Annotated in this window: 61 protein-coding genes and 1 riboswitch (1 of these 62 only partly in view); of the genes, 29 read left to right on the top strand and 32 right to left on the bottom strand. The window is 63.1% G+C overall.

Annotated features, from left to right (window positions below; all coding sequences use genetic code 11):
* Positions 1-152: transposase (locus tag AX756_RS17800; protein WP_156461552.1), on the bottom strand; the 152-nt coding region annotated here is incomplete at its 3' end.
* A gap of 185 nt (positions 153-337) precedes the next feature.
* Between AX756_RS17800 and AX756_RS17805 the strand changes: the two genes are divergently transcribed.
* Complete coding sequence (locus AX756_RS17805) at positions 338-682, top strand: hypothetical protein (protein ID WP_068314791.1); 345 nt, start codon at positions 338-340, stop codon at positions 680-682.
* Between the two features lie 77 nt (positions 683-759).
* Positions 760-1,176 carry a hypothetical protein gene (locus AX756_RS17810; RefSeq protein WP_068314794.1) on the top strand — a complete coding sequence of 139 codons (417 nt, stop codon included), beginning with the start codon at positions 760-762 and terminating at the stop codon, positions 1,174-1,176.
* Between the two features lie 404 nt (positions 1,177-1,580).
* Here AX756_RS17810 and AX756_RS17815 read toward each other — a convergent pair whose 3' ends face one another.
* Positions 1,581-3,845 (bottom strand): adenosylcobalamin-dependent ribonucleoside-diphosphate reductase, encoded by a 2,265-nt coding sequence (locus AX756_RS17815; RefSeq protein ID WP_068314797.1) that lies wholly within the window; start codon positions 3,843-3,845, stop codon positions 1,581-1,583.
* Positions 3,846-3,967: 122 nt separating this feature from the next.
* On the opposite strand from AX756_RS17815, the gene AX756_RS17820 reads away from it, so the two are divergent.
* Positions 3,968-4,399, top strand: a complete 432-nt coding sequence (locus tag AX756_RS17820; protein WP_068315152.1) for a DUF1489 family protein — start codon at positions 3,968-3,970, stop codon at positions 4,397-4,399.
* Between the two features lie 46 nt (positions 4,400-4,445).
* Here the strand turns inward: AX756_RS17820 and AX756_RS17825 are convergent, their stop codons facing one another.
* From AX756_RS17825 to hisS, 4 genes are all read right to left on the bottom strand, one after another.
* The gene (locus tag AX756_RS17825; RefSeq protein WP_068314801.1) at positions 4,446-5,945 is read right to left on the bottom strand and encodes an ArnT family glycosyltransferase; all 1,500 of its coding nucleotides are present in this window, start codon (positions 5,943-5,945) and stop codon (positions 4,446-4,448) included.
* A 137-nt stretch (positions 5,946-6,082) separates the two neighbouring features.
* Positions 6,083-6,787 (bottom strand): ATP phosphoribosyltransferase, encoded by a 705-nt coding sequence (gene hisG, locus AX756_RS17830; RefSeq protein ID WP_068314803.1) that lies wholly within the window; start codon positions 6,785-6,787, stop codon positions 6,083-6,085.
* Positions 6,784-7,896 carry an ATP phosphoribosyltransferase regulatory subunit gene (locus AX756_RS17835; RefSeq protein ID WP_068314804.1) on the bottom strand — a complete coding sequence of 371 codons (1,113 nt, stop codon included), beginning with the start codon at positions 7,894-7,896 and terminating at the stop codon, positions 6,784-6,786. Before AX756_RS17835 ends, hisG begins: the two co-directional genes overlap by 4 nt.
* A 5-nt stretch (positions 7,897-7,901) precedes the next feature.
* Positions 7,902-9,377 carry a histidine--tRNA ligase gene (hisS, locus tag AX756_RS17840; RefSeq protein ID WP_068314805.1) on the bottom strand — a complete coding sequence of 492 codons (1,476 nt, stop codon included), beginning with the start codon at positions 9,375-9,377 and terminating at the stop codon, positions 7,902-7,904.
* Between the two features lie 108 nt (positions 9,378-9,485).
* On the opposite strand from hisS, the gene AX756_RS17845 reads away from it, so the two are divergent.
* On the top strand, positions 9,486-9,686 hold the full coding sequence (locus AX756_RS17845) for a SlyX family protein (protein ID WP_068314807.1): 201 nt from the start codon (positions 9,486-9,488) through the stop codon (positions 9,684-9,686).
* Between the two features lie 17 nt (positions 9,687-9,703).
* On the opposite strand, the gene AX756_RS17850 is transcribed toward AX756_RS17845, so the two are convergent.
* The 3 genes from AX756_RS17850 to AX756_RS17860 all read right to left on the bottom strand — a co-directional run bounded on the left by AX756_RS17850 (position 9,704) and on the right by AX756_RS17860 (position 12,277).
* Positions 9,704-10,114 (bottom strand): DUF4864 domain-containing protein, encoded by a 411-nt coding sequence (locus AX756_RS17850; RefSeq protein ID WP_068314810.1) that lies wholly within the window; start codon positions 10,112-10,114, stop codon positions 9,704-9,706.
* 155 nt (positions 10,115-10,269) lie between these two features.
* Positions 10,270-10,656: a GFA family protein gene (locus AX756_RS17855; RefSeq protein WP_068314813.1), complete on the bottom strand. Its 387-nt coding sequence runs from the start codon at positions 10,654-10,656 to the stop codon at positions 10,270-10,272.
* 37 nt (positions 10,657-10,693) lie between these two features.
* Positions 10,694-12,277, bottom strand: coding sequence for a lysine--tRNA ligase (locus tag AX756_RS17860; protein ID WP_068314816.1), 1,584 nt, complete (start codon positions 12,275-12,277; stop codon positions 10,694-10,696).
* Between the two features lie 143 nt (positions 12,278-12,420).
* Here AX756_RS17860 and AX756_RS17865 point away from each other — a divergent pair, with 143 nt between their 5' ends.
* Positions 12,421-12,843, top strand: a complete 423-nt coding sequence (locus AX756_RS17865) for a tellurite resistance TerB family protein (protein ID WP_068314819.1) — start codon at positions 12,421-12,423, stop codon at positions 12,841-12,843.
* 145 nt (positions 12,844-12,988) lie between these two features.
* Here the strand turns inward: AX756_RS17865 and dacB are convergent, their stop codons facing one another.
* Both dacB and AX756_RS17875 read right to left on the bottom strand, forming a co-directional pair.
* Positions 12,989-14,422, bottom strand: coding sequence for a D-alanyl-D-alanine carboxypeptidase/D-alanyl-D-alanine endopeptidase (gene dacB, locus AX756_RS17870; protein ID WP_231701096.1), 1,434 nt, complete (start codon positions 14,420-14,422; stop codon positions 12,989-12,991).
* Positions 14,423-14,595: 173 nt separating this feature from the next.
* Entirely contained in the window at positions 14,596-14,970 is a 375-nt protein-coding gene (locus AX756_RS17875; protein WP_068314828.1) for a hypothetical protein, read from the bottom strand.
* Positions 14,971-15,048: 78 nt separating this feature from the next.
* Between AX756_RS17875 and AX756_RS17880 the strand changes: the two genes are divergently transcribed.
* On the top strand, positions 15,049-15,816 hold the full coding sequence (locus AX756_RS17880) for an alpha/beta fold hydrolase (protein ID WP_068314831.1): 768 nt from the start codon (positions 15,049-15,051) through the stop codon (positions 15,814-15,816).
* A 73-nt stretch (positions 15,817-15,889) separates the two neighbouring features.
* Positions 15,890-16,165: a hypothetical protein gene (locus AX756_RS17885; protein WP_068314834.1), complete on the top strand. Its 276-nt coding sequence runs from the start codon at positions 15,890-15,892 to the stop codon at positions 16,163-16,165.
* A 44-nt stretch (positions 16,166-16,209) separates the two neighbouring features.
* Here AX756_RS17885 and AX756_RS17890 read toward each other — a convergent pair whose 3' ends face one another.
* Positions 16,210-16,392 (bottom strand): hypothetical protein, encoded by a 183-nt coding sequence (locus AX756_RS17890; RefSeq protein WP_068314837.1) that lies wholly within the window; start codon positions 16,390-16,392, stop codon positions 16,210-16,212.
* Between the two features lie 228 nt (positions 16,393-16,620).
* On the opposite strand from AX756_RS17890, the gene AX756_RS17895 reads away from it, so the two are divergent.
* Positions 16,621-17,064, top strand: coding sequence for a hypothetical protein (locus AX756_RS17895; RefSeq protein ID WP_068314840.1), 444 nt, complete (start codon positions 16,621-16,623; stop codon positions 17,062-17,064).
* 58 nt (positions 17,065-17,122) lie between these two features.
* Positions 17,123-17,458, top strand: a complete 336-nt coding sequence (locus tag AX756_RS17900) for a hypothetical protein (RefSeq protein WP_156461553.1) — start codon at positions 17,123-17,125, stop codon at positions 17,456-17,458.
* Positions 17,459-17,536: 78 nt separating this feature from the next.
* Here AX756_RS17900 and AX756_RS17905 read toward each other — a convergent pair whose 3' ends face one another.
* The 3 genes from AX756_RS17905 to AX756_RS17915 form a co-directional block, all read right to left on the bottom strand.
* Positions 17,537-17,809: a hypothetical protein gene (locus AX756_RS17905; protein ID WP_068314849.1), complete on the bottom strand. Its 273-nt coding sequence runs from the start codon at positions 17,807-17,809 to the stop codon at positions 17,537-17,539.
* 116 nt (positions 17,810-17,925) lie between these two features.
* Entirely contained in the window at positions 17,926-19,158 is a 1,233-nt protein-coding gene (locus AX756_RS17910; protein ID WP_068314852.1) for a mandelate racemase/muconate lactonizing enzyme family protein, read from the bottom strand.
* A gap of 87 nt (positions 19,159-19,245) precedes the next feature.
* On the bottom strand, positions 19,246-19,623 hold the full coding sequence (locus tag AX756_RS17915) for a NifB/NifX family molybdenum-iron cluster-binding protein (protein WP_068314855.1): 378 nt from the start codon (positions 19,621-19,623) through the stop codon (positions 19,246-19,248).
* Positions 19,624-19,765: 142 nt separating this feature from the next.
* On the opposite strand from AX756_RS17915, the gene AX756_RS17920 reads away from it, so the two are divergent.
* On the top strand, positions 19,766-20,026 hold the full coding sequence (locus AX756_RS17920; RefSeq protein ID WP_068314858.1) for a hypothetical protein: 261 nt from the start codon (positions 19,766-19,768) through the stop codon (positions 20,024-20,026).
* Positions 20,027-20,041: 15 nt separating this feature from the next.
* Positions 20,042-20,725, top strand: a complete 684-nt coding sequence (locus tag AX756_RS17925) for a haloacid dehalogenase type II (protein WP_068314860.1) — start codon at positions 20,042-20,044, stop codon at positions 20,723-20,725.
* Positions 20,726-20,948: 223 nt separating this feature from the next.
* Here the strand turns inward: AX756_RS17925 and AX756_RS17930 are convergent, their stop codons facing one another.
* The 9 genes from AX756_RS17930 to AX756_RS26885 form a co-directional block, all read right to left on the bottom strand.
* Positions 20,949-22,031: a Zn-dependent alcohol dehydrogenase gene (locus AX756_RS17930; RefSeq protein ID WP_068314866.1), complete on the bottom strand. Its 1,083-nt coding sequence runs from the start codon at positions 22,029-22,031 to the stop codon at positions 20,949-20,951.
* A gap of 24 nt (positions 22,032-22,055) precedes the next feature.
* Positions 22,056-23,246, bottom strand: a complete 1,191-nt coding sequence (locus tag AX756_RS17935; RefSeq protein WP_068315155.1) for a TCR/Tet family MFS transporter — start codon at positions 23,244-23,246, stop codon at positions 22,056-22,058.
* Between the two features lie 184 nt (positions 23,247-23,430).
* The gene (gene yghU, locus AX756_RS17940) at positions 23,431-24,306 is read right to left on the bottom strand and encodes a glutathione-dependent disulfide-bond oxidoreductase (RefSeq protein ID WP_068314868.1); all 876 of its coding nucleotides are present in this window, start codon (positions 24,304-24,306) and stop codon (positions 23,431-23,433) included.
* A 139-nt stretch (positions 24,307-24,445) separates the two neighbouring features.
* Positions 24,446-25,231, bottom strand: a complete 786-nt coding sequence (gene pcaD, locus AX756_RS17945) for a 3-oxoadipate enol-lactonase (protein WP_068314871.1) — start codon at positions 25,229-25,231, stop codon at positions 24,446-24,448.
* Between the two features lie 71 nt (positions 25,232-25,302).
* Positions 25,303-26,271 carry a threonine ammonia-lyase gene (locus AX756_RS17950; RefSeq protein WP_068314873.1) on the bottom strand — a complete coding sequence of 323 codons (969 nt, stop codon included), beginning with the start codon at positions 26,269-26,271 and terminating at the stop codon, positions 25,303-25,305.
* Positions 26,268-27,104: an alpha/beta fold hydrolase gene (locus AX756_RS17955; RefSeq protein ID WP_068314876.1), complete on the bottom strand. Its 837-nt coding sequence runs from the start codon at positions 27,102-27,104 to the stop codon at positions 26,268-26,270. Before AX756_RS17955 ends, AX756_RS17950 begins: the two co-directional genes overlap by 4 nt.
* Complete coding sequence (locus AX756_RS17960) at positions 27,101-27,790, bottom strand: haloacid dehalogenase type II (protein ID WP_068314879.1); 690 nt, start codon at positions 27,788-27,790, stop codon at positions 27,101-27,103. Before AX756_RS17960 ends, AX756_RS17955 begins: the two co-directional genes overlap by 4 nt.
* A 441-nt stretch (positions 27,791-28,231) precedes the next feature.
* On the bottom strand, positions 28,232-28,543 hold the full coding sequence (locus tag AX756_RS26750; protein ID WP_068314885.1) for an esterase-like activity of phytase family protein: 312 nt from the start codon (positions 28,541-28,543) through the stop codon (positions 28,232-28,234).
* Positions 28,540-28,860, bottom strand: coding sequence for a hypothetical protein (locus AX756_RS26885; protein WP_156461555.1), 321 nt, complete (start codon positions 28,858-28,860; stop codon positions 28,540-28,542). Before AX756_RS26885 ends, AX756_RS26750 begins: the two co-directional genes overlap by 4 nt.
* A 12-nt stretch (positions 28,861-28,872) precedes the next feature.
* On the opposite strand from AX756_RS26885, the gene AX756_RS17975 reads away from it, so the two are divergent.
* Entirely contained in the window at positions 28,873-29,676 is an 804-nt protein-coding gene (locus AX756_RS17975) for a hormone-sensitive lipase (protein WP_068315158.1), read from the top strand.
* Between the two features lie 116 nt (positions 29,677-29,792).
* Here AX756_RS17975 and AX756_RS17980 read toward each other — a convergent pair whose 3' ends face one another.
* From AX756_RS17980 to AX756_RS17990, 3 genes are read right to left on the bottom strand one after another with little or no spacing between them, the layout of a single operon-like run.
* The gene (locus AX756_RS17980) at positions 29,793-30,347 is read right to left on the bottom strand and encodes a hypothetical protein (RefSeq protein WP_068315161.1); all 555 of its coding nucleotides are present in this window, start codon (positions 30,345-30,347) and stop codon (positions 29,793-29,795) included.
* 53 nt (positions 30,348-30,400) lie between these two features.
* Positions 30,401-31,402 (bottom strand): P1 family peptidase, encoded by a 1,002-nt coding sequence (locus AX756_RS17985; protein WP_068314888.1) that lies wholly within the window; start codon positions 31,400-31,402, stop codon positions 30,401-30,403.
* 16 nt (positions 31,403-31,418) lie between these two features.
* Complete coding sequence (locus AX756_RS17990; RefSeq protein WP_068314892.1) at positions 31,419-32,159, bottom strand: glucose 1-dehydrogenase; 741 nt, start codon at positions 32,157-32,159, stop codon at positions 31,419-31,421.
* A gap of 45 nt (positions 32,160-32,204) precedes the next feature.
* On the opposite strand from AX756_RS17990, the gene AX756_RS17995 reads away from it, so the two are divergent.
* Positions 32,205-33,191, top strand: coding sequence for an aldo/keto reductase (locus AX756_RS17995; RefSeq protein WP_068314895.1), 987 nt, complete (start codon positions 32,205-32,207; stop codon positions 33,189-33,191).
* Between the two features lie 348 nt (positions 33,192-33,539).
* Here the strand turns inward: AX756_RS17995 and AX756_RS18000 are convergent, their stop codons facing one another.
* Genes AX756_RS18000 through fabA form a run of 3 tightly spaced genes read right to left on the bottom strand, consistent with a single transcriptional unit; the run spans position 33,540 to position 36,105 of the window.
* Positions 33,540-34,328: an enoyl-ACP reductase FabI gene (locus AX756_RS18000; protein ID WP_068314899.1), complete on the bottom strand. Its 789-nt coding sequence runs from the start codon at positions 34,326-34,328 to the stop codon at positions 33,540-33,542.
* A 5-nt stretch (positions 34,329-34,333) separates the two neighbouring features.
* Positions 34,334-35,563: a beta-ketoacyl-ACP synthase I gene (fabB, locus tag AX756_RS18005; protein WP_068314902.1), complete on the bottom strand. Its 1,230-nt coding sequence runs from the start codon at positions 35,561-35,563 to the stop codon at positions 34,334-34,336.
* Positions 35,564-35,592: 29 nt separating this feature from the next.
* Complete coding sequence (gene fabA / locus AX756_RS18010; protein WP_068314905.1) at positions 35,593-36,105, bottom strand: bifunctional 3-hydroxydecanoyl-ACP dehydratase/trans-2-decenoyl-ACP isomerase; 513 nt, start codon at positions 36,103-36,105, stop codon at positions 35,593-35,595.
* 174 nt (positions 36,106-36,279) lie between these two features.
* Between fabA and irrA the strand changes: the two genes are divergently transcribed.
* The gene (irrA, locus tag AX756_RS18015) at positions 36,280-36,696 is read left to right on the top strand and encodes an iron response transcriptional regulator IrrA (protein WP_068314908.1); all 417 of its coding nucleotides are present in this window, start codon (positions 36,280-36,282) and stop codon (positions 36,694-36,696) included.
* A gap of 180 nt (positions 36,697-36,876) precedes the next feature.
* Positions 36,877-37,455 carry a hypothetical protein gene (locus AX756_RS18020; RefSeq protein WP_068314911.1) on the top strand — a complete coding sequence of 193 codons (579 nt, stop codon included), beginning with the start codon at positions 36,877-36,879 and terminating at the stop codon, positions 37,453-37,455.
* 152 nt (positions 37,456-37,607) lie between these two features.
* On the opposite strand, the gene AX756_RS18025 is transcribed toward AX756_RS18020, so the two are convergent.
* A complete protein-coding gene (locus AX756_RS18025) occupies positions 37,608-38,471 on the bottom strand; it encodes a hypothetical protein (RefSeq protein ID WP_068314915.1) in 864 nt (287 codons plus the stop codon).
* Positions 38,472-38,613: 142 nt separating this feature from the next.
* Here AX756_RS18025 and miaB point away from each other — a divergent pair, with 142 nt between their 5' ends.
* A complete protein-coding gene (gene miaB / locus AX756_RS18030; protein ID WP_068314918.1) occupies positions 38,614-39,933 on the top strand; it encodes a tRNA (N6-isopentenyl adenosine(37)-C2)-methylthiotransferase MiaB in 1,320 nt (439 codons plus the stop codon).
* Between the two features lie 223 nt (positions 39,934-40,156).
* Here miaB and AX756_RS18035 read toward each other — a convergent pair whose 3' ends face one another.
* The gene (locus AX756_RS18035) at positions 40,157-40,498 is read right to left on the bottom strand and encodes a hypothetical protein (protein WP_068314920.1); all 342 of its coding nucleotides are present in this window, start codon (positions 40,496-40,498) and stop codon (positions 40,157-40,159) included.
* 385 nt (positions 40,499-40,883) lie between these two features.
* Between AX756_RS18035 and AX756_RS18040 the strand changes: the two genes are divergently transcribed.
* The 13 genes from AX756_RS18040 to AX756_RS18100 all read left to right on the top strand — a co-directional run.
* Entirely contained in the window at positions 40,884-41,900 is a 1,017-nt protein-coding gene (locus tag AX756_RS18040) for a PhoH family protein (protein WP_068314924.1), read from the top strand.
* A 221-nt stretch (positions 41,901-42,121) separates the two neighbouring features.
* Positions 42,122-42,622 (top strand): rRNA maturation RNase YbeY, encoded by a 501-nt coding sequence (gene ybeY, locus AX756_RS18045; RefSeq protein WP_068314927.1) that lies wholly within the window; start codon positions 42,122-42,124, stop codon positions 42,620-42,622.
* A 38-nt stretch (positions 42,623-42,660) separates the two neighbouring features.
* On the top strand, positions 42,661-43,572 hold the full coding sequence (locus AX756_RS18050; RefSeq protein ID WP_068314930.1) for a transporter associated domain-containing protein: 912 nt from the start codon (positions 42,661-42,663) through the stop codon (positions 43,570-43,572).
* Between the two features lie 10 nt (positions 43,573-43,582).
* Positions 43,583-45,112, top strand: coding sequence for an apolipoprotein N-acyltransferase (gene lnt, locus AX756_RS18055; RefSeq protein WP_068314933.1), 1,530 nt, complete (start codon positions 43,583-43,585; stop codon positions 45,110-45,112).
* A 33-nt stretch (positions 45,113-45,145) separates the two neighbouring features.
* A riboswitch (SAM-SAH riboswitch) is annotated at positions 45,146-45,198 on the top strand.
* Positions 45,199-45,201: 3 nt separating this feature from the next.
* Positions 45,202-46,371: a methionine adenosyltransferase gene (metK, locus tag AX756_RS18060; protein WP_068314936.1), complete on the top strand. Its 1,170-nt coding sequence runs from the start codon at positions 45,202-45,204 to the stop codon at positions 46,369-46,371.
* A 314-nt stretch (positions 46,372-46,685) separates the two neighbouring features.
* Positions 46,686-47,408 (top strand): tRNA (guanine(46)-N(7))-methyltransferase TrmB, encoded by a 723-nt coding sequence (trmB, locus tag AX756_RS18065; RefSeq protein WP_068314939.1) that lies wholly within the window; start codon positions 46,686-46,688, stop codon positions 47,406-47,408.
* A gap of 60 nt (positions 47,409-47,468) precedes the next feature.
* Positions 47,469-48,821: a 3-phosphoshikimate 1-carboxyvinyltransferase gene (aroA, locus tag AX756_RS18070; RefSeq protein WP_068314942.1), complete on the top strand. Its 1,353-nt coding sequence runs from the start codon at positions 47,469-47,471 to the stop codon at positions 48,819-48,821.
* Between the two features lie 96 nt (positions 48,822-48,917).
* A complete protein-coding gene (locus AX756_RS18075; RefSeq protein ID WP_068314945.1) occupies positions 48,918-49,529 on the top strand; it encodes a (d)CMP kinase in 612 nt (203 codons plus the stop codon).
* A gap of 15 nt (positions 49,530-49,544) precedes the next feature.
* Complete coding sequence (locus tag AX756_RS18080; RefSeq protein ID WP_068314949.1) at positions 49,545-50,540, top strand: aldo/keto reductase; 996 nt, start codon at positions 49,545-49,547, stop codon at positions 50,538-50,540.
* A gap of 290 nt (positions 50,541-50,830) precedes the next feature.
* Positions 50,831-52,510, top strand: a complete 1,680-nt coding sequence (gene rpsA, locus AX756_RS18085; protein WP_082739178.1) for a 30S ribosomal protein S1 — start codon at positions 50,831-50,833, stop codon at positions 52,508-52,510.
* 405 nt (positions 52,511-52,915) lie between these two features.
* On the top strand, positions 52,916-53,203 hold the full coding sequence (gene ihfB / locus AX756_RS18090) for an integration host factor subunit beta (protein ID WP_068314955.1): 288 nt from the start codon (positions 52,916-52,918) through the stop codon (positions 53,201-53,203).
* 11 nt (positions 53,204-53,214) lie between these two features.
* Positions 53,215-53,580, top strand: a complete 366-nt coding sequence (locus tag AX756_RS18095) for a LapA family protein (protein WP_068314958.1) — start codon at positions 53,215-53,217, stop codon at positions 53,578-53,580.
* Positions 53,581-53,584: 4 nt separating this feature from the next.
* Positions 53,585-53,760, top strand: the beginning of a protein-coding gene (locus AX756_RS18100) for a phosphoribosylanthranilate isomerase (protein WP_068314961.1). The gene runs 475 nt beyond the window's last position; only the first 176 of its 651 coding nucleotides appear in the window; its start codon is at positions 53,585-53,587; the stop codon falls past the right edge of the window.

Below are 53,760 nucleotides of genomic sequence, written 5' to 3' on the forward strand. Positions count from 1 at the left end.
GCTCCTGTCCGGGCGATCCAGAAAACACCATCAAGAACACGCCGGTGGTCTGCGGGTTTGCGCCCATTCGGGGCGCTGATAGACAAGATGAACCACTCAAAGAACGCCCACTCCTCGTCCGACATCAGGTTTCGTGCCAAGCTGGTCTCCATCGCAGATACCAGCTTGAATCACGCCTACTGCCGAGTGTGAATCCCTTTTGTCAACACGACCTAAAGAAAAAATTTCGTGCAATATCCCTTTGGCCAACATTTTGGTTGTCGGGAAGAAAACGGCGCCGCTCCCCGACTTCGAAACCATTCCGTTGTGGAGTGGTGTGGATGTTGGAGGCTACCAAATGCCGAAGGACCTGTTTTCTCTTTCGCCCTGGTCTGTGTTCGTCAATGAAAACTCGGATGCGCTCGTCAGTTCTGCTCGGTTGTTGGGAGGACCGATTGCTGAAAGGCGCGTGCTGCGTTTGATCAACGAGCTTTCGTTCGGGCAACGGATCAGCACAAAGGTGAAGCGCGAACTCGATGCACTGGAGGACTTGCTTTCTCTTCGTCACGTCGACAACCCTGATCGTGAGGCAGCGGGTTACTTCGCGATGATCCACCCAGCGTCGCGCGAGGCCGACAGGATCTGTGATCTGCTCGAAAAGCTTCAAACTGCGAAAAGATCCCACGATTTTTTGCTTGCCTGATGCTCTCCCCGGTGCCCGATCGGCACCGGCCTTGACGCGTCCGGCGCGGTGTCGGTACGCAAGTCTGGAGGTAACGAATGGTCGACGATCCGACGATTGTCCAGGATGCCCGTCTCGCGATTTTGTATCTGGAACAGGTGGCGAACTCGTTGCAAGCGGAGCGTGATCTATTGCCGTCGCAACTGCAGTATAGCTTCGATCGTTTCCTCGCCGAAACACGCGAGTGCCAGGAGTTCAATCCGAGCAACATCTTTCATGCCCGTGATCTGTGCGAGCGTCTCGGACACCATGTTGAAGCGAAGGGCGGTGCGCCGCATCTGGAACATAGCGATGAAGGAGATCCATTCTGGGTTGGCGGCACCGAAGAAAGCCGCAGGTTGGCAACAATCGCCAGACCCCTCGAGGCGTACATTGCGCGGTCTGGCACTGTGTATCGAGCCTTTGAAGCTGACGCGGCCATGGAGAGGCTGAGGCTGAACCTGGCGAAGGTCTGAGATCGCGCTTACAAGTTGTAAACTGTCATCTGAGCCGACCGGCGGCGCTGTCCCCGGTCGGCCTTTTCGACTATGCGGCTTCTTTCACCCAACTCACGCCGGCTGGCCTCGATATTGGCGTCAGCCGAGTACGAGTTGTTCCATTGACCATGTGATGCACGATAGAGCTTCCTCGAGCCAGCGACGATCCACATCGGTCGAGCGAAGGGGACAGCATTTCGACGTAGCCCGTGCATTTCCCGGGCGCCTTGCTTCCACATAGCTGAACACTCGGACTAAACACCGTTTCTGGCCTGTTTTCGTCCTTTAAGGCCCGATGGACACCAATTGATTGCAAAATGGACCTTTTGAACCCGCCGCTGGCCAAGAATTGGTAGTCAGAACAACTACCCGCACGGGCCTGATCAGCTACACTTGGAATGACCGCAATTCATGCAGGTGCGGCAGCCTTCAACCATGCGCATCGCGTATTGGCCGCAGGAGGGGCAGGCGGGGCCCTTTGGGCGCTCGCCGGCGGTCATGCGTTCCGCTTCCGGGTCGGATTTGAGGCCGAGCCCTTCGCCCTCGATAAAGCCGATGGAGATTAAGTGGCGTTCGATGACGCCGCCGATCGCCGCAAGGATTGACGGGATGTATTTCCCCTCCATCCAGGCGCCGCCGCGTGGGTCGAATACGGCTTTCAACTCCTCTACCACGAAGGAAACATCGCCCCCGCGCCGGAAGACCGCCGAGATCATCCGCGTCAGCGCGACGGTCCAGGCGAAATGCTCCATGTTCTTGGAGTTGATAAAAACCTCGAAGGGCCGGCGCGTCCCGTTCAAGATGATGTCGTTGATGGTGATATAGATCGCGTGCTCGCTGTCGGGCCACTTGACCTTGTAGGTCGCGCCTTCCAGCGCCTTGGGCCGGTCCAGAGGTTCGGAGAGGTAGATGACGTCGGCGCCCCGATCTATTTCCGGAGTGGTGTCGGCGCTTTCGCTGACACTCAAAACCGAGCCCGTCACATCGTTCGGCCGGTAGGTCGTACAACCCTTGCAGCCCTGCTCCCAGGCTTGCAAGTAGACATCCTGGAAGGCGTCGAATTCGATATCCTCGGGGCAGTTGATCGTCTTGGAGATCGAGCTGTCCACCCATTTCTGCGCCGCGGCCTGCATGCGGACGTGATCGGCGGGCGCAAGCGTCTGGGCGTCGACGAAATGGTCGGGCAGGGGAGCATCGCCATGTTTGTCCCGCCAGAGCCGCACCGCGTAGTCCACCACTTCCTCCTCGCTGCGCGAGCCGTCCTTTTGCAGCACCTTGCGCCGATAGGCATAGGCGAAAACCGGTTCGATGCCGGAAGACACATTGCCAGCATAGAGGCTGATCGTGCCGGTGGGCGCGATGGAGGTCAGCAAGGCGTTGCGAATGCCATGTTCGGCAATGGCATCGCGGACATCTGCATCCATATGCGTGAGCGACCCGCTGGCGAGGTACTTTTCAGCTTCGAAAAGCGGAAAAGCGCCCTTCTCCCGCGCCAATTGCACCGAGGCAAGGTAGGCGGCGCAGGCGATCCGGTGCAACCAGTGCTCGGTCAGTCGCGCCGCTTCCTCGGAGCCATAACGCTGGCCTACCATGAGCAAGGCGTCGGCCAACCCGGTCACGCCAAGGCCGATCCGGCGCTTGGCCTGCGCTTCCTGCGCCTGTTCGGGCAGGGGGAAACGGCTGGTATCGACCACGTTGTCCATCATCCGCACCGCGGTGCCCACGAGCGTCTCAAGCTCGACCTCGTCTAGCGCGGCACCCGGCTCGAACGGGTCCGAGACCAGGCGGGCAAGGTTCACCGAGCCCAACAGGCAGGCGCCATAGGGGGGCAGGGGCTGCTCACCGCAGGGGTTGGTGGCCGAGATTTCCTCGCAATAGGCGAGGTTGTTCATCGCGTTGATCCGGTCGATGAAGATCACCCCCGGTTCGGCATAATCATAGGTTGCCCGCATGATCCGGTTCCACAGATCGCGCGCCTCGACCGTGTGATAGACCTTGCCGTCAAATTGCAGCTCCCACGGCCCGTCCGCCTTGACCGCCTCCATGAAGGCGTCTGTCACAAGCACCGACATGTTGAACATGCGCAGCCGCGCCGCGTCAGACTTGGCGGTGATGAAGTCCTCGATATCGGGGTGGTCGCAGCGCATCGTCGCCATCATCGCCCCGCGCCGGGAACCCGCCGACATGATCGTGCGGCACATCGCGTCCCAGACATCCATGAAGCTCAACGGGCCCGAGGCATCGGCCGCCACGCCCTTCACATCCGCGCCACGCGGCCGGATGGTCGAGAAATCGTACCCGATGCCGCCGCCCTGTTGCATGGTCAGCGCAGCTTCCTTCAGCATGTCGAAAATGCCGCCCATATCGTCCGGGATCGTGCCCATGACGAAGCAGTTGAACAGCGTCACCGAGCGGCCCGTGCCAGCGCCCGCGGTGATCCGCCCGGCGGGCAGGAAACGGAAATCCTCCAGAGCGCCGTAGAAGCGTTCTTCCCACGTTTCCGGCTCGGTCTCGTTCTGCGCCAGCGCCCGCGCGATCCGCCGCCAGCTATCCTCGACCGTCAGGTCGATCGGCGTACCATCCGCCTGCTTGAGGCGGTATTTCATGTCCCAGATGGACTCGGAAATCGGGGCGGCAAAGCGAGTCATGCACGGTTCCTTTGGGGCCGAAAACAGACAACCACACTAGCGTGAAGCCGATGTGAATGCCACTAGCATTTGCTCTCGGCCAGGAAGCGGCTACATTATATGGCCTGCCTGTGGGGGAATCTGTGGATAAGCATATCAACCTGGTCAAGCTCTGTGTTGGCGCCGAAAGGGTCGAGGATCTGCTGCTGTGGCAACAGACGCCGCGTGCGCACGGGCCGGACGGCCTGCCGCGCCATGTCACCCGCATGTGGCCCAAACGCGGCGAGGAATTGCTCAATGGCGGCTCGCTCTATTGGGTTTTCAAAGGCTTGATCCTGGCGCGCCAGCGCCTCCTGCGGCTCGACGAGGTGCTGGGTGGCGACGGCATCACCCGCTGCGCGCTCGTGCTGGACCCGGAGGTCCACCGCACCGAAAGCGTCCCCAGACGCCCGTTTCAAGGTTGGCGCTATCTCAACCCCGAGGACGCACCCGCGGATCTCGCGAAAGCCCGCCAGCACGAGGATACGCTGCCGCCGGAACTGTCGGCCGCACTGGCGGAAATCGGGGTACGGTGAGGCGCTGGCGCGGTTCCTGCGGGCTGTCAGTGCTCTGCGCCCTGCCTTACTCCTCGACGGTGCGCACAGAATCGGCGGTCCAGTAGGTATAGTGGCGGCTGCCGTGTGATAGCGTTTCAACGACCTGAAAGCCGTTCACATAAGGCTCCACATCCTGGAGCTGATCGGTTGGGCACAGCCCCCGCATCGGGCCCGTGATCTCGCCATTTTCGACCAAATCGCGGAAGCCGTCATGACCTTCGGGTTGAAAATACGGACGGTTGGCGGTGCCGTAAACGGAGACGGCCCCGGGCGGGATGCGCGTGGCGGGGTCCCAGTTGCAATAGACGAGCTGCTCGGAGGGATCCTGCTCGGCTGAAATGCGCTCCAGCATCTCGATCTGACGCAACCGCAGGTCTCGCGGGAACAGCCTGAGATCCATCGGCGAGCGCACCGGCCCGCCCATGGCGAGCGCCAGCATCACGATGAACGCCGACAATGTGCGTGGCTTGATCGGCAGGGTGAGCAGAACCGCGGCGATGGAGACTGCGAAGATCGAGGCAAAGTAGAGCGTGTATCGCGGGGAGACGCCGCCATCGGCAAACCCGACTGCCAGCAGGTAGGCCACCAGCATCATCGGCAGCGGCAGCAGGTCATATCGCTTCAACCGCCAGGGCAGGAGCGCCAAGGCGATCACCGCGCACCAGCGCAGCATTTCCTCGTTGCCGAGAAGATGGTCGATCACCTGCGACAGGTTGCGGGTCTTCTGGACATCGGCGGTTGGCACGAAGCGGTCGAACATCTGCTCGCCGAAACCCACCTTGAGAACGACCAGCCCGTGCTGCGCGATCTGGAAGACATACCACGAAGCCGAGATCGCGAGCGCCAGCGCGACCGAGATCAGGAAATGCCGGTTGGTCACGAAGCTGCGGAACTTGTAGGGATGCCAGCGCGCCGTCAGACCGGTGAACAGCAGAAAGAGCGTCACGAAGATCAGGGCCACGGGTGCCTTTTGCAGCGCGCCCAGCCCGACCGCGAGCGCCATGAGGTACCACCAGACAGGGCGCCTGAGCGCGAGCATCGCCGCCACCAGCGAGACGGTCAGGAAGAACAGCACGCCCGTGTCGAGCAGGGCCTGCGAGGCGCTGATCCAGAACCGGCGCGAGACCGTCAGGAACAGCACCGCAACCGGGATGACCCACGGGTTGGCTGGCAGCACGATTGCCGCAAGGAAAGCCGTTGCAATCAGGCAGCCAAGGGCGAAGGCCATCGACGGCGCGCGCAGGCCGAAGGTCCAGTCGTACCCTTGCTCCAGCAGAAACGCGCCGAACCAGTATTGCAGGGGCGGCTTGCGAAAGGAGACTTCGTTGTTGCGGTAGACATTCAGCCAGTCGTCATGCCGGGCAAAGCCGGTCGTGCGGTCGAGCGTGTAGAACTCGTCATAGAGGTCGAGCGCCCCGAGATGCAGCATCCTGCCCTGAAACGAAATCACCCAGACAACGAGAACAACCGTAACGAGAATGGGCAGGTATCTGGACGGGATCTCGAAGAATCCGATCGAGTACATCCGTTCCGTCCGGGGGGATGCAGGCTGTTGATCACCAGTCGAACTCAATTGGATCTCCTTTCCAGACTAAGGCAATGATCCTCTACAGCATTTCGGAAAAATCTCGTATCCGCATTCGATGGCCGCTCAGCGTCGCCTCAGCTATCCCGGAAGCTCGCCAGCCGTCCCGTCAGTTCCCGGTAGGCCTTGCGCTCGGCGTCTTCCCAAAGCGCGGAACGCGATTTGAACAGCGTCGCCTGGCTGCGGTGGATAAGCCCGTCCGACAGGATTTTGAGGTGATTGGCCCGGAGGGTCTCGCCGGTGGAGGTGATATCGGCCACGGCCTCGGCGGTCAGGTTCTTGACCGTGCCTTCGGTCGCGCCCTGGCTGTCCACCAGCTTGTAATCGGCGACGCCGGCATCGCGCAGATATTCCCGCACCAGCCGGTGATACTTGGTCGCGATCCGGAGGCGGTGGCCGTGTTCCCGGCGGAAGGCGGCGGCCGCCGCGTCCAGATCGTCCACGGTGTCGACATCGACCCAGCATCTCGGAACGGCGATGATCAGGTCTGCCTGGCCGAAGCCCATCCTGGCCAGTTCCTCGACGCGGCTTTCCCAGCCGGCAATGCGTTCGCGCACGAGGTCCGTGCCTGTCACTCCGAGGTGGATGCGGCCTTCCTGCAACTCACGCGGGATCTCGCCCGCGGAAAGCAGGACGAGGTCGACCCCGTCAATGCCGCCGACGGAACCCGCATATTCGCGGTCCGACCCGGTGCGGCGAATTTCCAGCCCGCGTTCCCCGAACCAGTCGAAGGTCTTCTCCATCAACCGGCCCTTGGACGGAACTCCCAGTTTCAGCGTCATAGCCAGCCCTCCTGGCCAAGCTCCAGCACCAGCCCGGGGCGGATCATACCGCCCACGGCCGGAATCTCGCGACCCTGTGCAAGCACCCGGGTCAGCGCGTCGTAGCGGCCGCCCGAAGCAACCGGCGGCAGATGCGGATACATGCCTGCATAGAAGCCGAAGACGAAACCGTCGTAATACTCCATCGTCGTGCGGCCATAGCTCGCCTCGAACTCGACCTTGTCGAGATCCACGCCATGCGCACGCATCGCTTCAAGCCGCCGCTCCAGCCGCTCCACGGCTATGTCGAGCGCCGGCAGGTCCACCGCGATATCGCGCAGCCGGTCGAGCGCATTGGCCGGCGTCTCGCGGATGTCGAGCAGGTCGTCGATCATCTCGACGAGATGTTTGGAAAGGGGCGGTTCGGCGGCTTCGGCCTGAAGGGTGCGCATCCGCGCGATGATCTCGGTGGGTTCACGCAGGCCGATGATCAGCCCGGCATCGGAGATGATCTCCTCCGGCGCCTCGTTCTGCAGCCGTTTCAGCATCGCTGCACGCGCGGCCGGCACCTTGCTGCGTCCGGAATAGCGGTCGAGCAGCGCGCGGAAGCGCTTGGGCCGCCAGATATGGCGCATGAGGGCGCTGCGGCGCGCCTCGCTGGTCTCCAACCCCTGCACGACAGCGGTCAGAAGCCCGATATCGCCCATCGCCGCCCGTAGCCCCAGCGGGGCCAGCGCGGCGATGAAGCGGGCGAAGATCTCGGCCTCGGCCTCGGCCGGGTCCTCGGCGTCGAATATCTCCATACCGACCTGGAAATACTCGTTGGAGCGGCCCGGTTCGGCTATTTCCTGGCGCCGAAACACCTCGCCGGCATAGGTATAGCGCGCCTCGCCACCGCCGGAGGCGACATGCATCTGCACCACCGGCACCGTGAAGTCGGGTCGCAACATCTGCTCGCCCATCAGCGGGTCCGCCGTCACGTAGGCGCGGGCGCGAATGTCCTCGCCATAGAGATCGAGCAGCGTGTGGGCCGGTTGCAGGATGTTCGGTTCGACCGCTTGCGCGCCCGAGCCACGAAAAAAGTCCTGGAGGCGCGCGGCCTCCGCTCTGACCTGGTCCTTGCTGGGCATTGGTCTCAGACCTCCCCCTCCAGCATCTTGCGGATCTCGACGACCAGATCGGCGCGGGCAATCTCGCGCTGAGCCGGTTGCGACTTCCATTCCTCAAGGCTTGCGTTCTCGGCGATCTTGGCGCCGAGCACGAGGTCCTTGACTTGAACCACGCCGCGCGCGGCCTCGTCCTCGCCCTGGATCACAGCCACGGGCGAGAGGCGCTTGTCGGCATATTTGAGCTGGTTGCCGAAATTCTTCGGGTTGCCGAGATAGACCTCGGCCCGAATGCCGGCCTGACGCAGCTCGCCAACCATCGCCTGGTACTCGGCCATGCGGTTGCGATCCATCACCGTCACCACGACCGGCCCGGCGGACTTGCCATCCATGCGGCCCTTGGCGCGCAGCGCGGCCAGCAAACGGTCGACACCGATGGACACACCAGTAGCCGGCACGGCCTGACCGGTGAAGCGCTTGACCAGATCGTCATAGCGCCCGCCACCGGCGACGGAGCCGAACTGCCGCGGGCGGCCCTTCTCGTCGAGGATCTCGAAGGTCAGCTCGGCCTCGAAGACGGGGCCGGTATAGTAGCCGAGGCCACGGACGACGGAGGGGTCGATTCTAATGGTTGCCGACGTGTGGCCTTGCCCTTCAACGAGATTGGCGATTTGTTCGAGTTCTTCGACGCCTTTGTTGGCTTCAACCGAACTGCCGCAGACTTGATAGAGAAGTTCGATCGTTTCGGAGTTCGTATCGCCTGGTGTACTCAGGACAGTCCAGATTTGTTCGGCCTGATCCTTGCTCAGTCCAACGCCGTCGATAAATGCCCCACTTGCATCAAGGCGGCCCTGAGTAAGCAGTTGTAGGACGCCTTCGCGCCCGACTTTGTCGAGTTTGTCCATTGTCCGAAGGACTGCTGCCCGTGTTTCGACATCGTCTTCCGTGAGGCCGATGTTTTCGAGCGCACCGTTCAACAGCTTTCGGTTGTTAACCCGGATCACATAGTCGCCGCGCGGAATGCCCACGCGCTCCAGCGTGTCAGACAGCATGGAGCAGATCTCGGCATCGGCGGCGACATTGGGTGCGCCGACCGTATCCGCGTCGCATTGGTAGAACTGTCGGTAGCGACCGGGCCCCGGCTTCTCATTGCGCCAGACCGGGCCCATCGCGTAGCGGCGATAGGGGGTCGGCAGGTCGTTGCGGAACTGAGCGGCCACGCGGGCGAGCGGGGCGGTCAGGTCGTAGCGCAGCGCCAGCCAGTCGCCATCCTCTTCCCAGGCGAAGACACCCGCATTGGGGCGGTCGACATCGGGGAGGTATTTTCCGAGCGCTTCCACCGTTTCCACGGCGGCGGTTTCCAGCGGGTCGAAACCGTAAAGATGATAGACCTCGGCAATCTGGCTCAACATCTGGTTGCGCTCAGCCACTTCCGCGCCAAAATAGTCACGGAAGCCCTTCGGCGTCTCCGCCCGGGGGCGGCGGGGCTTCTTGTCCTTCGCCATGTCGGTGATCCTTGGTCCTCGTTCGGGCCCGCGTCTAGCCCAAGGGGGGCGTGGTCGCAAGCGGGCGGGGCGGGCAGCCGGGAAAAAGGTCACAAATCGGAGCGGTAAATGGCCGAACAAAAGATAGAAGAAGAACTGGCCCATCTGCGGCGGACAACCGAGGAACTCTCGGAGATCGTGGCCAAGCAGGCCGACGAGATCGACCTGCTCAACAGGCGCGTTCAGATGCTGCTGATGCGGGCCGCGGACCAGGAAAGCGAGGGCACCGGCGGCGTTGTGATCGCCGACGAGCGCCCGCCGCATTACTAGAACCGGGGTGCCGGGCCTCAGGCGCCAGTGCTGGCCTGAAGGAAACGTACACCGTTGATCTTCCAGGTGCCGTCCACCTGGATCATTTCGTATTCCATTGCATGGGGTACGCCGGTGCCGTCGAACACGATTACACGCTGGAGCGCGCCGCCGGTGTGTTCGGAAAGCCTGCCGAAACGCAGTTCGGACGGGCGCCAGACCATCGGGTAGCCATTGCGGACCATGGTGCCGAAATTTTCAGCCGTGCCGAAGAGACGGCGGATAGTGGGCGAGGCGTGGTCGAACGCCCCGTCCCAGTCATCCATGGCAAAATCCGCGACCTGGTCGCGGATGACGGATTCGATGGTGGCAGGGTCTGCCTGCTGGGCCGTGCCGGCCAACCCCGATACGCAAAGCAAAAGGGCTGGAAGTGTTGCGCGTGCTATCATTGCTTGATCCTCCCTGTCTGCAAAGCTAGCGCCGGATCGGCATCGGTCAATTCGATTGCACGGGCGCTCCCCCTCCGGGATCGACGCCTTCGGCATCTCACCCGATTGGGGCCGGGCGCCGCTGCGCGGCGGAGCGCAGCCACGCGGCCCAGGGGTCAGTCAGGGGCGTGAAAGGTTCGATCACGGTCGAACTGCTCGGCCCCGGGCAGGGGAGGCAGCCAGGCCGCGCGCCGGATCGTCCAGCATTCGTAGCTTGGCTCCAGTTGGTCGGGCGCATCGAGCGCCCCGAGATGGACCTCGGTCTCGTCACCGCTCCGCGCGAAGACGGACCCGCCGCAGGCCGGGCAGAAATGCCGGCCCGCGTGGCTGTTTGTTTCGCCCTCGATCTTCACCGCATCGGTCGGGAAGATCGCCGCCGCATAAAACAAGGCGCCGTGATGCTTGCGGCAATCGAGGCAGTGGCAGATCCCGACCCGGTCGGGGCTGCCTGTCGCGACAAGGCGGACCTTGCCGCACAGACAGCTGCCGGTGAAACGCTCCATGTCTTCTCCCCGCCCATCTCGGCGCGGCCGCTCCGGATCAGGCGGAGGCCAGCTCGCCGGCCAGACCTTTCTCGATCAGCGCCACGGTTTCCTGCACACCGTAAAGCGCGATGAAGCCGCCGAAGCGCGGGCCCTGACTTGCCCCCATCAGCACCTCGTAGATCGCCTTGAACCAGTCGCGCAGCGGATCGAACTCATGCGCCTTGCCGACGGCGAAGACGACCGATTGCAGCTCTTCGGCGTCCAACCTGCCATCCCAGTCGCGCAGCCGCTGTGCGAGATCTTCCAGTGCGGCCCGTTCCTTGTCATCGGGCAGACGGAAGACCTTCGCGGGCTTCACGAAGTCATTGTAATAGCGCACGGCATGCCCCGCCGCTGCGTCAAGCTGCGGATGGGTCTCGGCGGTGGCCTCGGGCGCGTAGCGGCGTATGAAGCCCCAGAGTGCTTCCTTGTCCTCGGCGCCGGCCACGGAGGCCAGGTTCAGCAGCATGGCGAAGCTGACCACCATGTCCGATTGCGGCACGTCGCCGGCATGGATGTGGTAGACCGGGTTTGCAAGCTGCGTCTTCAGGTCCTGCCCGTGATAGGCCTTGAGTTGCTGGTGATATTCGTCGACCGCTTTCGGGATCACGTCGAAGAACAGCCGCTTGGCGGTCTTCGGCTTCAGATACATGAAATAGCTCAGCGACTCGGTCGAGGCATAGGTCAGCCATTCGTCAATGGAGATGCCGTTGCCCGAGGATTTGGAGATCTTCTGGCCGTTCTCGTCGAGGAAGAGCTCGTAGGTAAAATGCTCCGGCGCCTTGACGCCAAGAATCCGGCAGATCGAGTCGTAGATCGGCGTATTGGTCGAGTGATCCTTGCCATACATCTCGAAATCGACCCCGAGCGCGGCCCAGCGGGCGCCGAAATCGGGCTTCCATTGCAGCTTCACCTTGCCACCAGTGACCGGCAGCGTCCATTCGCGCCCGTCTTCGTCATCGAAGGTGATCGTGCCCTCGGCGGCATTGACCTCCTTCATCGGCACGTAGAGAACGCGGCCCGTCTCCGGGTGCAGCGGCAGGAAGATCGAATAGGTCTGCCGGCGCTCCTCACGCAGCGATTTCAGCATGACTTTCATGATGTCATCATAGCGTTCGGCAGCACGCAGCAGGATCTCGTCGAACTGGCCCGAGGCGTAGAACTCCGTGGCGGAGTAGAACTCGTAGTCGAAGCCGAATGTGTCGAGGAAACGCCGCAGCATCGCGTTGTTATGATCCCCGAAGCTGTCGAACTCCCCGAACGGGTCGGGAACACTGGTCAGCGGCTTCTGCAGATGCTCGCGCAGCTCCTCCTGGTTGGGCACGTTGCCCGGCACCTTACGCATCCCGTCAAGGTCGTCGGAGAAACAGATCAGCCGGGTGGGGATGTCCGAGATCTGCTCGAAGGCGTGGCGGACCATCGTCGTGCGCAGCACCTCGCCAAAGGTGCCGATATGCGGCAGGCCCGACGGACCATAGCCGGTCTCGAACAGAACGTATCCCTTCTCGGGCGGCGTCTTCTCGTAGCGTTTCAACACCCGGCGGGCTTCTTCGAAAGGCCAGGCCTTGGACGACATCGCAAGCTCACGCAGTTCGGACATTGAAACGTTCTTTCTCGTTGCAAACGCGGCCCCGTGCCGCGCAAAAGCGACCTGCCATCGGGACAGACCGCGCCACTCCCTATTGCGGGGCAGGCCGGTCGTCAATAAATCTGCTGTGAAGCAACGTCTAAAAGGAGTCGAAGATGTCTCAGGACACCCAGCCGCTGTCGCCACAGGATGCGCTCGTTGCGGTCATGATCGCCACTTCCGTCTCCGACGAGAATATCCGCACCTCGGAGTTGGTCACGATCGAGCGGATCGTGAACCATCTGCCCGTTTTCGCGGATTACGACGCCGACCATGTTCGCACGATGGCCAACCTGGTCTTCGACCTCTTCGAGGAGGAGGACGGTCTCGATGCGCTGTTCGGCCTGGTCGACGAGGCGCTTCCCGAACATCTGCATGAAACGGCCTACGCTTTGTGCTGCGACGTGGCCGCTGCCGATGGTCGGCTGACCGACGAAGAACTGCGCATGTTGCAGGAAATGCGCTACCAGCTCGACATACCCCGGTTGAACGCGGCAGCGATCGAACGCGGCGCGCGCGCGCGTCACCTGACGGTCTGAGCTGTACTGAAGCTAATGGGGCGGCTCTGGTACCGAGGGATCGGAACTAGGGCTGCGGCCTTTGGGGCTGTGAACGATCATGGGGGAAGCGCTTGCCCGAGCGCGGGGGGCAAAGCCCCCTGTGCTGCAATGCCAGCGTTGTCAGTCAGGCCGTGTGGACGTTGCTCCACCGATCAATCAGTCGAAGCTGAAGAGTGCGGGCGCGCGCGGTCCAGCTGCGGACACCTTCCGGCCGCTCGCGCTGTTCGCGCGGGATCGCATCCCGACGCGGTGGGTCTGCCACAAAGGTCGCAAAGGCGAGGCGGCGGCCATCGGGTTGGATCGCGTAGCCGGCCAGCGCCGAGACGAAATTCAACGTACCAGTCTTGGCAAGAACTGTGACCGGGTGGTTTTCAATCGGACGCCCCTTCTCATCCTTCATCCGGATCGGCTTGAGCAGCGGCTCAAGGTTCTGACCGGGGCCAAGCCTAACGAGGGCTCGGGCCATGTCGCGCGCGTTTATCCGGCTCGCGCCGCCAAGTCCGGAGTGATCGACGAGGGCGGGCCGCACGCTGTCAATCTGCCCGCCGATCCAGCCCGACATTTCTCCGGCCGAACCGGCGAGGCTCTTCGGAATCGCGGTCGAATGCGCCGTCGCGGCCAGTCCGATGGCCTCGGCCGTTACGTTGGTGGAGTATTTCAGCATGTCCTTGAGGATCGGACGCAATTCGTCGCTCTCCACACGAGCGATCTCGGCACCCGATGGCAGGGTGCGCACGGGAACGGCTGCGGGCAAGGCGATGCCCTCGGCACGGGCGAGGATCTGGAACACTTCGGCGGTGTAGAGCGTGGGCTTGCGAACGGGCAACCATCGGCTGCCGTCTTGCCCGAGCGCGCCGCTGGCCACAGTCCAGCGATCCGTCTCGCCGCCATCCTCGTAGGTGTAGATCGGGTATTTCCGCCGCACGATCTCCATCCGCGCGACCCGCACATCCGGCCGGTAGCGGGCCGAACGGGCGTCCATCGCCACGTTCCAACCGGACCCGTTGCGGCGCCATTCGAAATGCACGCGGTTGAAATTGAGGTTCAGCCCCGACAGGGCAGGGTTGTAGCCGACCTGATCCGGCTGCTCGGGGTCGATCGTATCAATACGGGGCAGCGCGCCGTCCCAGGCCAGGAAATCGCCTTCGACACCGCTGACACCCGCCGCCTTGAGCAGCTTGGCGAGTTCCGCCAACCGGTCGGTGTCGAGCGTCGGGTCGCCGGATCCCGCGAGCACGAGATCGCCCTTAATCATGCCCCCTTCCACCGGGCCGGTCGCCAGAATCCGGGTCGCGAACCGGTGGTCCGGGCCTAGGCATTCCAGCCCGTAAAGTGCGGTCAACGCCTTGGCCACCGAGGCCGGGGGGAGTTGCAGGAGGGGGTTCATTGCCTCCAGGACGGTGCCGGTTGCCGCATCGGCGACGACAAAGCCGACCTTCGCCGAGCCGAGCTTTGCCCGTTCCACCAGCGATTGCGCCGACGGGTAGAGCCGCCCCCCGGAACCGCCCGGGCGCGGCATGGGGCGCAACGAAACGGTTGGCGGAGAGGCCAAGGCCATATCCGCCGCGCTTGCGGCAAGACCGGCCAGAAGCCAGCGACGGGATGGGATGAACGGCGTTTTCGACATGGCGCGGAGTGAAACAAAGCCAGCGCATCTGGGCAAGGGGAATGGGTTGGACATCACCGATTTGTCACAAGCCGTGGCCGGTTTGTGGCCGTGCGCGTTGCTGCTCAGACCCGACCGGTCATCACCAGCCATGTCACGATGGCGGCAAAGATCAAAAGAATGTTGAGCATCAGCGGTGCGATGATTCCGATGATCCGCCCGATCAGGCGATCTCTGGGATCAATCGTGTCGAGGAAACGACGCAACTCCGACTGGGCCTTTTCGACCCGGCCGAAATCGATCTGCCGGCGCAGCTTCGGGTTGTCCCAGAGCTTTTCCATGTCGATCAGGAAGCGCACCTCGCGGCGCAGCGCGCGGGGCAGGGTGCCGGGTGCCCGGCGCAGCTTTGCCCGCAGGGTATCCTTGCCGCGCACGCCAAGTTGCTTACGCCACAGAAGTGCGAGCTCGGCATTGGTTTCAGGCAGCGACAGGTTCATCATGGCGTCCTTCTAGCCGGTTGATCCGCAGGCCGAAACAGGGAATTAACACCTCCAAACGCCAACCGCGGAGAGAAGCTGATGCTCGCCACCTATCGCCAAGGCCCCGACAGCGGAACGCCGCTGCTGATCGTGCATGGGCTGTTCGGCTCGGCACGTAACTGGGGCGTGCTTGCCAAGCGGCTCTCGGCGGACAGGCCGGTGATCACCGTGGACATGCGCAACCATGGCGATTCCTTCCGGGCCGAAGCCAATGGCTACGAGGACATGGCCGACGATCTGGCCAAGGTGATCGAGCAGAATGGCGGGCAAGCCGATGTGCTGGGCCATTCCATGGGTGGGAAATCCTCGATGCTGCTGGCGCTGCGGCGTCCGGAGCTGGTGCGCCAGCTCATCGTGGCCGATATCGCGCCAGTCGCCTATGCGCATACGCAGTTGCACCTCGTGCAGGCAATGAAGGAGCTGGACATCGAAGGGCTGCGCAAGCGCTCCGAGGCCGATGCGGCGTTGCGCGAACGCGTGGCCGAAGATTCGACTCGCGCCTTCCTGCTGCAATCGCTCGATCTCAAATCCGATCCGCCACGCTGGCGACTCAATCTCGATGTCCTTGCCGAGGAGATGCACAAGATCCTGTCCTGGCCCGCTGTCGAGGGCTCCTATGGCGGCCGGGTGCTGTTTCTTTCGGGCGGCGATTCCGATTACGTTCTTCCGGAGCATCGCCCTGTTATCAGGGGTTATTTCCCCACCGCGCGCTTCGTGAAGATCCCCGGCGTCGGCCATTGGCTGCATGCCGAGAAGCCGCGGGAATTCGAATCGACCATCGCCGTCTGGCTCGATGCCGCCAATTGATCTCGATTAAGGACTCAGAAAGATTTACCATGTTACCGTAACGTAAGCTGATCAGCCGAAAGGGGAGGATAGGATGATCACACTGGACGATATGGAGGACATGAGCTGCCTCGATCGAGACCAGATTGCAGCCATTGCGGAGCATGAGCACATCAACGAGGTCGATGCGACCATGTTGGGTGAGTACCTGATGCACATCCACAAGGGTGCGCAGAAGGTTCAACAGATGATTTGCGACGACATGCGCGTTGCGATGCACAAGGACGACGTCGCGCATGCCGCGGAGTTGTTCCGCACGCTGCAGCATTTCATGAAGGATCATCCGGAGGCGGCGCGCGGCGCTTCATGACCTCTGACATCAAGTTGTTTTCGAACAACTCGACGGGGATGGATTCACTCCTCGTAGAGTTCCTTCGCAATCAGCCTGGCAACCGGCCACCCAAGAACGAGGCCGGCAAGAATGGACAGGATGATCGCCGTCGCAGAAACGAACCCCATCACCAGCGCGGCCGTGATGCCGACGCCCATGATGACGGTCGAGGTGATTGCATGCAGCAATAGCGTCAGTCTGAACACGGGCTGGCCTCACGGGTTCGATCAATCAGTCGCCGGGTAGCAATCCGGCGGCCTCACGTCGTTGATCCCGATCAATTCCTGCCCTTTGATGGGCGGTGGCTTTCACCGCAAGCCGCTATGAAAACAAGGTATTTTGTGCCATAATAACGTTGGGGAAGCTTATCGTTTCAGATCGGCTCCCTTTCGTTTTGCAAACAGATTTTGCCTTTCAGACCGAGGTTTGTGCCCATGATGGTCTCTCAGAAAATGAAAGCCTCCTATCCCAAGCTCACCGCCTGGATCTATGACAACCTGGCCAAGGTGCCGAAGAAGAAAAAGGTCTTCGATGCTTTCGTGAAATATACCGAGCAGAAGCGCGGTGACATGAGCGCGATGCTGACCACTTGTTCGCCCACCCCAATTGTAGATTGCCGGGCTATGGTAAAGGCGAACGGGGAGTTCTCCGGCGGAACGGATCCCAACCGGGTCTATATCGACGTTGGGATCTGCGAGAAGTTCGAGAACTCTGCCAGTGACGCGAAGGATCCGCGTATGCATATCCTGCTGGAATCCACCCTGCTGCACGAGATGGTCCATTGGGGCGATTGGAAGGACGGCAAGGATCAGGAATATGAAGAAGGCAAGGAATTCGAGAAAGAAGCCTATGGCAAGGATATCAACCGGTACTGGTAGTTTCATGGCCCTGTCTGTGGTGGCCCTGATCGGTTTCAACTCCTGTGTGGAGGCAAATATGACGAATGTTCCCCTGCTTCAGCTGGTGCTCGACCTGCCCGAATTGCAGCAATATTACCACGTAGACAGTTTGCCGGAGCGCAGCCCGCTGCGGCTGGTCTGTTCGGACCCGGCCTGCGCCGATGCATCGCTTGAAAAATTCGGCGCGCCGGTCGAGGTGAGCCCCGCCGCGCCTGAGGGCGATCAGCCCTATCTGGAAATCACTCGGTTTGACCAACAGGCGAGCTCGGCAGAAGTGGAGTTCCGCTATCCCGTCGAAGGGGTCGTGGGGCGGGTCAGCCTGTCAAAGACCGGTGACACATGGTCCGTGACCGAGGCGCGCCTCGCCGAGTAACGCGACCTCGAGCGCTTTTTCAGGTTTCCGGAGCGCTGTCTGCAGCGCGCTCGAAGCTTTTCGCGGCCGGCACGCGATTTACGCCGAGAGATCGACGGATTCGATCGCCCCGTTGGAATCTATGATGCAATCCCAGGTCGTTCCGGTGCTGTCCTCGCGCAGTTTCACCATCTGGCCGTCAATGACCGGTTCGGTCGAAACCAGCGTGGTTGTCGAGCCGCCCTGTGCGGTGACGGCGGCCTTGCAACTGGCAACCTCGGGTGCATCCGGCACAACGGGCGTTCCGACGGTGACGCAGGCGCTCAGGCCGGCGAGGCAGAGAAGCGGAAGGGCGAGGCGGGAAATGGACATGGTATCTTCCTTGAAATGCGAACCTGGGCCGAGTCCTGCCCGGCCACAATTTCAGGTTAGCCGGGATTATCCGCCCGACAAAGAACTGGATTGCGCACGCGCCGATGCGTCGCCCTTCACATCTTTACCGGCGCGCCGCCGCCAAAGACGTTTTCCCGCGAATAGTCACAGGGCGCTTCCTGCATTTCCAGGTGTAGTCCGTCGCCCGTGTAGGGATGGGCGCGCGCGAGCGCTTCGTCAAATTCGATCCCGAGGCCGGGGCCCGAGGGCGGGATCAGGTAGCCCGCGTCAAAGGCAATGCTGTCGCCGATGAGCGCGCGGTGGAAATCGCCGCCGGTTTCGATCGTTTCCACCAGCAACAGGTTGGGCAGCGTTGCGGCCAGCTGCACATTGGCGGCCCATTCGACAGGGCCGGCATAGAGATGCGGCGCGACCTGCGCGTTATGCGCCTCGGCCAGTGCGGCGATCTTCTTGGTCTCCCATAGTCCGCCGGAGCGCCCGGTGGCCGGTTGCAGGATCGAAACCCCGGCGGCCAGGATCGCCGCGAACTCGGCCTTTGTGGTGAGCCGTTCGCCGGTTGCGACGGGCACGGGGCTGGCCGCCGCGACGCGCGCCATGGCGTCGACGTTGTCGGGGGGGCAGGGCTCCTCGAACCAGAGCGGATAGAAGGGCGCGATGGCCTGCGCCATGCGGATGGCGCCACCGGTCGAGAATTGGCCGTGCGTGCCGAAAAGCAGGTCGGCCCGGTCGCCCACGGAATCGCGGATGGCCTGACAGAACCGCACCGAGCGTTCGATATCCGACATTGCCGGCTGGTGGCCGGAGCGGATCGTGTAGGGACCTGCCGGATCGAACTTGATCGCGGTGAAACCCTGCGCGACCCGCTTGGCCGCTGCTTCCCCGGCGGCGTCTGCATCGACCCAGAATTCCGGCAGGCGATCGTTTTCGTCTGGGTAGAGATAGGTATAGGCCCGCAGCCGCTCGTTCATCCGCCCGCCCAGAAGCGCCCAGACCGGCCGCTCGCGCGCCTTGCCCAGAATGTCCCAACAGGCGATCTCCAACCCGGAAAAGGCGCCCATCACTGTCGGATCGGGGCGTTGGGTGAAGCCCGAGGAATAGGCGCGGCGGAACATCATCTCCACATTTTCCGGGCTCTCACCGGCCATGTGGCGCTCGAATACATCCTTGATGACCGCCTGCATCGCCTCCGGCCCGACGGCGGCGGCATAGACTTCGCCCCAACCGATAATGCCGCAAGCCGTGGTGAGCTTGACGAAGATCCAGTAGCGCCCGCCCCAGCCGGGGGCTGGCGGAGCGGTGACGATGATGTCGAGATCGGCGAGTTTCATGGCAGCCTTTCGCGGGGTCTCTGCGGTTTCAGGGCCAGCTTCAGGCGAATTGCCAGGACAAGACAAGCAGAAACCGATCAATCGGCTTTAGGCGCAGGAACAGCCGTGCCCGCCAGCCGCGTGGTCGTGAATATCGGGTAGAGCGGCGGGCAGTTTTCCCTCGGCAAGGGCGCAGGCCGCCACCACCGGATCGGTCTCGGACGTCGTGCAGGCGATGACGCCTTGTGCGGCCATGCGTCGGATGAACCCCGGCCCGGCACTCCCCGCGATGATGGCATCCATGGCAAAGAGCGGATGCTCCCCCGCGCCGCGGAACTCGTGCAGGGACATCTCCTTGGGCATGTCCAGCCGGCCGACCTCTTTCGCGGGCTGGTCGGGCGTTGCCTCGAAGATCAGGAAACGACGAGTTTTCCCGGCATGCCCGGTAACGGTGCGGAAATTCTGGCTTGCAACGGCAATGCGCATGGACGGTCTCCACCGATGACAGAAGGTATATTTCCTTTTTAGCAATGGCGCATCCCGCCATCGGGTGCAACATGCCTGCCGGCCCTTGAGCCTGGTTCGGCCACGTGATTGGATGCGCCGGGAGACTGGAGGAGGAAGGGTCATGGCATTGAACAAGATCGCAAGAGATGCTCTCGAAGAGATCAAGGCTATTGAAGGTACGGGGGTGACCGACGGCCACGAGGCCGAGATCCTCGCGGCCATCGACAAGGCGATGCATCGGGCGATGGAGGTCTGCTGTCGCGAACAGGCCGCGATCATCGAGCAGCATCTGAGCCATGCGACGGGTGTTGCCGAGCGGATCAACGAGGAGACCGACCGCCGTCGCAACCTGCTGATCGCGAACCTCTCGGCAATGCGATAGCGCGCAGAGGCGGTCATGATCGAGGCGCTGATCTTCGATGTTTTCGGAACCTGTGTCGATTGGCGCAGCTCGGTCGCGCGCGAAGTGGCGGCGGTGCTGCCGGAGGTCGACGCGCTGGCCTTCGCCGATGCGTGGCGCGGCGAATACGACCCGGCGATGGCGCGTGTGCGTGCCGGCAACCGGGGATATATTCCGCTCGATGAGCTGCATCTGGAGAACCTCCAAATCGTCGCGGATCGGTTCGGGGTGAACCTCGGGGCCCCCGAAGCGCTCAACCGGGCTTGGGAAAAGCTCGATCCCTGGCCCGATGTAGTTGACGGTTTGAAAGAGATCCGGAGGTCGCGGATCGTGGCCCCCTGTTCGAACGGCTCGATCGCCTTGATCACCCGGATGGCGCGCCATGCCGACCTGCCGTGGGATTGTGTTCTCGGGGCCGATCTGGCGCGTGATTACAAGCCCAAGCCGGAGGTCTACCGCGCGGCTTGCGCTGCATTACGCCTCCCCGCGGAGAAGGTGATGATGGTGGCGGCGCATAATGGCGATCTGCGCGCCGCGCGCGCACAAGGGTTGGCGACCGGGTTCGTGCTGCGACCGCAAGAGCACGGGGCGGACCAGAAAACGGATCTCGGGGCGGAAGAGGGCTGGGATATCGTGGCGAGCGATTTTCACGAGCTTGCCGCGCGAGTGGCAGCGTTCTAACGAGATCCCGGAACAGAAATTCTACTGTGTTTCCTATTGGATACCTTGGTGGAACGATCCTGCGTATCGTGCCTCCAGCGGAGGCACTAGCCGGAAAGATGAGAGCAACTCCGCTCTGTCCTTCGTCTTTCCGCAAATATCCCGGGGAACGCTCGAAAGAGCGCGGGGGGGGCAGCGCCCCTCCACTCGGCAAATGTCCTGCGATGCGGATAAGCAGGGGGCTTTAGAACAGGATCACGTTGCGCCGGGCTCCGCCGGTCTTCGTGTCCGCGATGGCCTCGTTGATCTGTTCGAGCGACCAGCGGCCCGAAACCAGTTCATCCAGTTTCAGGCGGCCTTGACGGTACAGGTCGATCATCCAGGGGATGTCGCGGAGCGGGACCGCGTCGCCCATCTTGGAGCCAATAATGCCCTGTCCGGCGGCGGCAACATTGACCGGCTCGTAATCGACCTTTTGTCCGACATGCGGCATGCCGACGAGAATGACCTGTCCCCGCGGCGCGAGGTAATCCAGCGCGCCCTTGTAGGCCTGGATCGCGCCGGTGCAAAGGAGCACGGCATCGGCACCCTTGGGAGCCAGCTTGTGAAGCTTGTCGAGCGCTTCGGGGTCATTGGCCAGAATGCCATCGGTGGCGCCGAAGTCCCGCGCGATGGCGAGTTTCTCCTCGCTCATGTCGATGGCCACGATCCGCGCCGCACCGGCGATGCGGGCCCCCTGGATCGCGTTGAGGCCCACGCCGCCGGCGCCGACAACGACCGCGATCTGACCGGGCCGGAGGGCCGCGGTGTTGACCGCCGCACCAATGCCGGTGATCACGCCGCAGGAAAGCAGGCAGGCGCTCTCGGCGGGCATGTCCTCGGGGATCCGGACCAGTTGCGAGGCATCCACTGTGACCGCTTCGGCAAAGGCGCCGCAATTCATCGCGCCAAGCACGGGGGTGTCGGTGGCATCGGTGAGGGGGGTATCCCGGGCCGGGTTTCCGTCGCAATAGGCGGGGTGGCCGGTGGCGCAGGCGGTGCAACTGTGACAGGCGCGGATCAGCGTCACGAGCACCCGGTCCCCTTCGGCGATGGCGGAAACCCCCGGACCCGTCGCGGTGACGCGACCGACGCCCTCATGGCCGTAGACAGCCGGAAGCGTGCCGCCCCAGCCGCCGTCAATATAGGAGATGTCGGAATGGCAGATGGCGACCGCTTCCATCTCCACCTGGACCTCGCCATCACCGGGGGCGGCCAGCGTGAGGGTTTCGATTGTCAGGGGGGTGTTGAAGGCACGGCAGACCGCCGCTTTGATCAGTTTGCTCATGGGGAGCTCCGAGCGTTGTTTGGGTCAGCTTCCACCGGGATCGCCCCGGCGCACTTGCGTTCCCGCGACATAAAGGAGCACGCAACCGACCATTAGCGCAGCGGCAAGCAGGAAAGCCGCGCCCGGATGGTGGAAGCCCGCGCCTTCGCGAGTTGAGAAGTAAAATACCTGAGTCATCACCAGTGGAGCCAAAATCGTGGCCAACGAGATCGTGGAGGTGATCACACCCTGCAATTCGCCCTGGGTATCCTCGCCCACACGCTTGGACATGACGCCTTGCAGGGCCGGAACGGCGACCGAACCGATGGCTGAGATCGGCGTCAGGATAAGGGCGACGGTTCCGGAGGTGATGACACCGAGCGCGGCCAGGAGAGCGACCTCGAAGGTGAGGCCAAAGAGGATCGTGCCGTTTTCGCCGAACGTCTTTAGGAACGGTCGCACCAGCCCCGCCTGAACGATCGTGTAACCGATGCCGAAGAGCGCCAGCGAGAGGCCGACCATGGTGCTGTCCCAGCCGAAGCGGACAGGGGTGAAATAGGCCCAGATCGCCGGGTAGACATAGAGCGCGAATTCATAGATCGCGAGCACTGCCAGCAGCCGGCCAAGACCGGGCAGGTTGGCAACATGCATGATCGCCCCGAACGGGTTGGCACGGCGCCATGTAAAGGGGCGGCGGATGCGGTCCGTGACCGTTTCGGGCAGCACGAACCAGCCGAGGCCCATGTTCAGCGCGGCCAGGATGGCGGCGGCCACGAAGGGCGCGCGCGGTCCGAAAGTGCCGAGCAGTCCACCCATCATCGGTCCGATCACGAAGCCCACGCCATAGGCGGCATGGGTGAGCGCAAAGCGCGGCGCCTTTTCCTCCGGGCGCGAGATGTCGGCGACATAGGCCATCGCGGTGGAATGGGTCGCGGCGAGGATGCCGCCCACGATCCTTGCCGCCAACAGCATCCAGATGGAGCCGGTCACCGCCATCACGACGTAATCGGCCGACATCACCGCGAGCGAGGCCAGCAGGATCGGCCGCCGGCCCCAGGCATCGGAGAGCGAACCGAGCACCGGGCCGAAAAGGAATTGCATCACGGCAAAGCCGGTGGCCAGAATGCCCCCCCAGATCGCCGCCTCCCCGAGCGAGCCGCCATTCACGTCGCGGATCAGCTCCGGCATGACGGGCAAGATCAGCCCGATCCCCATCGCATCGATCACCAGCGTCATCAGGATGAAGGCGAGGGCCGGGCGGTTGGCGCCGGGGGCCGTCAGGGTCTGCGTGCTTTCTGTCACGTCGCGGGGGCTTTCATGAATCGGGGCCGGGCGTCGACAGTTCGCCTGCCAATACCCGACCCCGGATCTCATAGAAGATGGATCGGGGCAATCCTACTCGCCCCGAAAACCGCGGGTCTCAGTCGTCGCTGGCCTGTTCCAGCTTGTCCTGCGTGCGCAGCTCGAAATCGGAGGCGTCGTGACGCTCGTGCAGCTGCTCGGAAAGCGCGCCAGAGGTCTTGTTCACCATCCGGCCACGCTGCACGGCCGGGCGGGAGAGGATCTCCTCGGCCCAGCGGCGCAGGTTGGTGTAGCTCTCCACGTCGAGGAACTCGCCTGCATCGTAGAGATTGCCGAGCACCAGGTTGCCGTACCAGGGCCAGGTCACGATATCGGCGATGGTGTATTCGTCACCGGCAAGGTAGCGGTTCTCGGTCAGGCGTTTGTCCAGCACGTCCATCTGGCGCTTGGCTTCCATGGTGAAGCGGTCGATCGGGTATTCCATCTTCTCGGGCGCATAGGCGTAGAAATGGCCGAAGCCGCCGCCCAGATAGGGCGCGGAGCCTTGCAGCCAGAAGAGCCAGTTGAGAGCCTCGGTGCGGGTGGCGAGATCCTTGGGCAGGAAATGCCCGAATTTCTCGGCCAGATAGAGCAGGATCGCGCCGGATTCGAACACCCGGGTGCCTGTTTCGGTGTCCAGCAGGGCGGGGATCTTGGAATTCGGATTCAGCTCGACAAAGCCGGAGGAGAACTGCTCGCCCTTGCCGATGCGGATGAGGAAGGCGTCGTATTCCGCACCGCTCTCGCCCAGCTCCAGCAGCTCTTCGAGCATGATCGTCACCTTTTGCCCGTTGGGCGTGGCGAGCGAATAAAGCTGTAGCGGATGCTTGCCGCGCGACAGCTCCTTGTCATGCGTCGGGCCGGAGATGGGGCGGTTGACGCTCGCCCATTCGCCGCCGTTGTCGACTTCCCAGGTCCAGACCTTCGGCGGGACGTAGCTGACTTCCTTCAACATGTGGTTCAATTCCTTCAGTTCTTTCGGCGATCCTGCGGTGGTCCGCGCGGCTGTTGGCGCTCAATATATGTGCCAGTGGCGCGGATGCTACCCGTGCAACATCCCGTGACAGTTTCGTGTTTTGGATTGGGCGCGTATCTCAGTGCCCGATGGCGCGCAGGAACTCTGTCAGCCGGCTCGCATAGGCGTCGGGTTGCTCGACGCAGGGGATGTGGCCGGCGGCGCGGAACAGGTGAAACTCCGATCCCTTGACCAGCTCCGCAGTTTCGCGGACCAGATCGGGCGGGGTGGAGCCGTCCTCGGAACAGGCGATGGCCAGCGTCGGCAGGGTGAGTGCGGCGGTGGTGGTGTAGAAATCGGTGCCCGCGATGGCGTGGCAGGTGCCGATATAACCTTCCTGCGGGGAGCGCGTGACCATGTTGCGCCAGAGTTTCAACTCGGCGGTCTCGCGGAAGGCGCGGGTGAACCATTTCTCCATGATCCCATCGGCCAGCGCCTCGATGCCGCCCGCCTCGACAGCGGCGATACGCTCTTGCCATGTGCCACGTGTGCCGATCTTGGCTGCGGTGTTGGAGAGCACCATGGCGCGCACGAGGTCCAGCCGCTTGGCCGCAAGCCCCTGCGCGACCATGCCGCCGACGGAGAGGCCGACGAAGACGCATTCCTTGACCGCCAGCCTGTCCAGAAGCCGTTCGGCATCGCGCACCAACGTGCCCATGGCATAGGGCGCGGGCGGGCAATCCGACAGGCCATGGCCGCGCATGTCATAGCGGATGACGCGATAACTTTCGGGCAGGCGGGCGACCACGTCGTCCCAGATCCGCAGATCTGTTCCCAGCGAGTTGGCAAAGACGACGGGCGCGCCGCTTGGGCTGCCATCCTCGCGCCAATGCAGGGAAATATCACCGAGATCCGCCATGTGCATCTGTTCATCCTCCTGGCTGGGGTCGCGGCCATCCGTAGCGCCGCGCGTGCATGCGCGAAAGCCCGGATTGCTCAGTCCGGCAATGTCTCCAATGCACGGGCGAAAACAGCCGGGTCCACATTGCCGCCCGAGGCGGTGACGATGACCGGACCATCGTCCAGCGCGTCACCATGGAAAAGCGCGGCGGCCAGCGCGGCGGCGCCGCCCGGTTCCAGAACGATCTTGAGCCGCAGGAAGGCCAGCGCGACGGCCTTCAGGCATTCCTCGTCCGTCACGCTCAGACCGGGGCCGCAGAGGCGCTGCATGATGGGGAAGGTCAGCTTGCCGGCGGCGGGCGTGACGATGGCATCGCAGATGGAACGGCTTTGGAATGCGTTGCGCAGCAATTCGCCTGCGGCCAGAGAGCAGCCGACATCGTCGGAATCTTCCGGCTCCACCGGGCGCACCGTGATGCCCGGCGCACGGGCCTCCAACGCCAACGCTATGCCCGAGGTCAACCCGCCACCACCGCAGCAGGTGAGCATCGTGGCCCGCTCGATGCCGCGTTCCGCCGCCTGGGCGGCGATCTCCAGCCCACAGGTGCCTTGTCCCGCGATCACCTGCGCGTCGTCGAAGGGCCGCACGAGGCTCAAACCCCGTTCCTCCGCCAGCCGCTCGCCAATAGCGTCGCGGTCTTCGGTGGCGCGATCATAGAGGATGACCTCCGCCCCGAGCGCGGCGGTGTTGGCGCGTTTGAGCGCGGGCGCGTCCGAGGGCATGATGATGACCGAGGGCAGGCCGTGCAGTTTTGCCGCCAGCGCCACGCCCTGCGCGTGGTTGCCGGAGGAAAAGGCGATCACGCCACGCGTGCCCTCGGGCAGGGCCGAGATCGCAGACCACGCGCCGCGGAACTTGAACGAGCCGGTATGTTGCAGGCATTCGGCCTTCACATGGACCGGTCTGCCGGCAATTTCGTCGAGAAAGGGCGAGGACAGCAGCGGCGTCCGCCGTGCATGGCCCGCGATCCGGGCTGCGGCAGCTTCGATGGCGTCGATATTCAAGAAAAACTCTCCAGGTAGGCGGAAATCACCGCACGCGATTCCGGCTCGTCGAGGAACGGTACATGACCTCGGTCGGGCACCTCCGCGAAGATCAGGTCGGGCTTGCGCCGACGCATCTCCTCTGCCGTCTCACGTGTCAAGATGTTCGAATTCTCTCCCCGGATCAGCGCGACAGGGAAGGGCGCAAGTGCCTCGAAAAGCGGCCAGATTTCGGGCAATGCACCATCGGTGGCCTGTTCCAGAACCGCGTTGCGCAAGGCGGGATCGTAACGGATATCGAGCCCCTCGGAGGTCTCGGTCCACAGCGCCTCGGCAAATGCCTGCCATGTCGCGCGCGGAACATTGCTGAAACGCGGCGCCATGGCTTCCGGAAGGCGGTCGGCGGCGTCCTCGAAGCTCGAATAACTGGGCGTGTAGCCGAGATAGCCCATGATATCGGCCAGCCCGGCGGGGTCCACCACCGGGCCGATATCGTTGAAGATGACACCATGCAGCCGTTCCGGATTCACCATCGCCAGTGTCATGGCGATAAGCCCGCCGCGCGAGGTGCCAAGGATCGACACCTTCTCCAGCCCGAGGTGATCGAGCAGCACGACCACGTCGCGGGCTTCCTGAAGGACGTTGTAATTGTGAAAGTCGGGGTCACGGTCCGAACGGCCCCGCCCACGGCTGTCGAGACGCAGGACACGGGCGCGAGAGGCGAAATGCGCCACGACAGGTGCGAAATCGTCCATGTTTCGAGACAGCCCGGCCAGGCAAAGCAGCGGGGCGCCATGCCCGGTGTCGTCATAGGCCAGGCGCAACCCGTCCGGCGTGCTGAAAAACTCGGTCATGGTGCGGTGGCAAGCTCCGGAACGGATTCGAGATCTGTCAAAACATGTGCGGGCCGATCGGGCAGGCGGTCCATCGGCAACCCGGCCCGGTTGACCCAGATCGTCCGGAAGCCGAAACCGGCAGCCCCCGCGGCATCCCACCCGTTGGAGGAGACGAAGAGAACCTCCTTCGGTGTGCAATCGAACCGGGCACCCACCATGGAATAGACGCGCGCGTCGGGCTTGTAGACCCCGACATCCTCGACCGAGAGCACCGCGTCCAGCAAATCGCCGATCCCGGCGGAAGTGACGGCATCGAGCAGCATCTCTGGCGAGCCATTGGACAGGATCGCCGTCGGCAGCCCGCCCGCGCGCAGCCGCGAGAGCATCTCGGGAACTTCCGGATAGGCATCGAGCTCGCGATAAAGCGCCAAGAGCCGGTCGCGCAGCGTTGCCTGTTCGGAAAGTCCATGCGCCTCCAGCGCAAAATCAAGCGCATCGACCGTCACCCGCCAGAAAGGCTCGTGCTGCCCAGTAATTGCGCGCAGCCAGGTATATTGCAGTTGCTTGTCACGCCATGTCGCGGCGAGCTGCTGCCAATGCGCGGCCAACGCAGCGCCTCCGGATTCTTGCGATGCGCGGCGGGCGGCGGCGGCGACGTCGAACAGCGTGCCATAGGCGTCGAATACAGCGACCTTGATCGTCATTTGTGTCTCCCTCGGGCCAAAGAGTGGCACAGGCCGGTGGGGATGAAAACGACGGATTACAGGCATGCCAGCCGCGCGGCCGGCCGATAGCGGGCATTCTGGATATGATCCGTATCGAGCCCAGGCCAAAGGTGCAGCCACATTGGAATGCCTATTTCGCCGTAGATGATGTGGAACGCGCCTCGGAGCAGTCCCGCGCTGGCGGGAGTGCTCCTCAGGATATCTGGTTAAGGACGATCGGCTCCTTGTCCGCTTTCATCTGTTCCCAAATATCCCCGCCGGAGGCACGATCCAAAGGATCGTTCCCGCGCGCGAAGCACGCGCCCCGAACGTCAACGAGCTTGGTCGTGCGGGAAAGCGGGAACTTGGAGCAGGGCTCGAAGCAAAGGGCACCCGGAAAATCCCGGTCACCCCTTGCCTCGATGCGGACCCTTCGTGCGTTCATTCGAGCTTGCCGATAGAGAAGAATAACGTTTCACCGGAATGATGGTCGATGCCGTCATTGTCGGTCGGCACGAAAGCCTCGCCCGCCAGGTCGATGGCCAGTCCCTCGACGTTGTCCTGAACATAGCCGTTCAGCTGTTTGAGGTCAGGCAGCAGATCGCGCAATTCTTCCTTCGATACGACCTTGAGCCTGCCGTCGAGCGGGGTGGGCACCATGCCGGCGGCCGGGATGCGGTAGATCTTCTTGGTCACCGCATTGGCGCCGATCTTGGGAAGCGACGGCTGTATCGCGTAAAATCTGTCATTCACGGCATGGAGCCCCCCGGCTCTTCGGCATCGGCCACCTGACCGGAGATCGCGCTCCAGTTCACCGGCACGCCATTCGGCCCGCTCAACCCCTTGGAGATCAGTATCGGGCTTCCCCCCTCGGCACGTTCGAAAACCATCACATGGGCGCGAATGCCGTCATCTTCGGCACGCCCGTTTTCGATGGCCACCGCGAGGAAGCTTGCGGCGATCGCGTCGGGCTGGCCGCCGAGATCGCAGGTGCTGGTGATCTCGGCGGATGTCTCTCGGGGTGGGGCTGGTGCGCCGGGAGCGGAGCGCCTATGTCGGATGAAAGCCACAAGGACGTTCCGATGATTGACCCGACCGCCTATGACAATGCCGATTTCATTCCCGAGGGGCACAGCTTTTTCGAGCGTTGGGCGACAGCCGCGGATGCCTTCCGGGAGTACATGCCATCGGAGCGGATGAAACTGGATATTGCCTATGGGGCGGGCGAGCGACAGCGCTTCGACCTGTTCCTTCCGGAGGGCGAGCCGAAGGGACTGTTCTTTTTCATTCATGGTGGTTTCTGGCGGATGAGCGGGCGCAAGGACTGGTCGCACCTGGCCGCGGGGGCGCTTGCACATGGCTGGGCGGTGGCGATCCCGTCCTATCCGTTGGCACCCAAGGCGCGGATTTCGGAGATCACCCGGTCGATCGCCCAAGCCCTCGAGGCCGCGTCGACGCGCGTGGATGGACCTATCCTGATCTCGGGGCACTCGGCGGGCGGGCATCTGACGATGCGGATGGTCTGCCCGGATGTGGACCTGCCGGAGGCGGTTCGAGCGCGGATTGCCGGGATCCTGCCAATCTCGCCACTGGCCGATCTGAACCCGCTGATCATGCTGCCGATGAATGGCGATCTCAGGATCGATGCCGCCGAGGCGGAGTCGGAGAGCCCGATCTTCTATCCCGAGCCCGATTGCGCGGTGGAGATCGAGGTGGGATCGGCCGAGCGGCCGGCCTTTGTCGACCAGTCCATCCGGATGGCCGATGCCTGGATGAAGGCGGAGCTGATCGTTGCCGAGGGCTGTCACCATTTCGATGTGATCGACCCGCTTTGCGATCCTGAAAGCCCGATGATGCAACGCCTGTTCGCGATGGCAGAGGACTGAGAGGGCGGCTCCCCCTCGAGGCGCGATGCTGGCGCATCTTGCCCCATTGGGGCGTGGCGCCGCTGGCGCGGTGTGCAACCAGCCGGGACGAAGGGGGGACGTGAAGGCGCTTCTGCCTAGCGGCCGAAACCGGCCATGGCGTCGAAATCGATTTGTTCTAGGATGGGTTGCATGACGTCGAGCGGTGCGCCGTTGGCCTGCACAAGGATGCGGTTGTCGACAAGACCGGTCAGCTCGCCCTCCTGTTCGATGAAGGTCTCGGAGCCGATGCGAAGTTGCTTTCCGACGAGAAGACCCGCCGCGCCAAGCATTCCGGCAAAGCCTTGTACCATCGCATTATCTGCCATCAACAGGATGGTGAAACTGTCCTGCCCGCGGGAATAGGTCGCCTCTGCCCCCACGCCACCGCCGAACATAGCCATGGCGGCGCTCAGATCGGTGTTGATCAGGCGGCTCCAGCCGTCAGGTGCGGGTGGCAGGAGGTCGGTCAGGCCGGCAGTCTTCATCTCGCGCACGAGTTGTTGGGCATAGGCCAGCTCGTCCAGCACCTGCTGCATCTTGCCGGCCTCATAGGCCGTGCGGGCGGCGTCGAGCGTTTCAAGGACCTCGTCAGCCGAGGCCGCAGCCGGTGCAAACACGGCCAGGGCCGTGACGAGGAAAACACGTTTCATGATTGCTCCGGTCACCGACTTCAAGGCGATGTTAATGGATTGATACATGGGGCTCAATTCCGGGCCGGCACTGTGGGCCGATATTTCTGTGCCCAGCAGGGTACGGGATCGGCGGGGGCCGGGCGGGCGGAGTAGACGCCGCGCGCGATTGCGCGGGCCAGGCAGGTCGCTGCGGCATGGCCAAGCGCCATGGGTGTCAGGATCTGGTCGGGCAGGGGGCGCGCTCCGGTGGCGGCGACAAAGACGAGATCGCCGTCATAAGGCGTGTGCGCTGGGACGATGGCGCGCGCCATGCCGTCATGAGCGGCGGTCGCCATGCGCTGCGCCTCGGCCTGGCTCAGGGCGGCGTCTGTGGCGACGATGGCGATGGTGGTGGCCTGCCCGTGTTTGAAGCCAGGCTCCGCGCCGGGGTCATGCTGGCGGACAGGGCCGAGGCCGCCGAATTCGTCTCCGAATTCCCAGGGCCCGGCCCAGAATTCCGGGCCATTGCCGGTCACATCGCCAAGCGCGTTCACCGCGACAAGCGCGCCGACCGTGATGCCGCAATCGAGCACCAGCGAGGCTGAGCCGAGCCCGCCCTTGAGGCTGCGCGTCGTGGCCCCAGTCCCGGCGCCTTCGGTGCCGAGCGCGAAATCTTCTGCCGCATTGGCCAGCGCTGCGGCACCCAGCGGCTTGTAGGGATTTTCGGTCCAGCTTTTGTCGCCGCCATTGAGCAGGTCGAACAGGATCGCGCCGGGCACAATGGGCACGCGTTGATCCCCGACAGCAAAACCGCGCCCCTGCGCGCGCAGCCCATCGGCCACGCCGGAAGCGGCATCCAGCCCGAAAGCCGACCCACCCGAAAGCACCAGCGCATCGACTTGCTGCACCGTCTTGTCCGGGGCCAGCAGGTCCGTCTCGCGGGTGCCGGGCGCGCCGCCCATGACATGGACGGCGGCGGTGAAGGTCTCCCGGCCGAGCAACACGCTCACGCCGCTTTTCAGCGTGTCATCCCTGGAATTGCCGACCAGCAGGCCGGGAACATCGGTGATCAGGTTGCGCTTGCCCGGTTTCATGCTTGTTCCAGTCTGCTCAGATACAGCGCCCGCCATCGACTCGTAGCACGGCGCCGGTGATCATGCTGGCTTCATCGGAGCACAGGTAGAGGGCAGCATTGCCCATGTCCTGCGGCGTGGAGAAGCGGCCCAGCGGGATGGTCGAGAGGAACTTCGCCCGCATCTCGGGGGTATCCTCGCCCATGAAGGAGGCAAGCAGCGGCGTTTCGCCCGCCACCGGGGCCAGCGCGTTCACCCGCACACCATGGGGAGCCAGTTCGACAGCCATGGCTTCGGTCGCGGTGATCATCCAGCCCTTGGAAGCGTTGTACCAGTTGAGCCGGGGGCGGGGAGACACACCGGCGGTGGAGGCGACATTGAGGATCGCGCCAACGCCGTTGGCCTTCATATGCGGCACGAGGCTGCGCGCGGTCAGGTAGACGGACTTGGCATTGACCGCCAATACGCGATCGAAATCTTCCTCTGTCACGTCTTCCATCGGCGCGGGCAGGTGGGTGATGCCGGCATTGTTGACGAGGATATTAACTGTGCCGAAAGCGGCGATGGCGGCCTCGGACATGGCCGCGACGCTCTCGCCTTTCGACACATCGACCGGTTGGGCGATGCCGCCGATGTCCGCCGCGATGGCCTCTGCGGCCTCGCCGTTGATATCGGCCACCATCACGCGCGCGCCCTCCTCGGCGAAGCGGCGGGCGATGCCTGCGCCGAAACCTGAGCCGCCCCCGGTCACGATAGCGGTTTTTCCTTCCAGTCGCATGCGACTCCTCCCATTGTGCAGCCAGTTATCGAGAGGAGACACCTCATGACACTGGATCTCAACAACAATCCGCGACTTGGCATGGGATGCTGGGCAATTGGCGGGCCATTCTGGGCCGAAGATGCGCCCCTTGGCTGGGGCGAGGTCGATGACGGCGAGTCGATCCGGGCGATCCATGCCGCGCTGGATGCCGGTGCGCGATATTTCGACACCGCGAGCGTCTATGGCGCGGGGCATTCGGAAGTCGTTCTCGGCGCGGCGCTTAAAGGGCGCGAGGATGTGATCATCTCGACCAAGATCGGCAATCTCTTCGACGCGAAATCAAAGCAGGTGACGGGGAATGTGGCGACCCGCGAAGAGGCTGTTCGCGAGATCGAAGGCTGCCTGCGGCGGCTGGGGCGGGATCACGTCGACATGATCTTCCTTCATCTCAACGAGATGACGCCGGAGGAGGCCGCCCCGATCTTCGACGCGCTGGAGGCCGCGCGGTCGGCGGGAAAGATCGGCAGCTTCGGCTGGAGCACGGACTTCCCGGACTCGGCGGCGGCCTATGCCGAATGGCCGGGCTTCACGGCCGTCCAGCACACGATGAACCTCTGGGTGCCGGCCAGTGCCGTGCTGGCCACGATCGAGGCGCACGGGCTGCTATCGGTCAACAGGATGCCAATGGCAATGGGCGTGTTCTCGGGGAAATACACGGCAAGCACGACGCTGCAACCCTCTGATATTCGAACCAATTTCTTCGACTGGATGGAATATTTCCAGGGCGGGCAGGTGGTGCCGGAAGTGCTCGATATGTTGGAAAGCGTGAAGGAGTTGCTGCAAACCGGCGGTCGCAGCGTGGCGCAGGGCGCGCTTGGATGGATCTGGGCAAAGAGCCCGAATACCTGCCCGATCCCGGGCTTCCGCACCGTTGCGCAGGCCGAGGAAAACGCACGCACGCTGCAATTCGGACCGCTGCCGGAAACGGTAATGGTCGAGATCGAGGCGCTGGTGAACCGCCCGCCAGAGGGGCCGCCACGCGCTCGGTAATGCGGTGTCGGGCTTCTGCTCCGGCTGCGACGTGTTATGCCGTCATGCCGATACGTGGCAGCTCGACACTGCCCAAATCGTCAGGGCTCGTGGCAACGAGGGGGACTGCCGCCGAGCAGAGCTCGAGCGGCGATGGAGCCGCTTCGCGGCGCGGAGTATTGCTTGAAGCTTTAGCCGGATGGATTCTGGAGCTGTCGTTACGGGCGAAATGCAACCGCCGCGCGCCAGAGGTGCGCGGCCACCCCCGTACGGGAGGAAGCGCATCTTTGATGCGTCGCCGGCCGGCGGGAAGTCTGCTTCAACGTCTGACACCCGCGTGTCGCTAGAGGCGAGTGGTTGGAAACGGTCTCACAGGTTTTCCGGCTGCGGCATGCCCAGAACGTGGTAGCCGCCATCGACATGGATGATTTCTCCGCTGGTGCAGGAACCGGCATCGGAGGCGAGATAGACCGCCGTGCCTCCGACTGCGTCGAGCGTTGCGTTCGCACGCATCGGCGCGTTGGAGTCGGTGTGGCGGAAGGTGGCGCGGGCACCCGAAATCGCGGCCCCGGCCAGTGTCTTCATCGGGCCCGGCGAGATGGCGTTCACGCGGATGCCGTCCGGACCGAGATCGTTCGCAAGGTACCGGACTGCCGATTCCAGCGCCGCCTTTGCCACGCCCATGACGTTGTAATAGGGCGTCACGCGGTTGGAGCCCTGATAGGTCAGCGTCAGGATCGTACCGCCTTCGCGCATCAGCGGCGCCGCACGGCGGGCGACATCGATCAGCGAGTAGCAGGAGATGGTCAGCGAGTTGCGGAAATTCTCACGGCTTGTGTTGATGAACCGCCCGCCCAGCTCGTTCTTGTCGGAATAGGCGATGGCGTGGACGAGGAAGTCCAGTTTGCCCCATTTCTCCTTGAGCATGGCAAAGGCCGTGTCCAGCGAGGCATCGTCCATCACGTCGGCATCGATCAGGATGTCGGAACCGATCGACTCGGCCAGCGGTCCGACGCGTTTGCCGAACGCTTCTCCCTGGTAGGTGAATGCCAGCTCGGCACCTTCGCCGGCCATCGCCTTGGCAATGCCCCAGGCGATGGAGCGATCATTGGCGACGCCCATGATCAGGCCCCGCCTGCCCTTCATCAAATCAGCCATGAAATTTATCCGCCATATTTGGAGAGCAACATGGACCCGTTGGTTCCACCGAAGCCAAAGGAGTTGGTCATCACCGTATCGAGGCCGGCATTTTCCACCAGCGCGGTGGCGATTTCCTCGGGCTTCAAGGCCGGGTCCAGCTCGGTGACGTTGATCGAGGGCGCAATGAAATCGTTCTTGAGCATCAGCAGGCAGAAGACGGCCTCCATCGCGCCGGCGGCTCCCTGAGCATGTCCGGTCATCGACTTGGTCGAGGAGACCGGCGGCGTGGAGCCTTCGCCGAAGACGCGGCGCACGGCCTCGATCTCGCCCACATCGCCGACGGGCGTCGAGGTCCCGTGGGCGTTGATATAGGAGACGTTGTGGCCGTCGGGGATGGTTTCGAGCGCCAGACGCATGGCGCGCTCGCCGCCCTCGCCGGAGGGGGCGACCATGTCATGGCCGTCGGAGGTGGCGGCAAAGCCCGTCACCTCGGCATAGATCTTCGCGCCCCGCGCCTTGGCGTGCTCCAGCTCTTCGAGCACGACGATGCCGCCGCCGCCGCCGATGACGAAGCCGTCGCGGGTGGCGTCGAAGGCGCGCGAGGCCGTTTCCGGCGCGTCGTTATACTTGGAGGACATCGCGCCCATCGCGTCGAAGAGGCAGCTGAGCGTCCAGTCCAGCTCCTCGCCTCCGCCGGCGAACATCACGTCCTGCTTGCCCATCATGATCTGCTCGGAGGCGTTACCGATGCAATGCAGCGAGGTCGAGCAGGCCGAGGTGATGGAATAGTTGATGCCCTTGATCTTGAAGGCAGTGGCCAGGTTGGCCGAGATCGTCGAGGACATGCATTTGGGCACCGCGAAGGGGCCGATGCGCTTGGTCGCGCCGGTTTTCAGCACGGTCTGATGCGCGGCCAGCATGGCCGAGGTGGACGGCCCGCCAGAGCCCGCGACAAGGCCGGTGCGCACGTTGACCACGTCGCTTTCCTCCAGCCCCGCATCGGCGATGGCCTGGCTCATGGCGATATGGGCATAGGCCGCGCCGGGGCCCATGAAGCGCAGCGTGCGCTTGTCGATAAGTTCGGCGGTGTTGATGTTCAGCTTGCCGGAGACCTGCGAGCGAAAGCCGTGCTCGGCCATCGCCTCGTCAAAGGAGATGCCGGAAGTGCCGGCCTTCAGGTTGGCGGTGACTTCATCGGCGGAATTGCCGATCGGGGACACGATGCCCAGACCGGTGACGACAACGCGACGCATGGATGGATCTCCTTGAGATCGATTGCGGATCAGGATTCAGCTTCGGCCAGGCCGACCTTCAGCCCGGTCACATTGTAGATTTCTTCGCCATCGGCGAACACCTTCCCATTGGCCACGCCCAGCTTGAGCTTGCGGTCGATTATGCGGGTGTAGTCGATCTTGTAGGTGATCATCTTGGTGGTGGGGCGCACCATGCCGGAGAACTTCACCTCGCCCGCGCCGATGGCAAATCCCTGGCCCTTCATGCCGCGCCAGCCGAGGCCGAAGCCGGTGAGCTGCCAGAGGCCATCGAGGCCAAGGCAGCCGGGCATGACCGGGTTGCCGGGAAAATGGCAGGGGAAGAACCACAGTTCGGGGTCGATATCGAACTCGGCGACGATATGGCCCTTGCCGAACTCGCCACCATCCTCGGAGATCTCGGTGATCCGGTCGGCCATGAGCATCGGCGGAAGCGGCAACTGGGCATTGCCCGGGCCGAACATCTCGCCGCGGCCACAGGCCAGCAGGTCTTCCTTGTCGAAATGCGTTTTTCTGTCAGCCATATGCCTGCCTCCCATGCGCCATCAGCGTGCTTGGCGCTCACTATCACCCCCCATGCGCGCGGCGCAAGGGGGACGCGGGTGGGGAGGCGCGGCTTTATGGGGGCCGTTTTCAATTGAAATCCGGGGCAAAATGGTCATATTCAAGCAATCTGGCGGGAACAGAAAAGCGATATCATGTCCACTACGGAAACTCAGCGCGGATCAGAATGGCTCGAACGTGGAGGGCTGCGCCCGACGCGGCAACGGCTTTCGCTGGCGACGCTGCTGATCGGGGACGGCAAGAACCGCCACGTGACCGCCGAAAGCCTGTTCGAGGCCAGCCGGTCGACCGGTGAGAAGGTCTCGCTGGCCACCGTCTACAACACGCTCAAGGCCTTCTGCGAGGCGGGCCTGATGCGCGAGATCACGGTTGACGGCACCAAGAGTTATTTCGACACCTACACCGCCGACCACCCGCATTTCTACTGGGAGGACAGCCAGTCGCTGAGCGACGCGCCTGCCTCCGAGCTGGAAATCTCCCGCCTGCCGCAAGCGCCCGAGGGCGCGGAAATCGCCAGTGTGGATGTGGTGATCCGCCTGCGGCGGAAGTGAACTTACTTAATTGCGGATCGTGACGGTAGCCGGGCGGGCGCTCGCCGGGCGGCTTGGACTTTATTCAAGCTATTGCTTTCGCGGATAACGCACTCCGGATTCCCAAAAAATGTTGCTTCAAGCGCCGTTCACGCTGCATTCTTGCTACAGCAGACAGTAAAATGGGATGCCCTAAAAAGGATGAAATGGTTCCGCAACCCGTCCTGCGATGTGACATCGCTTCGAGAGGCTAGTCGTGGATATCCGCTGCTCTTTTCTCTTGCTTGCTCATTCGTGATCGGCTTGGCACTCCAATATTCGGTATTTTCTTATTTTGGTTTCATGAACGAAGATTTCTGGTTGGATCCACCGAATCCTCCCGAAGATCACTCTTCCCCGAAACTTTTTCCAATTGACTACGTAGTCTTTTTTCCAGTTGCTTGTGTGTTGGTTTATTACTTCCTCCCGAATATTTTTGAGAAACTGGCCCGGCGCGGACAGCTGGGGCTGATTCCGGTCTTCCTTTCCAGTATGACTTTGTTCATGTTGTCCTACTTCATCGCTCTGACGCCTCTAATTTTTTTTGGCTTTGCTTTCTTGGTTGTGCAGCCGGTTCTGTTTTTGGCTCTCTTGCTGCCATGCATCCATATCGGTGTGACATATGGGTCAATATTTGCCGCCTCACTCGTGCAATATTGGGAAAAAAACCGTCCGGGTCTTTTGGGGGATCAGCCATCGGAAATGCACCGATTGAGATTTTTTTTGTTACCGTTCTGTTGATCGGTATATGGCAACTTGTCTATTGGCCGCTTTGGGACAAGTTTCATTTGTGAACTCTAAAGTTAATAATTATATCTGTACCTGGTCATTTGGAGGAATCAATTCATTGATTGAGGAGCGGGTAGATCACTGTATAATACAGCTCCCTTCCCTCAAAACCACTGCCCCGGCTCCATCAGCCCCAGCTCCATCAACTGCCGAGAGGACCACTCGAACTTCACCGAGTTGTGCCAGCAGAAGCTGCGGATATCGTGTTTCGAGCCGGGGTTGAGCTTGAGCGCCTTGGCCGTCCGGAAGGAGCAGACCGCCGCCGTCAGGTTGTGATGCCAGGGGCAGGCATAGGTATTGTATTCCTCGTCGTTGAAGGTGAAATCCGGCCGCAGTTCCAGGTCCGGCCGGGTGCGGAAGAGCGAGATGCGGTCGATCCGGCGGCGGGCGGCCGGCACGTGTTCCTCGAAGCGCCAACGCAACCCGCCGTGGAAATCGAGCTGTCGTTCCTTCGGCCCGCCCTCGCCGGGGCGTTCCAGCGCGAAATAGCCCACGCGGTCCAGATGCGCGTCTTCCAGCGAGACGGCGTTGGGGTGGGCCTTCAGGTCAGTTGCATAGAGATCGACCACGTAGCTCAGCATCGCGTTCCGCCGCTCCTCGGTGTGGAAGGCCAGCATCTCGCCCACCGTGCGGCTCTCGCAAAAGGGGAAATGCAGGTATTCGGCGTTGAAGCAGTAATGCATCCACGTGCCCGCGGGCGCGGCGGCGATGAGGCGGTTCATCGGTGCGGTCAGCGCGTCGTCGCGATGTGGGTCGTTGGGGATGTAATAGACATTGTCATGCAGCACCGTGGGCGGGCGCACCTTGGGCGGGTGCAGCAGGATGGCGCTTTGAAAACCGATGCGGAGCACATGTTCCAGTGTCGAGACGATCTCCACCCCGTCCTCGGCCAGAACCACCGCAACCGGGCCACGGGCCAGCACGTCGGCGCGGTTTCTGAGGAAATGGTCGATGTCTTGGAACTGCATGGGCCTGCTCAGGGGATGCCTTTTCGGTCTGTGATCGCACGATAGGGTTAATGCGGGGTTTCGCGCAATGGGGGGCTGCGGCGTTGCGGTGCGTGGCCGCTTGCGCTATGCCGCGCGCCAGCGAGCAGGAGAGAGTGACCCGATGAGCGACGTGCCCAAGAAGCTCTATATCAAGACCTATGGCTGTCAGATGAATGTCTATGACAGCGAGCGCATGGCCGAGGCCCTGGGCGGGCAAGGCTATGAGCAGGTCGACAGCCCCGAGGGGGCCGACATGATCGTGCTCAACACCTGCCATATCCGCGAGAAGGCGGCGGAGAAGGTCTATTCCGAGCTTGGCCGCTACAAGGGGCTGAAAGCCGCCAATCCGGACCTGAAGATCGGGGTCGCGGGCTGCGTGGCACAGGCGGAGGGCGCGGAGATCATGCGCCGCCAGCCGATGGTGGACCTCGTGGTCGGCCCACAGAGCTATCACCGCCTGCCGGAGATGGAGGCGAAAGCGCGCTCGGGCGAGAAGGCGCTCGATACGGATTTCCCCGAGGAGCTGAAATTCGACCACCTGCCGAAGGGGCGCAAGGCCAGCCGCGGCCCGACAGCCTTTTTGACGGTGCAGGAGGGCTGCGACAAGTTCTGTGCTTTCTGTGTGGTGCCGTATACGCGCGGCGCCGAGGTCTCCCGCCCCGTTTCCCGTGTTCTGCGCGAGGCCGAGGGCCTGGTCGAGCAGGGCGTTCGGGAGATTACCCTGCTGGGGCAAAACGTGAATGCCTATCACGGGCAGGAGGGCGGCGAGGATTGGGGGCTGGCGCGGCTCATCCGGCGTTTGGCCGAGATAGACGGGCTGGACCGGATCCGTTTCACCACCTCGCACCCGAACGACATGGAAGACGACCTGATCGCCGCGCATGGCGATTGCGAAAAGCTGATGCCGTATTTGCACCTGCCGGTGCAGTCGGGGTCGGACCGGATTCTGAAGCGGATGAACCGGGGCCATACCGCGCAAGAGTATCTCCGCCTGATCGAGCGCATTCGCGCGGCGCGGCCGGATATCCTGATGTCGGGCGATTTCATCGTCGGTTTCCCGGAGGAGACCGAGGAAGACTTCCAGGCGACGATGGACCTGGTCGAGGCGGTGAATTACGGCCAGTGCTTCTCGTTCAAGTATTCCGCCCGCCCGGGCACTCCCGCCGCGGAACGACCGCTGGTGGAGCAGGCAGCCGCTGATGATCGGCTGCAGCGGCTTCAGACCTTGCTGACGACGCAACAGCGCGCGGCGCAGGATGCGATGGTCGGGCGCGAGGTCGGTGTGTTGTTCGAGAAGGCCGGGCGTTTGCCGGGACAGATGGTCGGCAAATCCGATCACTTGCACGCGGTCCATGTGCAGTGCGACCTGCCGGTCGGCACGCTGGCGCGGGTGCGCATCACCGAGAGCGGGCCGAATTCGCTCGCGGGAGAACTTCTCTGAGCCTTACCGTGGAACGCTCAATTTGTCCCGCAATGGCGATTCGTGGCTGGATCTGACCCAAGTATTGGGACGGGACTGGATGGATCTTCTGAGACGAGGCCCGATGCTCAGCGCTGGCAAGATGCAATAAAAAAACGGGCCGGCACAAAGATGCCAGCCCGAACAAGATTCGTTTAAGGGAGCTCAGGCCGCGAAGGGCCCGAACGCTGGTCGCTCGCTTCGGTCAGAACTTCGAGCCGACCGGATGCTCACGGAGCAGACGCTTCATGGTGTTGATCTGGTGCTCGGAGTCGCCGACGCCCCATTCGTCACGGCAGACTCGCATTCCGAGCGAATGCGCTTGCTCCATGCTGTAGCCGTATTTCACAAGGTCTTCGATGAAGACCGCGTTGGGCCGATCCCAAGCGACAGTGTTTTTTAGCGCACCGCGATAGCAACTCACATGGATCGTGCCTTTGGGCGACGATTCCGGATGGGCAGGTTGCGACCGGTCATTGGCAAAAGCAGCGGTTCCAAGCGGCATGGTTAGGCCGGCCACAAGGGTCGCGATAATGGTTTTCTTCATAGATCTCGTCCTTCCAGTTACAACGAGCAGTCCGTACGGCATCGGAAAGCCGCCCCCGGGGACATGCACGAAATTCCACGAATACGTTGGGGATCTTATCTTTTGTGCCGAATTTGTGAAGCGTCGCATATGGAAACGATCTATTTCCTGTTTGATTTCATGTATTTTTGACGAAACAAGAACAATTGGCGGCTTGATGGGGGCCGTTGTGGGCCGTCAGGCCGCTGCATTCCTGTGCGTGTGCTTGCACAACATCTTCGGTATGGGCCGGTGCGGCGGCGTCTATTTTGTGTCACAGACATGAATTTTGCCCATAGGCGCTTGCCAGATAGAGGAAGCCCCGGCAGCATGGGCCAAAGAGCACACGAGCAGTGGAGTCGCCTTTTTGGGAATCAGCGCGCTGACCGATCCGACCAGAGCCGAAGAGATTATCGAAACGCCTCTGGAGTTTCCCGACAATCGCCTGCTGGTCGAGCTATGCGGTGAGTTCGACCGTAACCTCTCCCAGATAGAGCATCAACTTGGCCTGCAGATCATTCGCCGGGGCAACCAGTTGGCATTGATCGGGGATGGCGAGAGCCGGGAGCGCGGCGCGGTGATCCTGCAGGAACTTTATGAACGGCTGGAGGCGGGACGCTCGCTTGAGCCCGGCGATATCGACGGTGCGATCCGGCTCGGCACGCTCGAGGACGAGGCTGCGCCGCGCGCGGGCGACCAGCTGGAGATGTTCCAGGGCGGCCATGTCGAGATCAAGACCCGCAAGAAGATCGTCGAGCCGCGGACTGCGGCACAGAAGGCCTATGTGCGTAGCCTGAACAGCAATGAGCTCTGTTTCGGCATCGGTCCTGCGGGGACCGGCAAGACCTATCTCGCGGTGGCGGTGGCGGTGAACCTGTTCATAAACGGCCATGTCGACCGGATCATTCTTTGCCGTCCGGCGGTCGAGGCGGGCGAGCGGCTCGGTTTCCTGCCCGGTACCCAGGAGGAGAAGGTCGATCCCTACATGCAGCCGCTCTATGATGCGCTGAACGATTTCCTTCCCAGCAAGCAGGTGGCCAAGCTCAAGGAAGACAAGAAGATCGAGATCGCGCCGCTGGCCTTCATGCGCGGCCGGACGCTTGCCAATGCGGCGGTGGTGCTGGACGAGGCGCAGAATGCCACGACGATGCAGATGAAGATGTTCCTGACCCGGCTTGGCGAAGGCTCGCGCATGGTCGTCACCGGTGACCGTTCGCAGGTGGACCTGCCGCGCGGGGTGATGAGCGGGTTGATGGAGGCCGAGAAGCTGCTCAAGGGCGTGGACGGGATCGCTTTCAACTATTTCACCTCTAAGGATGTCGTGCGGCATCCGCTGGTGGCGAAGATCATTGATGCCTATGACGTGGAGTATGCGCAGGGCTGAACCCTCCGCGCCGGACGGAGGGGGCGGATGGGGGCGCTGCTCCGGGGTGTTTTTCGTCAGAAGAAGGCTCGATCCGCAGAGGCGTTTGAACGTGAAGCGTCGGCGGATTTGTTCCGAACCCCCAAAAGGGTTGCTGTCCCCTTGTTTGCATGGACCTGATTTGAATGGACCTGGCCCGGCCATGTTGTTATGGGCCTGTCGGCTGAATGCCGAGAGGGGCCATGGAAACAATCGTCGATGTCGTGATCGAGGCAGAGGCCTGGGACGTGATCGGGCTGCGCGAGCTGGCCGAGCGCGCGGTGCGGACGAGCTTGCGCCACCTTCGACTGCCGGCGGCGGCCGAGGTTGCCGTGCTGGCCACCGATGATGCCCGAATCACACTGCTCAATGCCGATTTTCGCGCCAAGGAGGCCGCCACCAACGTACTCTCCTGGCCGTCCGAGGATCTGTCGGCCGACACGCCCGGCGGTCAGCCCTTGCTGCCCGAAGCGGATTTTCCCGGAGAGCCGGCTTTTCTCGGCGATATAGCGCTCGCGTGGGAGACCTGCAGCCGGGAAGCGGTTGCGGCGGGCAAGCCGGTAGAGGCACATGTCTGTCATCTCGTCGTTCACGGGCTGTTACATCTGTTGGGTTATGATCACATATCCGAGGAAGATGCGGCCTTGATGGAAGGGATCGAGGTTGAGATACTTGGAAAACTTGGGTTGCCGGACCCATATTAGGACGATCCGGCCACGGCCGATGATTTTGGAAAGGTAAGATGGGCGACACAGCCGACGGTTCTCCTAGCGCAGCGCATGGCGCGCAGGAAACCCAGACCCCCCCGAGAAAGGGGATGCTCCGCAGAATCGCGGGGCTGTTTATCGGCGGTGAGACCGCCTTAACGGAACAAGCCAATGTGGCTGTCGACGGGCCGGAAACGGATGTTCCGGAAGCCGCGCCCCGGGGGATGGCCAACCTGCGCAGCATGCGGGTGGAAGACGTTGCCATTCCGCGCGTCGAGATCGTGGCGGTTCCGGTGGAAATCGACCTTGAGGCGTTGATCGAGGCCTTTCGGGAAAGCGGGAATACGCGCTTGCCCGTGTATGACGGCACGATCGACAGCCCGATCGGCTTGGTCCATCTCAAGGATGTCGCGTTGCGGCATGGTTTCAACGGGAAGCATTCGGCCGATTTCGATCTGCGTGCGATGTTGCGCCCGCTGATCTATGCGCCGCCATCGATGCCGATCGGTGTGTTGTTGCAGAAGATGCAGGCGGATCGGCGGCACATGGCGCTGGTGATCGACGAATATGGCGGAGTCGACGGGCTGGTGACGATCGAGGATCTGATCGAGCAGGTGATCGGTGAGATCGCTGACGAGCATGACAGCGAGGAGGAGGCGTTCTGGACCGAAGAACGGCCCGGTTGCTACCTCGCTTTCGCCAAGGCGCCGCTGGAGGAGTTCGAGGCCGAGATCGGCCTGAAGCTCGTCGATGTCGAGGACGAAGAAGATGTCGATACGCTGGGCGGGCTGGTCTTCATGGAGATCGGCCGCGTGCCCGCGCGCGGCGAGGTGATCCCGCACCCTTCCGGCACGCTTTTCGAAGTGATCGACGCGGATCCGCGCCGCATCAAGCGGTTGCGCGTACGCTTGCCGGGAACGGCGCCGCTGCGACCGGCGGCGGAATAGGCGCGTCTGAATGGACCTTGTGAGGACGGTGCAGTCCCGTCGCAGCGGCCTGGCGCTGGCCTTCGGGTTGGGCCTGATTTGCGCGACGGGGCAGGCGCCGCTCGGCTGGGCCTGGCTGTCGCTGGCGGCCTTCGCTCTGGCAATCGCCCTGCTGACATTGCCTGAGCGCTGGCAGGTCGTTGCCTGGCGGGGCTGGGCGCTCGGAACAGGGTATTTTGCCGGCAGCCTGTTCTGGATTGTCGAACCCTTCCTGGTGGACTTGCCGCGACATGGCTGGATGGCACCCTTCGCGCTGGTATTGATGGCCGGCGGGCTGGCGCTGTTCTGGGCGGCGGCATTCGGGCTGGCGGTGCGTTTTGGTCGAACGCGGGGCTTGCGCATTGGCTGGTTGGTCCTGTTGCTGACAAGCGCGGAGATCCTGCGCTCCTTTCTCTTCACGGGCTTTCCCTGGGTCTTGATCGGCCATGTCTGGATCGGCGCGCCGCAGATGCAATTCGCGGCCCTTTTTGGCGCACACGGGCTGACCTTGTTCACGCTTATTGCGGCTGCCATGCCCGCGTTGTTTGGCGCGCGGCGCGCGGTGTTGGGGATGATTGCCGGGACGGCTCTGGCATCCTTGCCGGCGGGATATGCCCATTTCCGGGTGCCGCCGGGGGATGCCGCCAATGCCGAGCCGGCGCAGGTGGTCCGTCTGGTCCAGCCCAACGCCCCGCAGCACGAGAAATGGGATCCGGACCTCGTGCCGCTCTTCTACCAGCGCCATCTCGACCTGACGGCGGCAGAGGCCGCGCCGGGCCTGCAACGCCCCGATGTGATCATCTGGCCGGAAACATCCATTCCATGGCTGCTGGAATATGCCGAGCCAGCGTTTGTCGAGATGGCGCAGGCCGGGCAGGGCGCACAGCTCCTTGTTGGCCTGCAAAGGCGGAGCGCCGAGGGAGCCTGGTTCAACACCTTGGCCGTGCTGGCGCCGGATGGCACGCTGCTGGACAGCTATGACAAGCACCATCTCGTCCCTTTCGGCGAGTATATGCCATTGATGCATGTCTTTGCCCGCTGGGGCGTCTTTGGTCTCGCGGCGAATGAGACGGGTGGCTACACGGCCGGTCCCGGGCCGGCGCTGCTGGAGCTTGGGCCGGCGGGTCGGGCGCTGCCCCTGATCTGCTACGAGGCGATCTTTCCCAATGACATTGCGCGCGCACCGGGGCGGGCGGACTGGCTTGTCCAGATCACCAACGACGCCTGGTTCGGCCAGGTTTCCGGTCCCTGGCAGCATCTGGCGCTGGCGCGGCTCAGGGCGGTGGAGCAGGGGGTGCCGATGCTGCGGGCTGCCAATACCGGGATCTCCGCCGCGATCGACCCCTATGGCCGCGTGATCGCCGCGCTTCCAATGGGGCAGGCCGGAAAGCTGGATGTCGCTCTGCCGGCGCCTCTTGCGCCTACCTTCTACGCGCGGCGCGGGGATCTGCCGGTCTTCCTTTTTCTCGCGACGCTTTTCCTTTCGCTTGCGGCCCTGTCCCGGAAATCGCATTTTGGTTGACCCCGACCGAGCAGCAGAATACGGGTTCTTCGCCTCTTGCCACAACGGCTTCCTGGCGTGGCACCAGCTTTGGACGTAATGGAGCAATCATGTCCCGAAAGAGTTATATCTTCACCTCCGAATCCGTGTCGGAGGGCCACCCAGACAAGGTCTGTGATCGGATTTCCGATGCCGTTCTGGACGCGTTCATCGCCGAGGAACCAACCGCGCGCGTCGCCTGCGAGACCTTTGCCACGTCGGGCATGGTCGTGATCGGCGGCGAGGTGGGCCTTTCCGATGAGGAACGCCTCAAGACCTATATGGGTTCAATCAGCCAGATCGCGCGCGACTGCATCAAGGATATCGGCTACGAGCAGGAGCAGTTCCACTGGAACACCTGCCGGGTGCTGAACTTCCTGCACGAGCAGTCGGCGCATATCGCCCAGGGCGTGGACCGCGACGGCGCGGGCGACCAGGGGATCATGTTCGGCTATGCGGTCAACGAGACCCCGGAACTGATGCCGGCCCCGATCCAATATTCGCATGCGATCCTGCGGCGACTGTCAGAGGCCCGCAAGGCAGGCGAGGCACCGAGCCTGCGGCCCGATGCCAAGTCCCAGTTGTCGATCCGCTACGAGGATGGCAAGCCGGTCGAGGTAACCTCCATCGTGCTTTCCACCCAGCACGCCGACGAGAGCCAGACCAGCGACGACATCCGCGCCATCGTGGAGCCCTATATCCGTCAGGTCTTGCCCTCCGAGTGGATCACGGATGCAACCGAATGGTGGGTCAACCCGACCGGCACCTTCGTGATCGGCGGTCCCGATGGCGATGCCGGCCTTACCGGGCGCAAGATCATCGTCGACACCTATGGCGGCGCAGCGCCCCATGGCGGCGGCGCGTTTTCCGGCAAGGATCCGACCAAGGTCGACCGTTCGGCGGCCTATGCAGCGCGCTACCTGGCCAAGAATATCGTCGCTGCTGGCATGGCCGAGCGCTGCGCGCTGCAGTTGTCCTATGCCATCGGTGTGGCGCATCCGCTGTCGATCTATGTCGATACCTATGGCACTGGCGTGGTTGACGAAACGGAAATCGAAGCGGCGGTCGGCAAGGTCATGGACCTGACGCCGCTGGGCATTCGCTCGCACCTCGACCTGAACAAGCCGATCTACCAGCGCACCGCGGCCTATGGCCATTTCGGCCGTGCGCCAGATGCTGATGGCGGCTTCAGCTGGGAGCGCACGGACCTGGTAGAAGATCTGAAGAAGGCGATTGCCTGAACAGTCTGACGACGCATGACCCGTCCTGCGGGTTGGAATTGGGGGCGCAGTTGCGCCCTCTTTTTTTGGTGGCGCTCCGTGCGGGAGAACGGTCCTCTGGATTAAGCCTCCGGCAGGGATGTTTCGGGACAGAAGAAATCCCGAGTGCCGCATTGTATTCTTCTGACCTGAAATATCCCGGGCGTTTGGCGGCAGTGCCCCCAAGGGCAGTTGCCTTGGAAGCGCCCTTTTGAACTGATGCCGGAAGGTCATGGCGCGAAGTTTCGCGCCGCAAAGCTTGACCCGCGCCCCCGGCTCTGCAAAAGGGGCGCGCCATGTCCGACAAGAATCCCGATACCGCTCCCACCGGCGCCCCGTGGCGCAATTTCTATGGTCGTCGCCACGGCAAGACGCTGCGGCCGAGCCAGCAAGGCTATCTCGAGGAAGACCTCGCGAAGCTCTCGCCGGGGCCGGTGGACTGGGACGTTAACCCGGATCGCAGGTCGCTGGATCTCGACGCGCTTTTTGGCGGCAAGGATGTCTGGTTGGAGATCGGCTTTGGCGGCGGCGAGCACATGGTCCACCAGGCTGTCACCTACCCGGAGGCCGGTATCATCGGCTGCGAGCCCTTCATCAATGGCGTCGCAATGTTGCTTGGCAAGATCCGGGCAGCCGGTGCTGAAAACATCGCCGTGCATCCGGGCGATGCGCGCGACATGTTCGACGTGCTGCCCGAAGCCTCGATCTCGCGCGCTTTCCTGCTGTACCCCGATCCGTGGCCGAAAAAGAGGCACCACCGCCGTCGCTTCGTGACGCCGGAACATCTCGAACCGCTTGCCCGGGTCCTGAAACCGGGCGCTGTGCTGCGGGTGGCAACGGATATTCCCGATTACGTTCGCCAGACGCTGGAAGAGGTGCCACGCCACGGCTTCACCTGGACGGCGGAAGGGCCGGCCGATTGGCGGGAGCCCTGGGGCGACTGGATCTCGACCCGCTACGAGCAGAAAGCGCTGCGCGAGGGCCGCACCCCGCATTACCTGACCTTTCTGCGAAGCTGAAACTGGACCCGCCCGCGCCGCTGGGCTAAGCCGCTTCGGCAACCGGTGAAGGAGGGGCAGATGTCGGCACACGGACCTGCGCAGAAGATGACCGCCCGCGCGAGTGGACCGCTCAGGGGCACGGCGCATGTGCCCGGCGACAAGTCGATCTCGCATCGTGCGCTGATCCTTGGGGCGATGGCGGTGGGCGAGACGCGCATCACCGGCCTGCTCGAAGGCGAGGACGTTCTGGATACGGCCAAGGCGATGGCCGCACTTGGAGCGGAAGTCATCCAGCACGGGCCCGGCGAATGGTCCGTGCACGGGGTGGGCGTCGGCGGGTTTTCCGAGCCCGAAGACGTGATCGACTGTGGCAATTCCGGTACCGGGGTTCGGCTGATCATGGGCGCGATGGCCACGACGCCGATCACCGCCACCTTTACCGGCGACGCCTCGTTGCGCTCCCGTCCGATGGGCCGCGTGACCGATCCGCTGACTTTGTTCGGCACCCAGGCTGTGGGCCGCGACGGCGGAAGGCTGCCAATGACAGTCGTCGGCGCGGCCGATCCACTGCCGGTGGACTACATCACCCCGATGGCTTCGGCGCAGGTGAAGTCGGCCGTTTTGCTGGCCGGTCTCAACGCACCCGGCCAGACGGTTGTGACCGAGCGCGCCGCCACGCGCGATCATACCGAGCGGATGCTGCGGGGGTTCGGCGCCGAGGTCGTGACGGAACAGACGGAAGACGGCTACCGCGTTACCCTCACCGGGCACCCAGAGCTGAAACCGCAGAATATAGCCGTGCCGCGCGACCCCTCGTCGGCGGCCTTCCCGGTCTGCGCGGCGCTGATCGTGCCGGGCTCGGACGTGCTGGTGCCCAATATTGGGCTGAACCCGACCCGCGCGGGCCTCTTCACCACTTTGCGCGAGATGGGGGCCGAGCTGATCTTCGAGAATGAACGCGAGGAGGGCGGCGAGCCGGTGGCGGACCTGCGTGCACGCTACTCGCCCAACATGAAGGGCATCGAGGTGCCTGCCGAGCGCGCGCCTTCGATGATCGACGAATACCCGATCCTCTCCATCGTCGCCGCCAATGCCGATGGCGTAACCCATATGCCCGGCGTGCATGAACTGCGGGTGAAGGAGAGCGACCGGATCGACGCAATGGCCGTTGGCCTGCGCGCCTGTGGCGTCACGGTTGAAGAAACCGAGGACAGCTTTTCCGTCGAGGGTCTCGGTGCGGGCGGGGTCCCCGGCGGGGCGACGGCCGCGGCGCGGCTCGATCACCGGATCGCGATGTCCTTCCTCATTTGCGGTATGGCAGCGAAGAACTCGGTCTCGGTGGATGATGGCAGCCCGATTGCGACCTCCTTCCCGATTTTCGAGCAGCTGATGGCCGAGCTCGGGGCCCAGATCGTGCGGTCCAACCGCTGAGGTCTTTGCGGTGTGCGGGCGCGCGCATTGCGCCATATTCCCCTTGCCGCGCCAATGAGCTAAGACGGACCTCCACCACGTGAGGAGGCGTTGGAAATGAGTCTCACAGTCGCCATCGATGGCCCGGCTGCCGCGGGCAAGGGCACCATTGCCCGGGCCGTGGCCGCGCATTTCGGTTTTGCGCATCTCGATACCGGGCTGCTCTACCGGGCGGTCGGACGGCGGGTGCTAGACGGGATGAATCCGATCGAGGCGGCGCAAACGCTGCAATCGGCGCATTTCGCCGATGCCGACGCGCTGCGCATGCCCGATGTCGCGCAGGCGGCCAGCCAAGTCGCGGCGATGCCGGAAGTGCGCGCCGCGCTTGTCAGCTTCCAGCGCGCCTTTGCCCGCCGGCAGGGCGGCGCGGTTCTGGACGGGCGCGATATCGGCACGGTGATCTGCCCCGATGCCGAGGTGAAGCTCTTTGTGACCGCCACCGACGAGGTGCGTGCGCGGCGCCGCTACGAGGAACTGCTCGGCAAGGGGCAGAAGGTGACGTTGGATGAGGTTGCGGCGGATCTTGCCCGGCGGGACCAACGCGATTCCGGTCGCGCCACCGCGCCCATGACCCCGGCAAGGGATGCGCAGCTTTTCGATACGACGACCATGTCCATCGACGAAGCGGTTGCCAAGGCAATCGCCGCGGTGGAAACTGCGCAGGTTTGAAACCGGGAGCTAACAATGCAACAGCGGAAAATGGGCGCCGACGGGCCATTGATCTCGGCTCTCGGGATCGGGGCCATGTCCTTTACCGATGTCTACGGGCCGACAGATGAGGCGCAATCCTTCGCGCTGCTCGATGCCGCGCTGGAAGCGGGGGTGACACATCTCGACACCGCCAATGTCTATGGCCGGGGACGCTCGGAGACCGTGATCGGGAACTACCTTGCGGCGCGGGGCGCCGGGACGCGGGAACGTTTCCACATTGCTACCAAGGCGGCGATCCGGGCCGAGGACGGACGCCGCTGGTTCGACAATTCTCCCGAGTATCTGGAAAGCGAACTGGACAAGAGCCTGAAACGGCTGGGCACGGAGACGGTTGATCTCTTCTATGTCCACCGGCGGGATCCAGATGTGCCGATCGAAGACGTGACCGGAACGCTGGCGCGGCTGGTCGAAAGCGGCAAGACGCGCGCCTTCGGGTTTTCCGAGATCGCGCCCTCGTCGTTGCGCCGCGCGTCAGCAGTGGCGCCGGTGGCGAGCGTGCAGTCCGAATACTCGCTCTGGACCCGTGGGCCGGAGCTTGGCCTCGTACAGACCTGTGCCGAGCTGGGCACCACGCTGGTTGCGTTTTCGCCCGTGGGCCGTTCGATGCTGACCGATCACCCGATCCCGAAGGAGCGGCTGGGCGAATGTGCGCTGCTGCCCGAGATGCCGCGTTTCCAGGAGCCGAACTACGCGGCCAACATGGCCATTGCAGACGAGTTCCGGGCGCTGGCCGCCGAGATGGGCCTTCCTGCGGCGGGGTTGGCGATTGCGTGGCTTCTGGCGCAGGGCGAACACATCGTGCCGATTCCGGGCACGCGCTCGGTGGATCATTTCAAGGAATTCGTCGCCGGCACGAAGCGCGCGCTGACGCCTGAGGATCTGGCTCGGATCGAGAAGGTGCTGCCGGTCGGCTGGGCGCATGGCGAGCGCTACTCCAAGGCGCAATGGGTGGGGCCCGAAATCTACTGAACCGGGCGACGGCCACCCGCGCCGGCGTTCGATAAGCAAGAAACGTGGCAATTTTCTGCGGATTTTCCTGCAAACAAAGGGAAGTCGTACGCCAACGGACTTGCTCCGCGAGCGCGGAACCCTTATACAGCGCGGCGTCACCCAAAGGCGGTTACGTCGGGACACAAGCAGGGTCGGGGCAACCTCCGGCCCTTATGTCGTTCCTCATTTCGTCTTTTTCGACCAATTCCAAGACCGGCGGAGACAACCGCTCGGCCAGATAAAGCGTAAAGTAAAGGAAACACATCTATATGTGCGCTAAAGCAACCATGGACGAATTCGAAGCCCTGCTGAAGGAAAGCTTCGAAATCGACACCCCCAACGAAGGTTCCGTCGTCAAAGGCACCGTGATCGCCATCGAGGCTGGTCAGGCCATCATCGACGTGGGCTACAAGATGGAAGGCCGTGTCGACCTCAAGGAATTTGCAGATCCGGGCGAAGCCCCGGAAATCGCCGTGGGCGACAGCGTCGAGGTTTTCCTCGACCGCGTCGAGAATGCCCGTGGCGAAGCCGTCATCTCGCGTGACAAGGCCCGCCGTGAAGAAGCTTGGGACCGTCTCGAGAAGGCCTATGCCGACGAGGCCCGCGTCGAAGGCGCGATCTTCGGCCGCGTCAAGGGCGGCTTCACCGTCGATCTCGGCGGCGCCGTGGCGTTCCTGCCCGGCTCGCAGGTTGACGTCCGCCCCGTGCGCGATGCCGGCCCGCTCATGGGCCTCAAGCAGCCGTTCCAGATCCTCAAGATGGACCGTCGTCGTGGCAACATCGTTGTCTCGCGTCGTGCGATCCTCGAAGAGTCCCGCGCCGAGCAGCGTGCCGAGGTCATCGGCAAGCTGGCTGAAGGCGATGCGGTTGACGGCGTGGTCAAGAACATCACCGAATACGGTGCGTTTGTTGACCTCGGCGGCGTTGACGGCCTGCTGCACGTCACCGACATGGCCTGGCGCCGTGTGAACCACCCCTCCGAGATCCTGTCGATCGGCGAGACCATCAAGGTCCAGGTCATCAAGATCAACAAGGAAACCCACCGTATCAGCCTCGGCATGAAGCAGCTGCAGGACGATCCGTGGAACTCCGTGGAAGCCAAGTTCCCGCTCGAGTCGGTTCACACCGGCCGTGTCACGAACATCACCGACTACGGTGCGTTCGTCGAGCTGGAGCCGGGCGTCGAGGGCCTGGTGCACGTCTCCGAGATGTCCTGGACCAAGAAGAACGTCCACCCGGGCAAGATCGTTTCCACCTCGCAGGAAGTGGAAGTCATGGTTCTCGAGATCGATACCGCGAAGCGTCGTGTGTCGCTCGGCCTCAAGCAGACCATGCGCAACCCGTGGGAGCTCTTCTCCGAGAGCCATCCGGAAGGCACCGAGGTCGAAGGCGAGGTCAAGAACATCACCGAATTCGGTCTGTTCATCGGCCTGCCGGGCGATATCGATGGCATGGTTCACCTCTCCGATCTCAGCTGGGATCAGCGCGGCGAGGAAGCCATCCAGGAATACCGCAAGGGCGACGTCGTCAAGGCCGTCGTTACCGAGGTGGACGTGGACAAGGAGCGCATCTCGCTCTCCATCAAGGCACTGGGCGGCGACAAGTTCGCCGAAGCCACGGGCAGCGTGAAGCGCGGCTCGATCATCACCGTTGGCGTCACCGCCATCGAGGATGGTGGCATCGAGGTGGAATACGAAGGCATGAAGTCCTTCATCCGCCGCTCCGACCTGTCCCGCGACCGTGCCGAGCAGCGCCCCGAGCGCTTCCAGGTCGGCGACAAGGTCGATGTGCGCGTCACCAATATCGACAGCAAGACCCGTCGTCTGGGTCTGTCGATCAAGGCCCGCGAGATCGCCGAAGAGCGTGAAGCCGTCGAGCAGTTCGGTTCGTCCGACTCCGGTGCTTCGCTCGGCGATATCTTGGGTGCGGCGCTCAAGGGCGACGAATAATCCCTCATCCGGATTTTGTGAGATTGGAAACCCCGCGGCCTGGCCGCGGGGTTTTCGTTTGTCCGGTCGTGCGTCTCGCGCGGTGACGATCCTGCGGCCCGTGCCTCCGGCGGAAGTATTTGGAGAAAGATGAACGTGTCTTGTCCTCGAGTTTCGCACCGTTGCAACGTCCCAATCTCGCATCAGGCTCAAGCGATTCGAGCTCTGCGCGGCAAGGCCTGTGCGCGCGTTTGAAGCGGTAAGAGGCGAAATTCCGGGTTTTCTTGCCTTTTATCGGGGCGTTACGTCCGAGAAACTCGCTTTGGGGCCGACCTTTTCCATTCACGTTCCAGAAAAATGCCGTATAGTCGACCGAGCGACATGAACGGTGCGCCGTCGAATTTCGGGCGGATGCGGGGGAGACACATGATTCGATCCGAACTGATCCAGATTCTTGCCGAGGAAAACCCTCACCTCTTTCAGCGGGACGTTGAAAAGATCGTTAATACGGTCTTCGAGGAGATAATTGACGCCATGGCGCGGGGCGATCGTGTCGAACTGCGCGGTTTCGGCGCCTTTTCCGTGAAGAAAAGGGATGCGAGGACAGGACGGAATCCACGCACCGGTGATGCGGTGGACGTGGAGGAAAAACACGTGCCGTTCTTCAAGACCGGGAAGCTCCTGCGGGACCGGCTGAACGGCGCCGAAACCTGAGGGGGCGCTAGATGCGTTATATCCGTTACGTTCTTGTTGGGTCGATCGTGGCGGCCTTGGTCGTCGTGGCAATGGCCAACCGGAGCTTTGTCACTCTGACGGTTCTGCCGGAGCCGCTGGCGAATCTGGCCAACTGGAATTTTTCCATCGATCTGCCGCTCTTCATCGTCGCCCTTGGCGGCGTGGCGGTCGGACTTCTGCTGGGCTACCTGTTTGAATGGATCCGCGAGAGCAAGCATCGTTCCGAAGTGGCCAAGCGCCAACGCCAGGTGAAGCAGCTTCACCGCGAGGTGAGCCAGCTGAAGGCGGAGAAGAACAAGGGCAAGGACGACGTGCTTGCCATTCTCGACGAGGCGGCGACCCGCAAGGCCAGCTGATCCCATGAGCAACGACACCCGTGTGAAGATCTGCGGCCTGACCCGGCCGCAGGACCTGCTTGCCGTGGCCTCCGCCGGAGCGGCCTATGCAGGTTTTGTCTTTTTTGCGAAATCGCCGCGGCACCTGGAGGTGGAAGCCGCACGGGCCCTGGCTTTGGAAGCGCCGGTGGGGCTCGCCAA

It is taken from the genome of Aliiruegeria sabulilitoris (genome assembly GCF_001558155.1).
GTDB classification, from domain to species: domain Bacteria; phylum Pseudomonadota; class Alphaproteobacteria; order Rhodobacterales; family Rhodobacteraceae; genus Tropicimonas; species Tropicimonas sabulilitoris.

What these genes read in the sequence shown, in the direction of transcription:
- AX756_RS17805 (WP_068314791.1), top strand. Translation starts at nt 338, where the DNA reads ATGCCGAAGGACCTGTTTTCTCTTTCGCCCTGGTCTGTGTTCGTCAAT.
- AX756_RS17810 (WP_068314794.1), top strand. Translation starts at nt 760, where the DNA reads ATGGTCGACGATCCGACGATTGTCCAGGATGCCCGTCTCGCGATTTTG.
- AX756_RS17815 (WP_068314797.1), bottom strand. Translation starts at nt 3,845, where the DNA reads ATGACTCGCTTTGCCGCCCCGATTTCCGAGTCCATCTGGGACATGAAA.
- AX756_RS17825 (WP_068314801.1), bottom strand. Translation starts at nt 5,945, where the DNA reads ATGTACTCGATCGGATTCTTCGAGATCCCGTCCAGATACCTGCCCATT.
- hisG (WP_068314803.1), bottom strand. Translation starts at nt 6,787, where the DNA reads ATGACGCTGAAACTGGGAGTTCCGTCCAAGGGCCGGTTGATGGAGAAG.
- AX756_RS17835 (WP_068314804.1), bottom strand. Translation starts at nt 7,896, where the DNA reads ATGCCCAGCAAGGACCAGGTCAGAGCGGAGGCCGCGCGCCTCCAGGAC.
- hisS (WP_068314805.1), bottom strand. Translation starts at nt 9,377, where the DNA reads ATGGCGAAGGACAAGAAGCCCCGCCGCCCCCGGGCGGAGACGCCGAAG.
- AX756_RS17845 (WP_068314807.1), top strand. Translation starts at nt 9,486, where the DNA reads ATGGCCGAACAAAAGATAGAAGAAGAACTGGCCCATCTGCGGCGGACA.
- AX756_RS17850 (WP_068314810.1), bottom strand. Translation starts at nt 10,114, where the DNA reads ATGATAGCACGCGCAACACTTCCAGCCCTTTTGCTTTGCGTATCGGGG.
- AX756_RS17855 (WP_068314813.1), bottom strand. Translation starts at nt 10,656, where the DNA reads ATGGAGCGTTTCACCGGCAGCTGTCTGTGCGGCAAGGTCCGCCTTGTC.
- AX756_RS17860 (WP_068314816.1), bottom strand. Translation starts at nt 12,277, where the DNA reads ATGTCCGAACTGCGTGAGCTTGCGATGTCGTCCAAGGCCTGGCCTTTC.
- AX756_RS17865 (WP_068314819.1), top strand. Translation starts at nt 12,421, where the DNA reads ATGTCTCAGGACACCCAGCCGCTGTCGCCACAGGATGCGCTCGTTGCG.
- dacB (WP_231701096.1), bottom strand. Translation starts at nt 14,422, where the DNA reads ATGGCCTTGGCCTCTCCGCCAACCGTTTCGTTGCGCCCCATGCCGCGC.
- AX756_RS17875 (WP_068314828.1), bottom strand. Translation starts at nt 14,970, where the DNA reads ATGATGAACCTGTCGCTGCCTGAAACCAATGCCGAGCTCGCACTTCTG.
- AX756_RS17880 (WP_068314831.1), top strand. Translation starts at nt 15,049, where the DNA reads ATGCTCGCCACCTATCGCCAAGGCCCCGACAGCGGAACGCCGCTGCTG.
- AX756_RS17885 (WP_068314834.1), top strand. Translation starts at nt 15,890, where the DNA reads ATGATCACACTGGACGATATGGAGGACATGAGCTGCCTCGATCGAGAC.
- AX756_RS17895 (WP_068314840.1), top strand. Translation starts at nt 16,621, where the DNA reads ATGATGGTCTCTCAGAAAATGAAAGCCTCCTATCCCAAGCTCACCGCC.
- AX756_RS17900 (WP_156461553.1), top strand. Translation starts at nt 17,123, where the DNA reads ATGACGAATGTTCCCCTGCTTCAGCTGGTGCTCGACCTGCCCGAATTG.
- AX756_RS17905 (WP_068314849.1), bottom strand. Translation starts at nt 17,809, where the DNA reads ATGTCCATTTCCCGCCTCGCCCTTCCGCTTCTCTGCCTCGCCGGCCTG.
- AX756_RS17910 (WP_068314852.1), bottom strand. Translation starts at nt 19,158, where the DNA reads ATGAAACTCGCCGATCTCGACATCATCGTCACCGCTCCGCCAGCCCCC.
- AX756_RS17915 (WP_068314855.1), bottom strand. Translation starts at nt 19,623, where the DNA reads ATGCGCATTGCCGTTGCAAGCCAGAATTTCCGCACCGTTACCGGGCAT.
- AX756_RS17920 (WP_068314858.1), top strand. Translation starts at nt 19,766, where the DNA reads ATGGCATTGAACAAGATCGCAAGAGATGCTCTCGAAGAGATCAAGGCT.
- AX756_RS17925 (WP_068314860.1), top strand. Translation starts at nt 20,042, where the DNA reads ATGATCGAGGCGCTGATCTTCGATGTTTTCGGAACCTGTGTCGATTGG.
- AX756_RS17930 (WP_068314866.1), bottom strand. Translation starts at nt 22,031, where the DNA reads ATGAGCAAACTGATCAAAGCGGCGGTCTGCCGTGCCTTCAACACCCCC.
- AX756_RS17935 (WP_068315155.1), bottom strand. Translation starts at nt 23,246, where the DNA reads ATGACGCTGGTGATCGATGCGATGGGGATCGGGCTGATCTTGCCCGTC.
- yghU (WP_068314868.1), bottom strand. Translation starts at nt 24,306, where the DNA reads ATGTTGAAGGAAGTCAGCTACGTCCCGCCGAAGGTCTGGACCTGGGAA.
- pcaD (WP_068314871.1), bottom strand. Translation starts at nt 25,231, where the DNA reads ATGCACATGGCGGATCTCGGTGATATTTCCCTGCATTGGCGCGAGGAT.
- AX756_RS17955 (WP_068314876.1), bottom strand. Translation starts at nt 27,104, where the DNA reads ATGACCGAGTTTTTCAGCACGCCGGACGGGTTGCGCCTGGCCTATGAC.
- AX756_RS17960 (WP_068314879.1), bottom strand. Translation starts at nt 27,790, where the DNA reads ATGACGATCAAGGTCGCTGTATTCGACGCCTATGGCACGCTGTTCGAC.
- AX756_RS17975 (WP_068315158.1), top strand. Translation starts at nt 28,873, where the DNA reads ATGATTGACCCGACCGCCTATGACAATGCCGATTTCATTCCCGAGGGG.
- AX756_RS17980 (WP_068315161.1), bottom strand. Translation starts at nt 30,347, where the DNA reads ATGAAACGTGTTTTCCTCGTCACGGCCCTGGCCGTGTTTGCACCGGCT.
- AX756_RS17985 (WP_068314888.1), bottom strand. Translation starts at nt 31,402, where the DNA reads ATGAAACCGGGCAAGCGCAACCTGATCACCGATGTTCCCGGCCTGCTG.
- AX756_RS17990 (WP_068314892.1), bottom strand. Translation starts at nt 32,159, where the DNA reads ATGCGACTGGAAGGAAAAACCGCTATCGTGACCGGGGGCGGCTCAGGT.
- AX756_RS17995 (WP_068314895.1), top strand. Translation starts at nt 32,205, where the DNA reads ATGACACTGGATCTCAACAACAATCCGCGACTTGGCATGGGATGCTGG.
- AX756_RS18000 (WP_068314899.1), bottom strand. Translation starts at nt 34,328, where the DNA reads ATGGCTGATTTGATGAAGGGCAGGCGGGGCCTGATCATGGGCGTCGCC.
- fabB (WP_068314902.1), bottom strand. Translation starts at nt 35,563, where the DNA reads ATGCGTCGCGTTGTCGTCACCGGTCTGGGCATCGTGTCCCCGATCGGC.
- fabA (WP_068314905.1), bottom strand. Translation starts at nt 36,105, where the DNA reads ATGGCTGACAGAAAAACGCATTTCGACAAGGAAGACCTGCTGGCCTGT.
- irrA (WP_068314908.1), top strand. Translation starts at nt 36,280, where the DNA reads ATGTCCACTACGGAAACTCAGCGCGGATCAGAATGGCTCGAACGTGGA.
- AX756_RS18020 (WP_068314911.1), top strand. Translation starts at nt 36,877, where the DNA reads ATGAAATGGTTCCGCAACCCGTCCTGCGATGTGACATCGCTTCGAGAG.
- AX756_RS18025 (WP_068314915.1), bottom strand. Translation starts at nt 38,471, where the DNA reads ATGCAGTTCCAAGACATCGACCATTTCCTCAGAAACCGCGCCGACGTG.
- miaB (WP_068314918.1), top strand. Translation starts at nt 38,614, where the DNA reads ATGAGCGACGTGCCCAAGAAGCTCTATATCAAGACCTATGGCTGTCAG.
- AX756_RS18035 (WP_068314920.1), bottom strand. Translation starts at nt 40,498, where the DNA reads ATGAAGAAAACCATTATCGCGACCCTTGTGGCCGGCCTAACCATGCCG.
- ybeY (WP_068314927.1), top strand. Translation starts at nt 42,122, where the DNA reads ATGGAAACAATCGTCGATGTCGTGATCGAGGCAGAGGCCTGGGACGTG.
- AX756_RS18050 (WP_068314930.1), top strand. Translation starts at nt 42,661, where the DNA reads ATGGGCGACACAGCCGACGGTTCTCCTAGCGCAGCGCATGGCGCGCAG.
- lnt (WP_068314933.1), top strand. Translation starts at nt 43,583, where the DNA reads ATGGACCTTGTGAGGACGGTGCAGTCCCGTCGCAGCGGCCTGGCGCTG.
- metK (WP_068314936.1), top strand. Translation starts at nt 45,202, where the DNA reads ATGTCCCGAAAGAGTTATATCTTCACCTCCGAATCCGTGTCGGAGGGC.
- trmB (WP_068314939.1), top strand. Translation starts at nt 46,686, where the DNA reads ATGTCCGACAAGAATCCCGATACCGCTCCCACCGGCGCCCCGTGGCGC.
- aroA (WP_068314942.1), top strand. Translation starts at nt 47,469, where the DNA reads ATGTCGGCACACGGACCTGCGCAGAAGATGACCGCCCGCGCGAGTGGA.
- AX756_RS18075 (WP_068314945.1), top strand. Translation starts at nt 48,918, where the DNA reads ATGAGTCTCACAGTCGCCATCGATGGCCCGGCTGCCGCGGGCAAGGGC.
- AX756_RS18080 (WP_068314949.1), top strand. Translation starts at nt 49,545, where the DNA reads ATGCAACAGCGGAAAATGGGCGCCGACGGGCCATTGATCTCGGCTCTC.
- rpsA (WP_082739178.1), top strand. Translation starts at nt 50,831, where the DNA reads ATGTGCGCTAAAGCAACCATGGACGAATTCGAAGCCCTGCTGAAGGAA.
- ihfB (WP_068314955.1), top strand. Translation starts at nt 52,916, where the DNA reads ATGATTCGATCCGAACTGATCCAGATTCTTGCCGAGGAAAACCCTCAC.
- AX756_RS18095 (WP_068314958.1), top strand. Translation starts at nt 53,215, where the DNA reads ATGCGTTATATCCGTTACGTTCTTGTTGGGTCGATCGTGGCGGCCTTG.